This window comes from Acidimicrobiales bacterium, from assembly GCA_035536915.1.
Lineage (GTDB): Bacteria > Actinomycetota > Acidimicrobiia > Acidimicrobiales > JAHWLA01 > JAHWLA01.
Genome location: DATLNE010000048.1, coordinates 1 through 56,035, shown reverse-complemented (window position 1 = coordinate 56,035; position 56,035 = coordinate 1). Strand labels below are relative to the sequence as shown.

Below are 56,035 nucleotides of genomic sequence, written 5' to 3'. Positions count from 1 at the left end.
TGGCCCGCCTCGTGGTAGGCGATGCGCTCGACCTCGACGGGCGTGAGCCGGTACACGCCTTGGCGAGGCCCGGCCAGCACCCGTTCGATGGCCTCGGTCAGCTCCTCGTTGGTGATGCCCGGCTTGCGGGCGCGCACCGTGAGCAACGCAGCCTCGTTCAACAGGTTGGCCAAGTCGGCGCCCGAGAAGCCCGGCGTGCGCTTGGCCACGAAGGCCAGGTCGACATCGGTGCTCAGGCGTTTGTTGCGGGCGTGCAGGTTGAGGATCTGTTCCCGCCCGGCGATGTCGGGCAGGTCGACGGTGACCTTGCGGTCGAAGCGCCCGGGTCGCACCAAGGCAGGGTCGAGGATGTCGGGCCGGTTGGTGGCGCCGAGCACCACCACGCCCGCCGAGGGCTCGAAGCCGTCCATCTGCACCAGCAACTCGTTGAGCGTCTGCTCCCGTTCGTCGTGGCCGCCGCCCACGCCCGCGCCCCGGCGCCGGCCCGCGGCGTCGAGCTCGTCGATGAACACGATGGCCGGTGCTGCGGCCAAGGCCTGCCGGAACAGGTCACGCACGCGGGCGGCGCCCACGCCGACCAACGACTCCACGAACTCCGAGCCGGAGATGGAGAAGAACGGGGCGTTGGCCTCGCCCGCCACCGCCCGGGCCAGCAAGGTCTTGCCGCACCCGGGCGGGCCGACCAGCAGCACGCCCTTGGGCGGCAGTGCCCCCAGTTGTGCATAACGGGTGGGGTCGGCCAGGTACTCGACGATCTCCTGCAGTTCCACCACCGCGCCCGAGGCGCCCGCCACGTTGGCGAAGGTGACGCGGCTGGTCCCGCCTTCCTTCTTCTTGGAGAACAGCTTGGAGAACAAGGCCAGGTCGCGTGCCCCGCCCGACTTGCCCGCCACGAACAGCAGGCCGAACAGGTTGGCCAGCAACAGCAGCGGCAGAACGAACTGGGCCAGGAACAGCGACTGGGCCTTGCCGCTCTGCTGGTCGACTGTGACTGTGGCGCCGCCCGCCTCCAGCGTCTTCAGCAACGAGTCGGTGGCGGCGTCCGACTTGGGATAGGCGGCCCACACCTGGCGCCCGTCGATGTCGGTGACAATGCGCCCGTCGTGGTCGAGCATGCGGGCCTGCTTGACCTTGTTGGCCCGGGCCTCGGCCGTCAGTGTGGAGAGCCCGATCTCGGTGCCGCGGGCGTCGGGCTTGGCCCGCCCCAGCAGCATGACGAAAAGGAAGACGAGCACCACCAGCGTGGCCAGCATGAGGGGGATGCCGACGCCCAGGCGTCGCAGCTTGGCGCGGTCGATGCGCGGCGCTCGGTTCGCAGTGGGGCGGTCGGGGTTGGTGACGGTGGGCATCGGGCTCCCAGGTTGGCGGGTCAGGTAGGACGGCGGGCGTAGGCGCGGGCGCCTTGCGGGCGCGCCGCGGCACCGACGACGGCGCCGGTGGTGCAGACAACGACGGCGAGGGCCAGCCAGACGAGCCACGGCGCCAGAGGCGGCGGCAGCCCGGTAGCGGCCAGGCGCAGGGCGGCTTCGCGTTCCTCGTCGGCGGGGACCAACGCCGGGTTGGCCGCCACCGAGGGCTGGGCCACCAACTGGGTGGCCGTGGCCAGCGGCGGGATGGGCGGGGCAGGCGGTGGCGGAGGAGGCGGTGCTTGCGGCGGTGCGGCGGGCGGCGGTGCGGCAGTGGCTGCGGGCGGCGGCACCCGGGCGGTGTTGGCGGGCGGCGGGGGCGGAGGCGGCGGCGGCGGGGGCGGGGGCGCGTTGTAGCGCCCCGCCAACAGCCACACCTGGTTGCCGGTGGCCATGAACACGCCCTTGGCGTCGGCCGCCAAGGCGCCGGCGTCCGAATTGTCGCCGGACGCCGATGCCAACGTCGCGTTCGGCGGCCGTCGATCGCCCGTGGGCACGATCCGCACGGTGCGGCCTTGCGAGACGAGCACCCAGTCGCGCAAGCCGACGGGCTCGGTGTCGGCCACGACCGCGCGGGCGCCGTTGCCCAGCGGCTGGGGCCGGCCGGTCCGGCCGAGGCGGCCGAACTGCCCGCCCTGGGTCACGTAATAGAGCCATTCGCCGTCCGACGACCAACTCAGGCTGAAGGCGGGCTCGCCCAGCGTGCGCCGGTTCTCGCCCGTCCCCTTGGCCGGGTCGATGTCGAAGAGGGCGCCGTCACGGGTGCCCACCGTGAGGTAGCCGGTGCGGGGGTCGACGGTGATGGCGAAGGCACAGGCGTGCGCCCCGGTGATGGTGGCCCGGATGTTGCCGGTCCCCGGTGCGAAGCGCACGATCCGGCAGTTGGCGCGGGTGGCGTCGAGCGCCTTGCCGCACGCGGGCTCGCTGCCGAACAGGTCGCCGTTGCGGGTGCGGGTCAGCCCCCACGGGTCGACCTTCTGGTGCTCGCCGCTGCCGCCGCGCTCCGACTTCAAGGCGCCTCCCGGCTGCTCGACGTACAGCATTCCCGCCGCCACGTGGGCGACGCCTCCGGAGGTGGTGATGGCCGTCGGCCCGCCGGGGCACCCCGCCTGGCTGACCTGGTCGACGTAGTCGACGGTGAAGCCCGCCACCTCGGTGCGCACGTCGGCCGCGACAGCGGGGGAGGAGCCGATGACCATCAGTACACAGAGCGCGACGGAGGAGAGCACTACGCGGATGGGCATGCGGGCGCCATTGTTCCCCTCTTGTGGTCGAAATGTGCAGCTTGGGCGTAAATTCCTTTGGGCGCGGGCACAGACGCAGCAGTCTCGAGACCCCAGAGGTGCCGGTATGACCACGACCAGGCGGACGTCGTTCGCGCTCGTTGCGACGGTGACGCTGTTCCTTGCTTCGGTGGCAACGTTCGTGCAGCAACAGCGCGCCGACGCCGGCACCTCACCTCGGGAGCAGATCGCCAAGCAGCACGCCAAGTCCGCCTCGTCACGCACCATGGTGCGCATCGCCGCGGGCGCCTTCGACCCGGCCAAGGGCGTGCCCGAGGTGCCTGCCGACCTACAGGCCGCCGCCACCCGCTACTGGTTCGTGCAGGTACACGCGCCGGCCACCAAGCCGGTGCGGGTGGCCATCGAAGCCGCCGGCGCCGAGATCCTCGGCACCGTGCCCGACGTGACGTACCTCGTGCGGGCCGACGCGGCCGCCGCCGCCAAGGTCACCGCCGTGCAAGGCGTGCGCTGGGTCGGCATGTTCCAGCCCGCGTGGAAGGTGGCACCGGGCATCGACAAGATCGGCGAGGCCGAGCAGGTGCGGGTATGGGCGCACCGAGGCCTGACCGGCAAGGCCATCGCACCCACCCTGGCCCGCATCCCCGGCGTCAAGGTCACCGAGGTCAGCGGCACAGTGGCCGTGGTCGACGCCACCAAGGCAGCCCTCTCCGCCATCGCCCGCGTCGACGACGTGGTGTGGGTCGAGCCCCAGCCCCAGTACGAGCTGCACAACGGCAACGCCCTGTGGGTCACCGACACCGGCGAGCGCGACAAGTTGGCCGCCACCGCCCCGGGCCGGCTGACCGGCACCGGCCAGACGGCGGCGGTGGCCGACACCGGCGTCAACTACAAGCCCGACGACAACGGCAACGCCCAGCGGGCCTTCAGCGACTGCAATGCCGCGGCCCAGTGCAAGCTGGCCGACTACGTCCAGACAACGGCAGGCAACTCCGAGGAGGCCATGGGCACGGTGGCCCCCACCGGCCACTCGCATCGCAAGATGTCCGGCTACTTCAACCTGGCCGAGGACGACCCCAACGCCCGGTCGCTGGAAGGGAGCTGGCACGGCACCCACGTGGCGGGCTCGGTGGCCGCCGACTACCCCGACGCCAACGGCAACTACGGCACCCGCACACGGGAGGCCGACGGCATCGCCGTGGGGGCGCGGCTGAGCTTTCAGGACATCGAGGCCGGTGGCGGCCTGTCCGGCCTCCCCGGCGACCAGGCCCTGCTGTACGACCAGGTCTACGACCTCGACGGCGACAACCAGTACGACCCGCTCGAGGACGCCCGCACGCACAACAACTCCTACGGCTCGATCATCTCCCAGGTCGACACGGGCGACGGCTACACGACCGACGTGTTCGCCCATGAACACCCCGACATGATGATCGTGTTCTCGGCGGCCAACTCCGGCCCGCGGGCGGCCACCCTGGCGGGCGGCGCCCAGGAGTCGAAGAACGTCATCACCTCGTGCGCCTCGGCCAACGGGCGCCAGCCCATGGTCTCGCCCGACAGCGTGGCCAGCTTCTCCAGCCACGGCCCGTCGCTCGACGGGCGCCTCAAGCCCGACGTGTGTACGCCCGGGCAGATCAACGTGTCGCCCAAGGGCGGCACCGTCGACGAGGACCACTACCTCCAGGGCACCTCGATGTCGGGGCCCATGCTCGTCGGCCTGGTGACCCTCGTGCGCGAGTACTTCTGGGAGGGCTGGGGCCCCGACGCCGGCACCGGCTTCGCCGTCGGCACCAAAGACGTGGCCCGGCGCCACAACCCGTCGTCGGCCCTCGTCAAGGCCGTCACCATCAACTCGGCCCAGCGCATGCGCGGCTTCTACACCGGCGACGAAGGCAGCGACCGCAGCCAGGACGGCATGTGGCCCTCCAGCGGCCAAGGCTGGGGCAAGGTCGAGCTCGACCAGAGCCTCTACTTCGCGGGCGACGACCGCACCCTCTACACCGTCGACCGGCCCAACGACGACGAGTCAGGCCTGGAGACGGGCCAAGAGGTCACCCAGTTCATCGACGTGGCCCCCGGCCAGCCGCTCAACGTGCACCTCACGTGGATCGACCCGCCGTCGCTGCAGCCTGCCGGTACCCCGACCTTGGTGAACAACCTCGACCTCGAGGTCACCGCACCCGACGGCTCGACATACCTCGGCAACGAGACCACCACCCAGACCCCCACGTTCGGGCAGCCGGGCAACCCGGCCGCCGAGGTGGGCGAGTCGAAGACCGGCGGCGTGGCCGACGTGACAAACAACGTCGAGGGCGTGCGCCTGGCTGCTCCCGCACCCGGTCGCTACGAAGTGACGGTCAAGGCGTCCGACATCCCCGAGGGGCCGCAGGGCTACGCCCTCGCGGTGAGCGGCCGCCTGGCCACCACAACCCCTCGCATCGTCTTCGACGCTCCCAAGTACAAGCCGGGCGCCACGGCCACGGCATGGCTGTTGGGCACCGGGCTGTCGGGCGACACCATCGGCGGCTTCACCCGCGAGGGCCCGTCGGTCTACAAGCAGGAGATCGTGGCGAGCGGCACCGCGGTGGTGGCCGAAGGCGGCGGCGTGCGGGCCACGGCGCCCGTCGACAGCACAGCGCCGGAGGTCACCAACCTGCACCTCGACACGGTGGCCGGTGACCTCACCCGCTTCACGTGGACAACCGACGAGATATCGACAAGCGCGGTCACAGTCACAGGGCCCGACGGCGATGCCACCTTCGTCGACGTCTACAACACCGACACGTTCCCGGGCATGAACGCCACACAGATCGAGACCAAGGGCGTCTACCTGAACCGCAAGGTGGTCACGCGCAACCACGAGGTGAACGTGACCGGCCTCAAAGCCGGCACGCCGTACACGTACCGTATAACCAGCGCCGACGAGGCGGGCAACGAAGCGAGTGGCTCCAGCGGCGAGTTCACGTCGACGGACGCCATGTACCAACCCAAGGCGCCCGACATGGCCATGCTGCTGTCGGGCGAGCTCAACGCGGGCATCCCTGCCATCCCCGACGTGCAAGGCCAAGGCTGGGGCACGTCGACGCAGCTCTACGCGGGGTCGTTCGAGCCCACGGCGGCAGGGGTCGTGCCCGCGCTGCACGAGACGCCGGTCGGCAGCGTGAAGGCGGTGCCCGCCTTCATGTTCCGCCTCCCCGCGTCGGTCGACCCCGCTCGGATCACCGGCGCCGCCGTGGAGATGTACTCGGCCCACGACATCCACGACGTCTACACAACCGAGACCACGTTCTCCATGGACCTGCTCGACTCCGGCGCCGAAGCGCGGTGGGGCCCGGGCAAGACGTACACCGAGGTGGCCACAGCGGCGGCCGACGTGCAACTGGCGCCCGACATGACGCTGCGGCGCGGGGCCAACACAAAGTACGCATGGCACGTCCCGTGCAACCAGCTCGACGCCTTCAAGACCAACCTCTCCGAGGACACGGGCGAGGAACGCCGAGCGGCGTTCCGGTTGAGCGGCATCACCGAGCAGGCCGAGGCCCTGTTCTCCTTCGAGATGGGCTACAACCGCCGCTCGCGGGGGCCGCACCTGCGCCCGCGCCTGGTGCTGTTCATGGACGGGCTCGACCCCCAGCCGTGCACAGCGACGGCCGCCCCCAAGGTGAGCGACGTGCGCGTCGACCACACCGACGACACATCGGCCGTGGTGTCGTGGCGCACCGACGTGGCCAGCGACTCAACCGTGTACTTCCGTGAGGCGGGCACGTCGGAGTGGACGCCGGTGTCGGCGCCGGTGCGCGTGACACAGCACTTCATCCGGGTGGAGGGCCTGGAGGAGAACGGCGCCTACGAGTTCGTCGTGCGATCGGCCACGTGCAACGGCTTGGCGACCGTCGACGACAACGGAGGGGACAGCTATGCCCTCTACAACGACGCCTTCGTGCCTCCACAGATAAGCGGCGTCCACGCCAAGCCGTCGCCTGACGACCCTGCAACCGAGCTCATCGGCTGGTTCACCAACCAGGAGGCGGACTCGATCGTGCGCTACGGCACGTCGCCGACGGACCTGTCGAACGAGGTGAAGCTCGACGAGTTCACCGACACCCACGAGGTCGCCTTGCCTGACCTCTCGCCGTGCACCCGGTACTACTTCACCGTCACGAGCACCAACGGCGCAGGCAAGCCGGCGACATCGCCGGTGATGGCCTTCGACCGGCCCACCGCCGACTTTTCCATAGTGCGGGCGTGGGACTTCGAAGCCGACGAAGGCGGATGGGTCAACGACCCGGAGGGGGGTAGCGGCAACCTCGGGCTGATCGTCGACAACGTCGAGACAAACAAGACGATCTGGGAGCGTCGTGCGGCCGAGACGGGTTCGCAGGCCATGCGCACGGTGGTGGCAGAGACGGGCACGCCCGGCTACACCTCCAACGTCGACCTCCGGCTCGTCTCGCCGCCCGTCACAATGCCTGCGGGCTACAGCGTCCTCGAGTGGACCGAGTGGTACAACCTCGAAGGCGCCCAGCCTGCACTCGAGGCGTGGGAGCAGCCGAGGGTGGAGATCTCGGTCGACAACGGCGCCACGTGGATCGTGCTCCGCGAGGGCGTGGAGTCACAGACACCGAGCTTCCCGCTGCCCGACACCATCCGACTGCCCCTGCCCGAAGCCGCCGCCGGGCGCGACATCCTGGTGTCGTTCCGGCTCAAGACCGATACCAACTCCGAGCCGCCGACGGGTGGTTGGGCGGTCGACGACGTGGAGGTGCTGAACGGCAACTGCGAGACATTGGCGGGCGTGGTGGCGGGTGTCCCGGTGGCCCCGTCGTCGCCGCCGCAGAACCTGTCGCTGACAGCCCAGCGCGTCGCCGTGGGCCCGCTCGTGCCGGTCGACGGCTCGGGTGACCCGATCGGTGCGCTGCCCGCCCTGACCGGTGCGCCCAGCCAAGCCTCGCTCGACGCCGGCACGTGCCGGTGCGGCGACGTGCGCTTCCTGGGTGCCGTCACGCAGACGACGGGCAGCGGCGGTGGAGGCGGCGGCACGACGACGTCGAACGTGTCGAAACAGCCCGCCGCCACCTTGGCGGCCACCGGTGGGAACGCAGGCCTGCTCGGCTTCGCCATGCTGGCGTTGGCGTGGCTGGCCGTCACACTCCGGCGGCGACTGACGACCTGACTCTGTCGCTGAGATCGCAGTTGTGCACCTCCTGGTGTGGCACAACTGCGATCTCGACGCACTGAGCCGATAGCCGCGACTCAGTGCGTCGACATCTCCGGGACGGGCAGGGCGGCTGAGACCTCACGCTCGTGGTCCACCTTGGCGACAGCACTACGCAGCGGGATCTCTCGCACCAACGTCGTGAGCACGAAGGCGAGGGCCAGCAGCGGCGCCGCCACCAGGAACACCATGCTCAAGGCGTTGTCGACCGCCACCACCACCTGGGTCCGCACGGCGGGAGCCAAGGCGTTCACGGCGTCGATGGAGAGGTGGCCTTCGAGTGGGTTGGTGGGCAGCGCGTGGGCGAAGCGGGCGGCGAACAAGGCGCCGAAGACGGCAACCCCCATCGACCCGCCGATGGACCGGAAGAAGTTCACCGACGACGTGCCCACCCCGAGGTCGCGGTGGCTGACGGCGTTCTGCGTGGCCACGATGAGCACCTGCATGACGAGGCCCATGCCGATCCCCAGCGTTGCCATGTAGGCAGCCGACACGAACCGCGGGGTGTCGGCGCCCATCGTGGAGAGCAGGACCATGCCGACCGTGGCGATCAGCGTGCCGGCCATGGGGATGGCCTTGTAGCGCCCGGTTCGGCTGACGATCTGGCCCGACACTGTCGACGCCAGGAGCAGGCCGCCCATCATGGGCAGTAACAGCAGACCGGAGTGCGTGGCCGACGCGTTCGTCACAAGCTGCAGGAACATCGGCAGGAAGCTCAACGTGCCGAACATGGCGAAGCCGACGAACAGGCTGACGCCGCTCGCCACCGTGAAGGTGCGGTTGCGAAACAGGCGCAAGGGGAGCAGCGGTTCCTCGGCCCGTCGTTCGGCGGCCACGAAGGCCGTCAGCAGCACGGCGGACGCCACGCCCAAGGCGACGATGACCGGCGAGCCCCATTCGTACTCGGTGCCACCCCACGTCGTCAGCAGCACCAGGGCGGTGACGCCGCCACTCAGCAGGGCGGCGCCCCGCACGTCGAGGCGCGCCGGCCGCCGGGGGCCGTTGGCCGGGAGAACCACGCTGGTGACGAGCAGGGCCACCACGCCGACGGGCACGTTCACATAGAAGACCCAGCGCCACGACGCCTGGTCGGTGAGGAAGCCACCGAGCAGCGGGCCGACGACGCTCGACACCCCGAACACGGCCACGAAGTAGCCCTGGTACCGCCCCCGCTCGCGCGGCGCCACCACGTCGGCCACGATGGCCTGGGCCAACACCATCAACCCACCCGCGCCCAGCCCCTGCACGGCGCGGAAGGCGATGAGCTGGCCCATGGTCTGGGCCAGGCCGCACAGCACGCTGCCTGCGAGGAACACGACGATGGCCGCTTGGAACAAGCGCTTGCGTCCGTAGAGGTCGCCCAGCTTCCCGTACAAGGGGGTGGAGACGGTGGTGGCCAGCATGTAGGAGGTGACCACCCACGACAGGTGGTCGAGCCCGCCCAGTTCACCGACGATCGTCGGCAGGGCGGTGGCCAGGATGGTGTGGTCGAGGGCGCCCAGCAGCATGCCGAGCATGAGGCCGCTGAACACCAGCAGCACCTGCCGGTGCGTGAGGGGCTTGTCGAGGGTGATGGGTTGCACGGATCTCCTACGCGGGAGTGCGGGGGCGGCGACGACGAGGGGGCGGGGTCAGCCCGGCGGCCACGCGGTCGAAGACCTCGGCCATGAGCTTGGGAAGCGGCGTGGTGACGCCCGGGGCCTGCCAGTAGTGCAGGGCCACCCGCATGGCCGTGGTGGCGACCGCCACCACCAGGCCCGGGTACGGGTCGCACGCCGCGTCGGTGCCGATGCGGGCGGCCAGGGCCTCGGCCAACCGCCGCTCGACGTCCTCCAGGTACGCCATCTGCCGGACGCGGTACTGCGGGTGCTCGCGCAACAAGGCGCCTCGCTGTACCCACCCGCCGTCGTCGGTGTAGCGGAGGAGCGACGCCATGGCGACGGCGCGCATCGCTTCCAACGGCGTCTCGTTCACCGGTCGCGAGGCGAGCTGTTCCACCAGCTCCTCTACCCGCTCGGGGTCGACGCCGACGACGGCGTCTTCCTTGCAGGAGAAGTAGTTGAAGAACGTGCGCACGGAGACGTCGGCCGCCTCGGCGATGTCGTCGACGGTGACCCGGTCAGGCCCCCGTTCCGACGCCAACCGGAGGGCGGCCGAGATCAACGCCTGGCGGGTGGCGACCTTCTTGCGCTCCCGCAGTCCCGTGCTCTGGCTCACTCCTACAGTGTAGGCAAGTTTGCACTCACTGCAGAAATCAGCCTCTCAGGCGCCCCGGTACGTCCCGAAGCTCCAGTAGTTGCCCTCGGGGTCGCGCACGGTGAAGCTGCGTGAGCCGTAGTCCTCGTCCTTGAGGCCGGCGACGACCTCGGCGCCCGCCGCCGCGGCCCGGGCGAAGAGGGCGTCGGGCTCGTCGGTCACCACGTAGACCGACGCCGACCCCGCGGGCAGTTCGCCGTGCACCCCTTCGTCGTACCTGGTGGACCCGACCATCACGCCGCCGCCCAGCGGCCAGCGCAGTTCGGCGTGTTCCACCACGCCTTCGTCCTGCCCCGGCACCACGACCGCCTCGGTGAAGCCGAAGGCCTCGCCGAGGAAGCGGATGGCGGCAAGGGCGTCCTTGTAGCGGATTGCAGGCCAAACCATCGGTGCGTTCTCCATGCCGTCAGGATGCCTCGGCCGCGGCCCCTGCGTCTTGGACGAATGGGAGCTCTTCGGCCGCCCACGTCCCCGGCGTGCACCCGGCCAGGTCGCGCCACTCCCGGGTGAGGTGAGCCTGGTCGTAGAAGCCGCAGGCCGCCGCGGCCTCGGCCGACGACGCTCCCGCCTCCAGCAGCCGGCGCGCCCGCTCGAAGCGCAGCACGCGCGCCGCCACCTTCGGGGTCACGCCGAGCTCACGTCGGAACTGCTCGGTGAAGTGGCGGCGGCTCCACCCGATCTCCTCGGCCAGCACGCCCACTTCGACGCCGCCGTCACTTGTCGTGAGCTGCTGCCAGGCCCAGGCGACCTCCGGCCGCAGCCCACGCCCGTGGCGGGCGACGCTCGACAACACGTCGTCGATCACTGCGAACCGCGCAGGCCAGTCGCGCCCAGCAGCCACGCGCTCGCGCAACTCCTTTGCACGCACTCCCAACACGTCGTCGAGGTCGACGACCGTCGACGCCAACTCACTTGCAGGCATGCCGAACAGGGCACGTGCCCCTTCGGGGGTCACGTCGAGGTGTACGCCTGCTTCGTCAGGCCGTCGTTCGATCAGCGCAGGTGCAGCGTGCAGCCCAGCGGCCAAGGCGCCGAAGGCACCGGGGGACTGGCGCGGGTCGGGCATGGCCGCCACTCCCACGTCGCCCTCCAGGCCGAGCACCACCGTGAGGTGTCGCGAGGGCAGGCCGCGATGCAGGCCAGGCGTCACGCCTTGGTGGCGGTAGCCCACGTAACGGGCCACCAGCGGGCGCAACGACGGGCTCGGAGTACCGATCGCCCAATCGACCACACCACCACTCACGGCATGACAAATACCACAAACGGTGACCTTCTCTTGCTTTCGGGACATTGCACCCGGTACAACTGCACTTGCTGTATCAGGGCTACCGAGGGGAAACACAGTGGCAAGAGCGGGATTCCGCACTGCCGCGGCGCGCCGCGCCGCGGGCATCGTGACCAGCGCCGTACTTGCGGCGACCGTTGGGTTCGTCGGCGTAGCTCCCGTGGGAGCGGCACCAGCCAACAACCCCTTGACCATCGACATGACGGCCAACCCGTCCCCTGTCGGCTCCGGCCAGGCGCTCACCTACACGATCGTCGTCAAGAACACAGGCGGCGCGCGAGTCGACGAAGTCGTCCTCACCGACGTGGTGAACGGCATGTCCGGCGTGGCCGGCACCAACGACCTCCAACTGACCAGCACGGTCGGCACCTGCTCGCAGAGCAACAACAACGTGCGGTGCGACGCGGGCAGCCTCGCCGGCTTCCAGTCGTGGACCGTCACCATCCGGGGTGTGGTCACCGCCGACAACGGCACGGTGCTCAACAACACCGCCACAGTGACCAACACCAAGTCGGCCACGACCTTCACGGTCTCCGACACCACCAGCACCCAGGTGACCGGTGGCGTCGTGTCCAACGCCGCCGACCTCACGGTCACGGTCAACGCGCCCTCGGCCACCATGCCGAACAGCGACTTCCTCTACACGCTGACGGCGGCCAACACCGGCTCGGTCAACGCCACCGACATCGTGCTGACGGCCAGCCTGCCTGCGTCGGTGACCTTCCAGACGGTCAACGCCACCAACCTGTTCGACTGCGTGCGCGACGGCGGCACCATCACCTGCTCGGGCGGCACCATCGACGCAGGCGACGTGGCCACCATCCAGGTCGGCGTCACCGCTCCGGCCACCGACCAGAGCCTCACGCTGACCTCGGCCATCGACCCGCTGAACAGCGTGCAGGAGACCAACGACCTCAACAACGCGGGGCAGGCGACCACCCAGGTCACCCAGACCCCGGCGCCCAACAGCCTGGTCATCACCAAGACCGACACCCCCGACCCCATCGCCCCCGGCGAGAACCTGACCTACACCCTCAACGTGGCGAACACCTCGGCCTCCCGCGCCGACTACCTCGCCATCGTCGACGGCACCCAGGGCCTCAACGCCTCCAACGTCACAGTGAGCCAGGCGACCGTGACAGGCACGGCCGTCGGCCTCACCTGCACCGTGGCTGCTCCCCGCGTCACCTGCGAGACCACCCGCTTCCAGCCCGGTGCGACTGCGACAGTGAAGATCACAGGCACAGTGATCGCGCCCCCCGGCTCGTCGATCATCAACATGGCGACAGTCGACGGCAACATCAAGAACAAGGGCCTGTCGTCGTCGGCCACCGCCATCACCACCGTGCGGCCCGGCGTCGACCTCACCGTCACCCAGTACCGCACCTTCCCGGCTGCGCCCGCCCCAGTGCGCGGTGCCGACCGCTTCGACTACACGATCACCGTCGGCAACAGCGGCCTGCGTGACGCCCGCGACGTGCTCGTCCGTGAGCCCCTGCCCACCGGCGTGGTGTTCGACGGCTTCGCCGCCAGCGCCGCCGGCACCACCTGCGGCGCGGGCATCGACGGCCGCGTCGTGGAGTGCGTGATCCCGCTCATCAAGGGCGCCCACAACAGCGGCGTCGTCCAGGGCACAACCCAGACGATCACACTGTTCCTGATCGCCCCCCACGCCATCGGCCCGATCACCTCGACGGTCACCGTCGATCCCAAGAACGTGATCGGCGAGCCCGACGATGAGAGCAACAACACATTCACAACCACCACCGATGTGCAGACGGGCATCGACCTGACGGTCACAAAGACCGACTCGCCTGATCCCGTGGCCCGCAACGGCACCCTCCGCTACACGATCACCGTGAGCAACGAGGGCACGCAGGACACCACCGGCGTCGTGGTGCGTGACACACTGCCCACGGGCTCGGTGTTCCGTACCGCCACCGGCAACCACAACTTCACCTGCGCCCCGACCGGCAACGCCGTCGAGTGCGTGGGCGGCATCCTCGCCGGCAAGTACTCGGGCAGCCTGGTGCGCCCGCAGGACACAGCCACCATCACCATCGACGTCTTCGCTCCCGACGAGCCCGGCACGTACCACAACGAGGTGCGCGTCGACCCGGCCAACTCGATCCCCGAGATCGACGAGAGCGACAACATCGAGTTCGAGGAGACGGTCGTCGGCAACGGCGTCGCCGCAGGCTCCTACAAGGAGCTGCACATCCCGAGCATCACCGAGAACCTCGACCCGGTGGCCACCAACGGCACGCTCGACTACACGATGACCATCCGCAACAGCGGGGCCGCCGACGCCTACAACGTCGTCGCCCAGGCCACGCTGCCCGCGGGCTCCCGCTTCCGGGCGGCCAACGACACGCTGGCAGGCCCCGGTGAGTTCAGCTGCACCCATGCCTCGGGCGTCGTCCGCTGCATCGGCGGCACCGTCCTCGGCACCGACGCCGCTCCCGGCGGCGGCACACGCAAGATCCTGATCTCCACCTTCGCCCCCAACGACCAGGGCGTGGCCCTGCTCGAGGCGATGGTCGATCCGGAGAACGCCATCGGCGAGGCCGACGAGGCCAACAACAAGGCCGACATCACCACCACCGTGCAGGCGGGCGCGGCCGGTGAGTACATCGACCTGTTCGTGCCGACCGGCAGCCCCGACGGCATCCTCGACAGCTTCGACCCGGTCGCTCCTGACGGGAACCTCACCTACACGGTGACCGTCCAGAACGACGGTGCCGCCGATGCCTTCGGCGTCGCCTTCAAGGCCAAGCTGCCGAGCGGTTCGACCTTCAAGTCGGCCGACGACCAGGGCACCACCGAGGGCTCGTTCGCTTGCGAGGAGTTCGGCGGGGTCGTCTCCTGCATCGGTGCCCGCATCAACGCAGGCACCACCCGCCAGGTGAAGATCAACCTCTTCGCCCCGTCGGTGCCCGACATGTACCGCCTCGACGTGGTGGTCGACCCGGCCAACACGATCCCCGAGGGCAACGAGGGCAACAACGCAGCCGAGGAGTTCACCACCGTGCAGCTCGGCGGTGGCGGTGGCTGGACCGATCTCAAGATCGACAAGAGCGACAACGAGAACGCCACCACACCGTTCGCTCCCGGTGAAGAGATCACCTACACCCTCAAGGTCACCAACGTCGGCACCAACGACGCCTTCAACGTGACCGTGCGCGACCCGCTGCCCACCGGCGTCGGATTCGTGTCGGCCCTCGGCGACGGCAATTTCATCTGCCAGCAGGCAGGCGGAGTTGTCGACTGCACCGGCGGCCACATCAAGGGCTCCAGCACCGGTGGCGGCGAGCGGACGATCACCATCGTGGTGACCGCACCGCAGCGGCACGGCGTGACGCTGATCAACCAGGCGTTCGTCGATCCGGGCAACACCGTGGCCGAGGCCAACGAGACCGACAACGCCGACACCGAGCAGACCAAGGTGGAGTCGAAGATCGAGCTCGTCACCGACATGCAGAACTCGACGGTGTCGGCGGCAACAGAGGGCGACTGGAAGTTCTCGGTGACCAACTCCGGGAGCATCCAGGCCAACAACGTCACCGTGGTGGCCGACCTGTCGCCGGGCGTGATCCCGCTCAACGTGAGCGGGCCGGCCGGCTGGGCCTGCCAGCTCACCGAGAACCCCGTCAACGAGGTCACCTGCGTCGGCAACGTCGCCGCAGGCGCCACACCGGAGTTCACGGTCCGGGTCTACCGGACGGGTGAGGGCGAGACCCTGACCAGTTGGTCGGAGGTCGACCCCGGCAACACCATCGTCGAAAAGGACGACCTCAACAACCGCGACTCGGGCACGGCCTAGTCCATCGAGCGAGCCGGGGCGGGCGCCACCACGTGGCCCCCGCCCCGGCGACCTTGTCACCCGGCCGAACCAACGAGAGCGAGAACGAAGATGCCTAACTGGAGACGCAGGCTTGCAGCAGGGGTCGTGGCCCTGGCGCTGCCCGTCGCCGCCGTCGCGGTCACCTCGTCACGCGACGAGGCCACCACCGCGGTGGCGGCCGACCTTCCCAAGGAGACCGTCGGCGGACAGGACTGCGCCCGTCGGTACGTAGCGGGCGGCGACGCCGTGGTGAAGGGCACCCACGCGTCGGACTCCACCCGGTACTCCGAGCAGCTCATCAACGAGCACGCCAAGCCGTCGCCCGCCCCGGGCCCGTGGTGCCTCTACAACACCTCGGTCGACCCGACGACGAGCGAGAAGTACTTCAAGGACGGCACACCGTCGCAACAGGCCATGGCGTGGGACCTGCGTCCCGACCTGATCACCCTGACCCTCGGTCGCCAGAACAGCACGATCATCGACCACATCGAGAAGTGCTACAAGAACGTCAAGGACCACGACTTCCTCGACGCCAACGTCTGCGCCCTGCTGGTGCTCAACCTGCCCACACACTGGACAACGCTCGAGCAGCACCTGGCCCAGATCCTCAACACCTACAAGATCCAGATGGCCGGCAACCCCGGCCTCGTCGTGGCCGTCACCGGCTACTTCAACCCGTTCCCGGCAGCGACCTCGGCGGCCACCAAGATCCCCGAGTTCTGCGCCAAGTTGGTCGACACCATCGCCACCTGCACGGCCCGGTGGATCCTCCTGCCGCCTGCGCTCGTCACCCTCGACCTGGTGGTGAAGAAGCTCAACACCACCATCGAGACAGTGGTCAAGCGGTTCACCGAAGGCTCACAAGGCCGCTTCGTGTTCGTGAACCCCTACGAGAACTTCAAGGGCCACTGCATGAAGATGGAAGTCGCCATCAAGACGACCGTGTACCACCCACCGAGCTCGACAGACAAGCACGACACCGACAAGGACTTCGGCTGCGGGAGCGACGCGTGGATCGCCAGTGACGGCACAACAGGGTTCAAGCTGCCGTTCATCTACCTCACGCCGGCAGCCACCGGTGTGCTGACCACAGCGACACAGACCACCAAGGAGATGGGGTTCAACCCCAACGAGAAGGGCCACGACTGCATCTCCGACATGATCTGGGAAGCGGTCAAGCACAAGCTCGGGGTCGAAGAAGAGCCGAAGGAGGCCTGCAAGTGAGGGCCCGCCTGATCCTCGCCGCCCTGCTGGCCGCCACCGTGGCACCGCTGGTCGTCGCCGCACCGCCCGCGGTGGCGGAGTACCCCGAAGCGGTCGACGCCACAGGCGCTGACCTCCAGCGCCGCATCACCGTCGGCGCCCTCCACACCTGCGCCGTGCTCGACAACGGCCATGTGCAGTGTTGGGGCAACAACGACAACGGCCAGCTCGGCAACGGCACCACAGCCGAGACCACCCGTCCCATCAGCGTGGTGGGCATCACCACGGCCCTCCAGGTCAGCGCGGGAGCCACGCAGACCTGCGCCCTGATCCACGACAGCACCGTGTCGTGCTGGGGCCACAACGGCAGCGGCCAGTTGGGCAACGGCAGCACCACCGACTCGTTGGTGCCCGTGGCCGTGCCCGGGCTGAGCGGGGTCACCCAGATCGGCGTCGGGGCGTTCCACGCCTGCGCCATCGTCGGCACCGGCAGCATCAAGTGCTGGGGCCACAACGGCAGCGGCCAGCTCGGCGACGGCGCCACAGGCCGCAGCCTGGTACCCGTCGACGTGCCCGGCATCACCAATGCCACCGGCCTCGCCTTGGGCGAGTTCCACACGTGCGCGCTCCTGGCCGACGGCAAAGTGAAGTGCTGGGGCCACAACGGCTTCGGCCAAGTGGGCGACGGCACCACCGACACGCGCCTCACCCCCGTCGCCGTCTCCAATATCCCCGACGGCACCAAGACGGCCAAGACGATCACAGCCGGTTGGTCGCACACCTGCGCCACCCTCTCCGACGGCACCGCCCGCTGCTGGGGCCTCAACGAGCACGGGCAGTTGGGCGACGGCACGCAGACGAGCCGCTCCACGCCTGTCACCGTCCAGTTCGACGGCGACCCCAGCATCTTCGTGGTCGACCCCGACCCGGTCGAGGGCATCAAGGCGCTGACCGCAGGCCAGATCCACACGTGCGCGCTGATCAGCGACGGCACCGGCCGCTGCTGGGGCAACGCCACCCGCGGCCAGGTGGGCGACGGCACGGAAGAGGCCCGCCGCACGTTGGCCGTCCCGGTCAACGGCCTGTCGGGGGGCACCGCCATCACCGCGGGCGGCTTCACGTCGTGCGCGCTCACCGGCACCACCATGCAGTGCTGGGGCTACAACTTCTACGGCCAGCTCGGCAGCTACGCGTCCGAGAGCCTGCGTCCGGTCGAAGTCACGTCGTTGACCGGCGTGGTCACGGTGGCGGTGGGCAACGGCCACGCCTGCGCCGTGCGCGAGGACAACAAGCCTGTGTGCTGGGGCGCCAACAACCTGTTCCAGTTGGGCTCGGGGCTCACGATTGCCGACACCACCATCCCCGTGCCTGTGTCGGGCACGCCGACCGTCTCGTCCATCGACGCGGGCAACGGCCACGTGTGCATCCTCCCGTCGGCCCAGTGCTGGGGCTTCAACGGCACCGGCCAGCTCGGCGACGGCACCACCGCCAACCGCAACGCGCCGACCGGCGTGAGCGGGCTCACCACGGCCACGCAGATCAGCGTGGGCGGGGCGAGCTTCCCGCCCGACAGAGGGCTCACGTGCGCCCGGCTGTCGAACGGCACCGCCCAGTGCTGGGGCCGCAACGGCTTCGGCCAGGTGGGCGACGGCACCACGGGCAACGACCGCCTGGTGCCGACCACGGTGAAGTACGACGCCGACCCCGACGAGGACACAGTCGACCTCCAGCCCCTTCCCGACATCGTCGAGGTGACGGCGGGCGGCTTCCACGGATGCGCCCGGCGCTCCGACTCGACGGTCTGGTGCTGGGGCCACGACGGCGACGGCCAGCTCGGCGACAACACGCCCGAGGACCGTGCCTATGCGGCACCGGTCAAGGCCACCGCCGCCGAAGACGCCCCCGCGCTGACCGGCGCCACCCAGATCACCGCCGGCGGCTTCCACACCTGCGCCCGCACGTCGGATGCCCGTGTCCGCTGCTGGGGCCGCAACAGCTCGGGCCAGCTCGGCGACGGCACCACCGGGGGCAAGCGGTTCGCTGTCCTGGTCGTGGCCAACGGCCTCGCCGCTTTCGACGGCACCGTCACCTCGGTGACGGCCGGCGACTTCCACACCTGCGCCATCGTTCCCGACACCGGCGTGCGGTGCTGGGGCGAGAACGGCGAAGGCCAGCTCGGCACCGGCGGCACCGGCGACAGCGCGCGGGCCGTCACGCCGGTGGGCATGGACCCGCCGTCGGAGGTCGCCACACTGGTGACCTCGCTCAGCGCCAACCGGGCCAACACCTGCGTGCGCACCGTCGACACCACGGCGCGCTGCTGGGGCGACAACACCACCGGGCAGCTCGGTGACGGCATCGGATCGGTCAGCCTCGTGCTGCGCACGGTGACGAACCTGGGCGGCGCCATCGCGGGCAACAAGATCCCGGCGCCGAAGGCCGACGCCTTCACCACCTCGCCCGGCGTGCCCGTGGCGGTCAGCGTGCTCGGCAACGACACAGACCCCGACGGCACAGCGCTGACCGTCTCCGGCAACGACGACCCGCCCCACGGCTCGCTCACCTTGAGCTCGTCGGGCACCGGCACCTACACGCCGGATGCGGGCTGGTGCGGCACCGACACCTTTGCCTACCGGGCCACCGACGGCATCGCCACCGTGCCCGCCACCGTCAAGGTGACGGCGACGTGCCCCAACAACGGGCCTGACGCCGTCGACGACGCGGTGGCCACAGCCGAGGACGCGGCGGCCACGCTGGCACTCAAGGGCAACGACACCGACGCCGACGGCGACGCCACCACGGTGACGTCGAACACGGCGCCCGCCAACGGCACGGCCACGGTGGCAGCCGACGGCACGGGCACGTACACGCCCAACGCCGACTTCTGCGGCACCGACACGTTCACCTACACGTTGGAGGACGGCAAGGGCGGCTCCGACACGGCCACGGTCACCGTCACCGTCACGTGCGTGAACGACGCGCCGGTGGCGGTCGACGACACCGCCTCGACGCCTGAGGACACGCCGATCGACATCAACGTGACCGGCAACGACACCGATGCCGACACCGGCGACACACTGGGTGTGGCTTCGGCCGGCGTGGCCGGCAACGGCGGCACCCACTCACCGGCGCCGGCCACGGTGCGCTACTCGCCGAACCCCGGCTTCTGCGGCACCGACGTGTTCGAGTACGTCGTCTCCGACGGCGACGCCTCCGACACCGGCTTGGTCACGGTGACCGTCACCTGCGTCAACGACGGGCCCAACGCCAACGACGACGCCGCCTCCACGCACGAGGACACCGCAGTCGTGGTCAAGGTGCTGGAGAACGACGTCGACCCCGAAGGCGATGCGCTGACGGTCACGGCGGTCACCGCGCCGGCGCACGGCACGTCGGCAATCGACGCAGGCAGCAAGACGGTGACGTACACCCCGGCGGCGAACTTCTGCGGCATCGACACGTTCGCCTACACGGTGAGCGACGGCTCCAGTTCCGACACCGCTTCGGTGGTGCCGGTCGAGGTCGTCTGCCACAACGACGCCCCGACGGCCAACGCCGACGCGGCGACGACAGGCGAGGACCAGCAGGCGGGCGTCGACGTGTTGGCCAACGACACCGACCCCGACACCGGTGACGTGCTGACGGTGTCGTCGGTGACCGATCCGGCCCACGGCTCGGCCTCCCCGATCTCGAGCGGCGTGGTCTCCTACGTGCCCGATGCCGACTTCTGTGGCACCGACACCTTCGACTACACGGCCACCGACAACCACGGCACGTCGGCCACGTCGACAGCCACGGTGACGGTCACGTGCGTCAACGACGCGCCGGTCGTAGGGGCCGTCGGCAACCGGAGCACAGCGTGGGGCGACGTGCTGTCGATCCCGCTGGCCGCCGGTGACCCCGACAACGCCTCGCACACGTGGTCGGTGGTGAGCGGTCCGGCCGGCGTGGCCGTCGACCCGTCGACCGGTGCGTTCTCGTGGACGCCCAGCGCGGGCCAAGTGGGCGCGCATTCGGTGACCGTGCAGGCGAGCGACGGCGCAGCGGCCGACACCGAGACGTTCTCGGTGGCCGTGGGCAAGCGCCCGACGTCGTTGGTCTACACCGGCGTGGGCTCGGCGCAGCACTCCGACCCCGCGGCGGTGAGCGCATCGCTGACATCGGGCGGCCTGCCCGTGGTCGGGCGCTCGGTGACCTTCGCCATCGGCACGAGGTCGGTGGCGGCGACGAGCGACGGTTCCGGCGCGGCGGCGGGCTCCATCGTGATCGGCGACCCCGCAGGGGCGTCGTCGGTGTCGATGTCGTTCCCCGGTGATGCCGCCTACGAGGCGACGACGGCGAACGCGCCGTTCACCATCACCCGTGAGTCGGTCGCCGTGACGGTGACCGGCACGCACCTGACGGTGACGACGGCCTCGTCGGCCCCCGCCGAGTTGTCGGCGTCGGTGGTCGAAGAAGCCGACGGCCACCTGGGTTCGTCGATCGCCACCCTCGACGTGCGCTTCGACGAGGTGGGCGGCACCACGCTGTGCACGGCGCCGGTCATGCTGACCAGCGCGGGCAAGGGCACCGCCGCGTGCAGCACGGCAGCACTGCCGCTCGGCAGTCGGGGAGTGGTGGCCACCGTGGTCGGCGCTTCCTACGGCGGGCCGGTCGACGTCAGTGCGTTCACCGTCACGCAGGCCGTGACCGGCGACGCCGTCGGCGGCGGCCAGGTGGGCAGCAGCGACGACTTCGCCTTCCGGGCCCGGCCCGTGCGGCGCTCGACGCCTGCGGGCGAGGCCGTGCACGTCTACCGGGCGGTAACCGACCTGGGTGACGGGCCGAGGCTGTACGCCTTCGTGGTTCGCTCGACGTCGCTGAGCGGGCTTGCCAACAGCTGCGGCGGCGGCAAGACGAAGGTGTGCACCACCACCGTCGACGCCGCAGGCCTGTCGTGGACGGCGATCGACGTGGCCACGGGAGTCGCCCAACCGGTGACCGGTGCCGCCACGATGCGCATCACCGCCACCGACGGCACCCCCGACCAGTACGGCGTCACGATCGGCTCCTACACGGTCCCGTCGTCCCCGCTGTCCGCCGGCACCGTCCGCATCCCCTCCTAACCCGCAACTCCCGAGTACATAGGGTGCCGAATTGGCACCCTATGTACTCGGGACGTACACCCCCAGTACCGGTTGACACGCTTGGTACGGTGAGAACGTGCCCCCGTCGGGGGCGGCTTGGGGGGAACGGATCATGAAAAGACTGGGCTTGTTGTTGCGCGCCGTTCTGGCGGTCGGTGCGCTTGCCATGCCGGTGGTGGTGTCGCCGCCGTCGGCTTCGGGGGCGGCCATGTACGCAGCTCTCTGCCCGAACTTCTCCGGAGGGGCGAACTTCGGCCGCCACGTCGGCGTCACACCGACCGACACCAACTTCGTCTTGTATTTCGAGTGCAATGCCGTTGTCGCCGGAGGCCCGAGCACGGTGAAGGGCGCCAAGAGCATCAGCTTCCATGCGGCTGCGCCGCTCGATTGGTGCAACGGGTCAAGCGCAGGCACCGGCTCCATCGCCGGGTCGGCACTCTCGCCGATTTCGGGCACATTTACCTTCACAAAGACGCCTAACCACTACGAGCTCACCGGCGAGTTCACAAAAGGGTGGCGAAAGGTGGCTGTGCGGGTCTCGGGGGACCTGTCGAACCATTACCCCGGGCCGTGTCACTACAACACGGCCGCCTTCAGCGGGCGGGCCACGTTCCACGAGCTCTCACAAGCGCACGCTCACTACACGGCGATCGCACAGGGCGGGATCGTCATCTCACCCGGCTGGTCGGCCACCGCGACGGCATCGCAGTCGTTTTCGTTGACAGGGACCGCGATCGGCGTAATCGGCGGCGTCCCCACCCAATGCAGCCTGTCGTTGGCAGGGTCAAGCACTGCTCCCGAAACTGCTGCCGCGGGCACCGGTAGCTTGGGCGGTTCGTGCAGCGCCCCTGGCTTCTCCGTGAGTTGCGTCGGTGAGTATGTCCGTACGGCAGCAGCCATGCAGGTCCTCGCTGACTGCCCCAACTTCGAGAATGGGGTAATGCTGGCAACCTTTGCGGTACATCCCTCGAACGTGAACCCCATAACGAGTGCGACCTTCGCAGGGCCGCTCAGCCTCCAGTAGGGAGCAGCTCGCAACTCCCGAGTACATAGCGTCCGGATTCCGGACGCTATGTACTCGGGTCAGCGGGTGGGGTGGTGTTGCGGTGGATGTGTTGGCGGCTGGTGCTGATCCCGTCGGCGGCGGGGAGGCAGCTCTTCCAGCACCGCCAGCGCCACACCGACTCCATCGACGGCTCCGCTTCGAGGATCCGCGAGATGGTGGACAGCTGCTCGCCGGTCATCCCCAACGACTCGACCGCTGTCACCGACATGGCGCCGCCGGGCTGAAGCTGCCAGCCCCCGGGGTCGAGGGGGAAGGCGTCGAGGAAGCCCGACGCCGTGCGCACGCCGATGCGCCGCAGCGCACACCGGGGGTGCTGTGACTCCATCGGCTTCTTGCGGTCGTCCTTCGCCATCGGCGGCAGCCGCAGGAACAGGTGCGCCTGGTCGATCCAGTCGACCAACCGCCCCACCGGCACCCGGGTGTGCAGGATGACCTCGGGCACGTTGGCGGTCAGCAGGTTCTGCATGTCCTCGATGCCCTCCTCCAACAACCGGGCCTCGTACCAGATCGACAGCCCCTCCAGGTCGCTCAGCGGATGGGGGAAGTCGAGCGCAGGCACGGCGATCTTGGCCACCTTGCCCGCCGCCCGGTGCAGCAGTTGCAGCCCCATCAGCGGGAAGCTGCCGATGACGAACGCCACCGCCGCTTGTACCGTCCCCTCGCCCAACAGCCCGGCTCGGTGCAGCACGGCCACGCTGCCCACCGCCACGGTGATGCGGGCGAACGACCCGGCGTAGGCGCTGGCCTTCAGGTCGGCCTGGAAGTACCGCCGCACCAACATCTGCACGGTGAAGGCGTACGCCCCCATGAAGGCGAACGCCATCACGTCGAGCGTGGAGTACGTGGGCGGTGCGCCCGCCCCGGTGATGACATCGGGCTGCGACAGCACGGCCGTCCACCCGGTGGCGACCACCGCCGTGAACAGGAACAGCGGGAACAGCGCCTCGATCTTCACGGCCCCGTCGCCCGCCCGCGACACGCTGCGTCCGTAATAGGCGTCGAACTTCTGCTGGTAGATCGTCGGCTGCCGCGCCAACAACGGCCCGCCCGCCGCCACCCAACCGGCGTAATAGACGGAGTTGATGGGCGGCCGGGGCAGGTGTTGTGGCTCGTCGACCGACAGCCGATGGAGGTTCAACACGTACTCGTCCCACACGGCGCCGGCCCGGAACCCGATGAAGCGCACGAACAGCCACACCGGGAAGAACGAGAGTGTCGCCACCACGAACACCTCGAGCAACGTGAGCGTCCCGGGCCACGCCCACGTGGCGGCGTACCGCTGGGTGACGAACAGCACGCTCGCGATCACCGCGCTCAGCGCCGCCGCCGCCATGCTCCGCCGCAGCCAGCGCGCCAGCCCCCGGCGATGCCGGGCGAACGGCCCCCGCCGAACGGCCGCCGCCGGCGTGGCGCCCGTCTCCACCGGCCATTCTCCCGCCAACGTGGCCCACAACAGGTCGGCGCTGCGCACCTCGACCTGCCGCTCGCGCATGAGCTCCAACAGGCGGGCCTCGACGTCTCTGGCCTTGCGGGTGGGCCCGTGCAACAGCGCCTTGAGGCCGGGGTCGTCTGTGAGCGTGCCCAGCGTCTCCAGTGCCACGCTCTCCTTGCCCGCGGCGTCGAGCTTGAGCGACGGCGGCACCGAGGCGCCGTCCGGGTTGTGGAACAGCTCGATGAGCCACGGGGCCAGCCTGCTGGCCACCAGAGCGGCCCGGCGCTCAGCCGCGCCGTTGCTCCCGTCGGTGACGCTGGTAGCGGTCACGGCGCCTCCCCCTCTTGCCCTCGATTTCAGTGGGTGCGGTGGGAGGGTGGCGAAAAATCAGGGCCGTCGCATTCGGTAATTGCCGCTGAGTGTATTTGCTGCATAGCCCGCTGTCTCGTGTGGCGCGGGGAATGCCTGCCGGGCCGGCAGAGTTGGCACCGCCATGAGCACCAGACGGATCGACCGGGCGCACGGCGTCACCGTGACCGGCGGCGACTCCCAAGTCGACCGCAAGGCGCTCGTCATCCCGCCCGGCTACTGGGACCTGTTCGACCCGTTCCTGATGCTGGCCGAGGACTGGTTCTCCACCCCGGGCTTCGACTGGCACCCCCACCGCGGCATCGAGACGGTGACGATCGTCGTCGACGGCGCCTTGGAGCACGGCGACAACCGCGGCAACGCGGGCGTGCTCGGCCCCGGCGACGTGCAGTGGATGACGGCGGGCGGCGGCATCGTGCACCGCGAGCTGGCGCACCGCGACGAACGGGTGCACAGCCTGCAGCTGTGGGTGAACCTGCCCTCGATGCACAAGATGGTCGAGGCCCGCTACCAGGACCTCTCGGCCGACAAGCTCACCACCGTCGACGGCCTGACCGTCGTCTCCGGGCGGCTTGGCGACGTCACCGGCCCGGCCGAGAACCACTGGCCCATCACCGGGCTGCAGGTGGCCCTGGAGCCCGGCACCACCCGCACGCTCGACCTGCCGCCCGCCGACCGCGCCTTCCTGTACGTCATGTCGGGCGTCGTGCACGTGGGCGACGAGGTGCTGCGGGGCGGCGAGGTGGGGTGGTCCGACCCGGCCGACGGCCCGCTCGTGCTCAACGCCCCCGAGGGCGACGAGCTCGTGCGCATCGTGGCCTTCTCCGGCCGCCCCATCGGCGAGCCCGTGGTGGCCCGTGGCCCGTTCGTCATGAACACCGCGGCGGAGATCGAATACGCCTACCGCGACTACATGGCGGGGCGCTTCGGCCCTGTCCCGGAACTGGCCCGCCTGCCGTGAGCGGCCCCGTGCGCAGCGCCGACTTGGCCGACGAGTCGACATCGGCCGAGCTCCTCGAAGCCCGCATCACCGAGGTCGGCGGTGTGCCCGTGCGCCGGCTGCTGCCCAAGCGCACCCGTCGCACGGTGGGCGCCTGGTGCTTCGTCGACCACCTCGGCCCCACCGACGTGGCCCTCGACATCGGGCCGCACCCCCACATCGGACTGCACACGGTGACGTGGCTGCTCGACGGCGAGGTGCTGCACCGCGACAGCCTCGGCTCCGAGCAGGCCATCCGCCCCGGTCAGCTCAACCTGATGACGGCGGGCCACGGCATCGCCCACTCCGAGGAGACGCCCGCTTCGTACCGCGGCGCCCACCACGGGGTGCAGCTGTGGGTGGCCCAGCCGGAGTCGACCCGCCACGGCGGTCCTGCCTTCGAGCATCACGCCGAGCTTCCCGTGGTGGAGCAGCCCACCTTCACCGCCACCGTGCTCGTCGGCGAGCTGGCGGGAGCGCGGTCGCCGGCCCGGTCCGACACCCCGTTGGTGGGCGCCGACCTTCGGCTGCGCGCAGGCCGCACCGTGCTACCTCTCGACCCCGCTTTCGAGCACGCCGTGGCCGTCTTCGACGGGGCCGCACGGGTCGACGGCCACGCCGTGGAGGCGGGCACGCTCGCCTACCTCGCACCCGGTCGTGACGAGCTGGTCCTCGACGGCGATGCCCGCGCCCTGCTGCTCGGCGGCGAGCCGTTCGACGACACCGTGCTCATGTGGTGGAACTTCGTCGCTCGCACGCGTGGCGAGGTCGACGCCGCCCGCGCCGACTGGAACAGTGGGTCCGACCGGTTCGGCGCGGTGGCGTCGCCGCTCGATCGCATCCCCGCACCGCAGTCGTGACGTCAGGAGCCCTGCCGTGAACAACTACGAACTCGGCGCTCCGGCCGACCCCCGCCGCTGGTGGTCGCTTGTCGTCCTGTGCCTGAGCCTGTTCATCGTCGTGCTCGGCAACACCGTCCTGAACATCGCCATCCCCACCTTGGTGGAGGAGCTGTCGGCGTCGGACCGCGACCTCCAGTGGATCGTCGACGCCTACGCCCTCGTCTTCGCCGGGCTGCTGTTCACCGGCGGCTCCCTGGGTGACCGCTTCGGCCGCAAGGGCGCTCTCTACGCGGGCCTGTTGGTGTTCGCCTCGGGCTCGGCCTACGCAGGTTTCGGCGACAGTTCGCTCGACGTCATCGTGGGCCGGGCCATCATGGGCGTCGGCGCCGCCTTGGTCATGCCCGCCACCTTGTCGATCCTGACCAACGTCTTCCCGCCCGCCGAGCGGGCCCGGGCCATCGCCATCTGGGCGGGCATTGCGGGCGCCGCGGGCGCCGTCGGCCCCATCGTCGGCGGCTACCTGCTCGAGCACTTCTGGTGGGGCTCGATCTTCTTCGTCAACCTCGTCTTCGTCACCATCACCATGGTGGCGGGGGCGACGCTGGTGCCCACCTCCCGCGACCCGGCGGAGGCGCCGCTCGACGTGCTCGGCGCCGCCCTGTCGATCGGCGCCATCGCGACCCTCGTCTACGGGATCATCGAAGCGCCGCAACGGGGGTGGCTCGACGACGCCACGCTGCTGTCGTTCGCCGCCGCCGTCGTGTTCGGCAGCGCCTTCGCCTGGTGGGAACTGCGAAGCCGGGCGCCCATGCTCGACCTGCGTTACTTCCGCCGCCCCGGCTTTTCGGGCGGGAGCATCGCCATCTCCATGATGTTCTTCGGCCTGTTCGGGATGTTCTTCATCCTGACCCAGTACATGCAGCTCGTACGCGGGTACGGCCCGTTGGAGACGGGGGTGCGGACGTTGCCCTTCGCCCTCACCTTGATGGTGGCGGCCCCGTCGAGCGCCCGACTGGCCGAGCGGTTCGGGAGCAAAGCGGTGGTGTCGACCGGCATGGTGGTGACGGCGCTGGGCATGCTGCTCACCGCGCAGGCCGACGTGCGTACCTCCTACGCGATGTTGGTGGTGATGCTGGTCGTGCTCGCCGCGGGCATGGGGCTGACGATGGCGCCGTCGACCACCTCGATCATGTCGTCGCTGCCGCTGGGCAAGGCCGGCGTGGGTTCGGCCATGAACGACACCAACCGCGAGCTGGGTGGCGCGCTGGGTGTCGCCGTGCTGGGCAGCGTGCTCGCCACCCAGTACAGCTCGGGTGTGAGCACGGTCCTGCAAGGCGCGCCCGCCGAGGTCGCCGCCGCCGCTCGTAGCTCGCTCGGCGGCGCCGTCGGCGTGGCCCGGTTGACGGGCAACGAGCCGTTGGTGGCCGCGGCCCGCGAGAGTTTCACCGACGCCATGGGCACGGCGCTGACCATCGCCGCCGTGGTCATCCTGGTGGCCGTCGTCTTCGTGGCCCGCCTCGTCCCGCACCGACTGGGCACGTCGGAGGACCAGCCCCGCTACGGCGCCGTCGAGGGCGCCGAGACCGACTCGACGCGGTCGGTCTCCTGAGGCACCGATAACCTCGACGGGCGATGCCCGACGTTCGAGAGACCCGCTTGCCCGGCGTCGGCGTGCGCCATGAGTTCACCACCTCAGGAGGGGAACGAGTGGCCGTGCTGGTGCACCGCACCGGCCGTCGCGAGCTTCTCGTCTACGACCGCGACGACCCCGACACGTCGTCGACCGTGCTGCACCTGAGCTCGGACGACACCCGCACGCTGACCGAGGTTCTGGGCGGCAGCCAGGTCACGGAAGCGGTCACCGAGGTGCAGCAGCGCATCGAGGGCCTGGCCATCGAGTGGATCACCGTGCCGCCCGGGTCTCCCGCCGTGGGCGCCACCATCGCCGAGGGCCAGTTCCGCACGCGCACCGGAGCGTCGATCGTGGCCGTCATCCGCGACAACGCAACCGTGCCCGCGCCGGGCCCGGAGCACGCGTTCCAAGGCGGCGACGTGGCCGTCGCGGTGGGCACGCCTGAGGGCCTGGCCCAGTTGCGCGCCCTGCTCGTGGCGTGATCCTCGCCGCAGCCGCCGAGTCCGACGCCGCCCTCGCCTTCATCGAAATCGGCGCGGTTGCGCTGGCGCTCGCCGTGCTGGCCCGACTGGCCGCCCGCCTGGGCATCACGGCCATCCCCCTCTACCTGCTCGCCGGCCTTACCGTCGGCGTCGGCGGCGTCGTCCCGCTCGACGTCAGCGCCGAGTTCATCTCGTTGGCCGCCGAGATCGGCGTGCTCCTCCTGCTGCTGGCGCTCGGCCTGGAGTACTCGGCTGACGACCTGCGCCACGGCCTGCGCACCGGCCTCCGACCCGCGGCGGTGGACGCCGTCGCCAACTTCCTCCCCGGCTTCGGCATGGGCCTCCTGCTCGGCTGGAGCACCACCGCAGCCTTCCTGCTCGGCGGCGTGTCGTGGGTCAGCTCGTCGGGGGTGGTGGCCAAGGTGCTGGGCGACCTCGACCGCTTCGGCAACCGGGAGACGCCCGCCGTCCTGAACCTGTTGGTCATGGAGGACCTGGCCATGGCCGTCTTCCTCCCGGTGGCCGCCGCCTTCGCCTTGGGGCGCGACGCCGGCGACACCCTGACGACGGTCGGCATTGCACTGGCGGGCGTCGTCGTCATCCTCAACGTCGCCCTGCGCTGGGGCCGGCGGCTGTCCACCGTCTTGGCCCCCGCCTCGGACGAGTCGTTGCTGCTCGCCGTGTTCGGCCTCACGCTGCTCGTCGGCGGGTTGGCCCAGCAGATCGAAGTGTCGGCCGCCATCGGCGCTTTCCTGGTCGGGCTCGCCTTGTCGGGACCCGTCCAGCATCGAGCGGGGACGCTCATCGGCCCGCTGCGCGACCTGTTCGCGGCGGTCTTCTTCCTCTTCTTCTCGTTCCAGATCCGCCCCGGCGACCTGCTGGGCGCATTGCTGCCCGCTGCCGCGCTGGCGGCGCTGGCGGCGGGCGGCAAGGTGCTGTCGGGGTGGGTGGCGGGCGCCGCCGTCGGCGCCGGGTACCGGGCGCGGTTGCGTGCAGGCACCGTGCTCATCGCCCGCGGCGAGTTCTCCATCGTCATCGCCAGCCTCGGCGCCCAACTGGCCGACGGTGACGACCTCACCGCGTTGGCCGCCGCCTTTGTCCTGGTGACGGCGATCGTCGGTCCGTTGGCAGCCAAGTATGCCGATCGGCCGGCGCCGCGGCGCGGCGTATCTTCGCCACGGTGATGCGCACCATCCCGGCCTTCTTCCGAGCGGCCGTCGCCGCCGTGCCCGACAAGCCGTGGCTGTTCGCCGACGCAGGCGAGTGGACGTACGCCGAAGCACAGCACGCCGTCGAGCGCGGCGCGGCGGCGCTGCGAGAGCTCGGCGTGCGGGCGGGCGACCGGGTGCTGACGACGTCGGCCAACACGGCCGAGTACCTCTTCGCGTGGTTGGCGCTCATGGAGGTCGGCGCCGTGCAGGTGCCGGTCAACCCGGCGTCGACCCCGGCGGAGCTGGCGGGCTTCGTCGCCCAAGTGGCGCCTGCGCTGGTCGTCACCGACCCGACGCTGTCGTTCGAGGGCACACGCACGGCCATGGTCCACGACCTGTTCCAGGCCGAGGCGGACGGCCGCGGCCCGGCGTCGGTCGACCCCGACGACGTCGCCGTGATGATCCCCACGTCGGGCACGACGGGTCGCTCCAAGCTGGTGATGCAGACGCACCGGGCCTACGTCATGGCGGGGGAGGGGTTCCCGCACTGGTTGCGGCTCACCGCCGACGACCGCTTGGCGGTGGTGCTCCCGCTGTTCCACATCAACGCTCCGGCCTACTCGGCCCTGGGCTCGGTGGCCGCCCGCGCCCAGTTGGCGCTGTTGCCGCGGTTCTCGACTTCGGGCTTCCTCGATGATGTGCGGCGTGTCGGCGCGACCCAGTTCAACGCCATCGGCGCCATGCTCGAACTGCTCATGCGCCGGCCGGCGAAGGACGACGACGCCGACAACCCGCTGCGCCGGTGTTACGCCGGTCCCGCGCCGACCAGCGAACGCCACATCGACATCGAGACCCGCTTCGGCTTCGAGATCGTGGGCGGCTACGGCATGTCGGAGACGCCCTACGGGATGGTGTGGCCGCACGGCGCCCGCCCCTACGGGTCGTTGGGCGCCCCTCGGCAGCACCCGGAACTGGGCGACGTCAACGAGGCCCGGGTGGCGGCCGACGGCGAGCTCGAACTGCGCAACCCGGCCGTCATGCGCGGCTACTACGGCATGCCCGAGGAGACGGCGGCTGCGTTCACCGACGACGGGTGGCTGCGCACCGGCGACCTGGTGCGCACCGACGACGACGGCATGTACTGGTTCCTGGGGCGCAAGAAGGACGTCATTCGCCGCCGGGGCGAGAACCTCTCGCCCCTGGAAGTGGAACAGGCGTTGCAGCGGCACCCCCACGTGGCGCTGGCGGCTGTCGTGGCTGTGCCGTCCGACCTTTCGGAGGACGACGTGAAGGCGTTCGTGGTGCCGGTTGCGGGCGTCGCCCTCGACGTGGCCGACGTGCACGCCTTCGCCGCCGTGGCGCTGGCGCGCTTCAAGGTGCCTCGCTACTTCGAGGTGGTCGACGAGCTGCCGCAGACGCCCACCGGCCGGGTGGCCAAGCACCGGCTGCCCACCGAACGCACGGCCGAGGAGGTCGACATGGAGGAACGCCGATGAAGACGTGGATCGGGTGGTCGGACCCCGACCACATCACCGTCGCCGGGCGCGACCTGCCCAGCGAAGTCATGGGGCGCTTGTCGCTGACCGAGCTTGCCTACTTGCTCGTGACCCGCCGCGAGCCGTCGGCGGGGGAGCGACGCGTGCTCGACGCCGTGTTGGTGTCGTTGGCCGACCACGGCCTGACGCCCAGTGCCCTGTCGGCCCGGTTGACCTACACGGGCGCGCCGGAAGCGCCGCAGGCCGCAGTGGCGGCCGGGTTGCTCGGTGCCGGGAGCATCTTCCTCGGACCCGCAGGCGACACCGCTCAGTTCCTGGCCGACGCCTTGGACGGCGGCCCTGCCTCGGGCTCGGTTGCCGAGGCCGCCGTCGACGCCCGCCGGGCCGCGGGCCTGCGGGTGCCGGGACTCGGTCATCCCGTGCACCGCGAGCTCGACCCCCGCACGCCGCGCTTGTACGAGTTGGCCGAGGAAGAAGGCGTGCTCGGTCCCCACCTGGAACTGCTGCGCCTGGTGGCCGAGGTCAACGAGCAGCGCAGCGGCAAGCGCCAGCCGATCAACGGCGCTGGTGCGGCCGGGGCGGCGCTGGCCGACCTCGGCATCCCGCCGTCGTCGGTCCGTGCCTTTGTGCTCATCGGCCGCACGGCCGGGCTGGTGGCCCACTTGGCCGAGGAGGCGACAGCGCCGCTGGGCAAGGACCTGTGGCTCGAGGTGGAGCGCCGCTCCCGCCCCGACGTCACCTGAACCGAATCGTTCTGGCTGGCGAAAACCGTGCCCCCCACCGGCTTTCGCCAGCCGGAACGCCGGGCGTCAACGCACCGACGCCCAGAACTCCTGGAGGACGGCGGCCGCCTGTTCCGGCGCTTGGTAGGGCCAGAAGTGGCCGACGCCTTCCAGCCGCTCGAAGCGGGCGCCTAGTTGTTCGGCGACTTCGGCGGCGAGGGCCTCGTCGCCGAAGGGATCGTCGGTGGGGTGCAGGACGAGCCCCGGCGCCGCAGTGGGCGTCCACGGCCCCCATGCGGAGTACGGGTTGGGCAGCGCCGAGCGGTACAACGAAAGGATGCAGGCGCCCATGGTGGCGTCGCTCGCCGCCGCCATCTCCATGGCGTCGTCGTGGGGCACGCCCATGGCCTCGAACAACGGCGCCCGCTCCTCGGGCGTGGCCGCGTTCTGAGCCTCGACGAACGCCTCGCCCTCGCCGGGCGTCTGCCACAGCTTGGCGAAGTCGTGCCACTCGTAGTCGCGATGGGCGATGTTGCCGACGTCGGCCACCCACGAACGGACGCGGTCGCCATGGGCGGTGACCACTCGGTACGCCAGCCCTGCGCCCCAGTCGTGGCCCACGAGGTCGACCGGCCCGTCGATGCGGCCGAGCTCGTCGAGCAACCAGGCCACATAGTCGTCCTTCGTCCCCCCGAAGCCGTCGGGGACAGGGCACCCGAAACCGGGCAACGACAAGGCCACCGATTTCCCGTCGATTGCTGCTCGGACCTTGCGCCACATGGCCGCGGTCTCGGGGACGCCGTGCACGAAGACGATCACAGGTGGGGACTGTAGGCGGCCACGGTGTAAGACGGTATGGCGATGATCCGGTTCAGCAGTTTCGACGACCAAGAGCTCGACGACTTTCTCCGTTGGCAGGCTGCGTCGTATTCCGTTCTCTTCGAGGTGGTCTCCGAACTGCGGTTGGGCATGAGCGAGCGCGACGCCACCCGTTTGGCCATGAAGGCGTATCGAACGGCGGGGGCCGATCGCTTCTTCCATCTGCCGGTGGCGCTGTTCGGAGAGCGCACCACGCTGCCGCAACCGTGGACGACGCAGTCGTTCTGGCCGACCGACCGCCCGCTCGAAATCGACGACGCCGTGATCCTCGATGCGTCACCCGTGTTCCACGGCTATGTGGTCGACACCTCGATGTCGTGGACGCCCAGCGCGAGCGATTCGCACGACGCGGCGATGGCCGACGACCTCGGATACCGCACCACGATCCTCGAAGCGGTCAAGGCGGGCGCCACCTTCCGGGAGATCGCCCAGGCCGTCGACGCCGACATGGCGCGGCGGGGTGATCGCAACTGCCACCAGTTGCACCCCGAGGCGGTGCTCGGCCATCGGGTGGTGCGCATCACCGACCCCGAATCAATGCCGCCGCCCGACGGCAGCGGCTTCGACACCACGGTGCTTGGCTGGTTCGTCGACGGCATCGCCGCTGCAACCGAGCGGGGCGAGCCCTCACCGACCTGGAACGACCGGCCCACGTCCGACCACCGCCCGGCGCCAGGACTGTGGGCGGTGGAACCCCATCTCGCCCGCGGCGTCATCGGCGTGAAGTGGGAGGAGCTGTTGGTGATCGAGGACAACGACGCCTATTGGCTCGACGACGACGTCCCCCACAACTGCTAGTCCCGAGTACATGGCGTCCGGAATCCGGACGCCATGTACTCGGGACGGGGGTTACTTCAGGCGTTCGATGATCATGGCCATGCCCTGGCCGCCGCCCACGCACATGGTCTCGAGGCCGAAGGTGCCGTCGAGCGTCTGCAGGTCGTTGATCAGGGTGGTCATGATGCGGGCGCCGGTCTGGCCGAAGGGGTGACCCAGCGCAATGGCGCCGCCATGCGGGTTGAGCTGGCCCTCGATGTCGACGCCCAGTTCGTCGCACACCGGCAGCACCTGGGCGGCGAAGGCCTCGTTGAGCTCCACCACGTCGATGTCGTTGATCGACATGCCGGTGGCGGCCAGCAGCCTGCGGACGGCCTCGATCGGCCCCACGCCCATGATCTCGGGAGCCAGCCCCGACACGGCCGAGCCGACGATGCGGGCCAACGGCGTCAGGCCCAACGCCTGCGCCTTCTCGGCCGACATCACCAACACGGCGGCGGCGCCGTCGTTGAGCGGGCAGGCGTTGCCGGCGGTCACCCTCCCGTCGGGCTTGAAGGCGGGCTGCAACTGCGACAGCTTCTCGATCGTGGTGCCCGGCCGCGGCCCGTCGTCCTGCGTGGCCACCGTGCCGTCGGGCAAGGGCACCGGCGTGATCTCCCGCTCGAAGAACCCGTTCTTCTGGGCCTCGACGGCGCGGTTCTGCGACAGCACGGCGTACTCGTCCATGCGCTCCCGCGACACGTCGTACTTCTCGGCCACGTTCTCGGCGGTGAAGCCCATGGGGATGTACATCTGGTTGACGTAGTCGGGCCGGTCCTTGTCGAGGAAGCGGGGGTTGGCGTCTTCCTTGTCGAAGCCCTTGCCGCCGGTGCGGCTGACGCTCTCGACCCCACCCGCCACGAAGCAGTCGCCCTCGCCCGCCTTGATGGCGTGGAAGGCCATGCGGATCGACTGGAGCGACGAAGCACAGAAACGGTTGACCGTCGTGCCCGGCACGGTGTCGGGCAGCCCGGCCAGTGCGCCCGCGTTGCGGGCCACGTTCATCGACTGCTCGCCTGCGTGGTTGGCGGCGCCCCAGATGACGTCCTGCACTGTGCCCGGGTCGACGGCCGGCACCTTTTCCAGCAACGACTTGATGATGAACCCGCTCAAGTCGTCGGCCCTGACGTCCTTCAGAGACCCTTTGAAGGCTCGGCCGATAGGCGTGCGAGCGGTGGCGACGATCACGGCTTCTGACATGGCCGTCAGCCTAGGCCGGCTCGGGTGCTTTCACCTTTGGCTTGGGCGGCGGCACGCCGAGGCGCGGGTCCTGCACCGGGTGCCATTCCGGCCACCGTCGCCGGCTCACCGTCGACAGCTTGCGCAACAGCTCGATGGCGCCGGGGTCGTCGTCGCCCGGGCGGCCTTCGATGGTGCCGTCCTCGAGCATCTTGATGAGGATCTCGCGGCCCAGGTCGGTGCGCACGATCGTCAGCGTCCAGTCGTTGAAGGCGCCGATGCCGCCGGTGGAGATGTCGGCGTGCTCGGCGGCGAAGTCGGGGCAGTGCTTGCACCCCTCGCGGGTCCAGGCGTGGCACTCCTTCAGCGGTACCTCGTGGTAGCTGCCGTCGCGCATCCAGATCTGGAACACGCCCTTGATGTTCATCTTCACCATGTCCTGCTTCTTGAGGCCGTACTTGGCCTCGAAGAGCTCTTCGAAGATGGCGTCGTCGAACGTCTTGGAGCACAGCAAGCCGATGTTGAGGGCGAAGCGGCGGGCCACTTTGCCCGCCTTGCGCACGGTCATGGCGGGCGGCGACGACGACATGCAGCTCATGCCCACCAGCGCCAGCTTCTCGGCCCCGCCTTCGATGGCCTCGGCGTAGGCCATGGTGTTGGCCGAGTACGTGTACCGGCTGCCCGCCGAGGCCAGGATGTCGTCGCGGGTGCGGGCCACGCCGGGCACCGCCTTCCACGTGGAGCCGTCGCCCTCCAGGTACGACACCAGGGCGGCGTCGATGTAGCCGTGGTCCATGGCCCACATGAGGATGGCCGACACCAGCCCGCCGTCCTGGCCCTTCTCGTGGAAGGTGGGGTCGGTGGCGCGGGCCAGGATGATGTCCTTTGTCACGCCCTCCATCTCGCCCGGCAGGCGCGACCGGCCGAAGAGCATGGTGTCGATCTCGGGCTCCCAGGCCCGGAACCGGGGGCATGCCCGGGTGCACGAGGTGCAGCCCCGGTCGCCGTGGCCACAGTCGGCCGGGCCCTTGTCGGTTTCCAGGTGGAACGGCTTGTAGACCCCGTTTGTGTCGTCGTAGCCGAGCACGTCGTGCGGGCACGCCACCACGCAGCCTGCGCAACCGGTGCACAACCCGGAGGTGACCACCTCGTCGAAGAGGTGCGCCCAGTGCGCCGTCCAGCGTTCCTTCTTCGGCGGAGCCATGGCCATAGGGGCGGAACTCTAGTTTGTGGCCGTGCCCGAACTTCCCGAGGTCGAGGCCTACCGTCGCCTCGCTGAGGCCGTCGTCGGGCGCCGAGTGGCGGAGGTCACAGCACCCGACTCCTGGTTCCTGAAAGGGGGCATCACCGCGGCCGACGTGGTGGGCGCCTTGGCCGGCCGGCGCTTCACTGCGGCCCGCCGCATCGGCAAGCTCCTCCTCCTCGACACCGACGGCGGGCCGACGCTGGGGCTGCGCTTCGGCATGACCGGGCGCTTGCTGGTGGACGGCGCTGCGGGCGTCGACAAGCTGCTGTACACCAGCGACCGCGAGTTAGAGGCGTGGGACCGCTTCGCCGTGCGCTTCGACGACGGGGGCGACCTGCGGGTGCGCGACCCGAGGCGGCTGGGCGGCGTGCTGCTCGACCCCGACGAGTCGGCCCTCGGCCCCGACGCGCTCGACATCACCGTGGCCGGCCTGGCGGCCGCGTTGCGAGGGAGCGAGGCGCCCGTCAAGGCGCGCCTCATGGACCAGGCCCGCTTGGCCGGGGTCGGCAACCTCATCGCCGACGAGGCGCTGTGGCGAGCGGGGGTGGCGCCGCAGCGGCACGCGGCGTCGCTGTCGACCGCCGACGTACGCCGCTTGCACAAGCACTTGCGCGGCGCTCTCGACGACCTGCTCGCCCGCGGCGGTTCGCACCAGGGCGACCTCATGGCGGCCCGGCGCCCCGGCGGCACCTGTCCCAAGGACGGGACCCCGTTGCTGCGTTCCACAGTCGGCGGCCGCACCAGTTGGTGGTGCCCGAGCCACCAACGCTGACCCCGGACCAGAACGGCGGGCTACTGCGCCTTGTCGGTGCGGAACGGCCCCTTGGGCTCCAAGCGCCCGTGTTCGGGCACGAGCACGACGGCATCGGGCGTGCGGGCGTTGCTGTCCGCCCGCGTGGACTGCGCGGGGGCGAAGCCGCTTTCGAAGCGACCGTTGCGCAGGTACGACCCCAGTTGCCCGGGGTCGTCGCCCGCCCACCAGATGGCCACGGCGAGCCACTTGGCCGTGACCCACCCGTGCACCAGCCGTGCGCTCGGCGGCTGATCGGTGGCGTCCACCAGCGCGGCCAGCTCGTCCCCCCGTGCAAAGGCATAGGGGGCCAAGAGCTGCAGGTCGCTCGGCATGGCGTCCACGAGCGAGTCGTCGGCCAGCGACCAGATGCCCCAGATGCCACGCCGCGGGTCGTACCCCGCCGCCTTGGCCGCGTGCAGCCACGAGCGGGCGTCCGCCGCGGGGATGCTGACGAAGGCGGCAGCGGCGGGCACCAACGGGGCCGGGTTGTGCGGGTCCCACTGCACCCGCACGACCTGCGCGCCTCGAGCTCGCAGCGCCGACTCGAAGGCGTCAGGCACGCGCCCGGCGAAGCTGCCCACCATTGCGGTGTAGACGACCGCCGTCTCGTTGGCGCCCACGCCGGACGCGTCGACTGCCAACCGGGCCTGGCGCTCCGCCACTCCCGTTAACGAGAAGACGTCGCCGCGCAAGGCAGGCTCGGCCACGTCGAGTGATTCGAGCAGCGGCGCCCGCATGCCGACCGGCGCTCCCGAGGCGTCCGCCACCGAGGTCGAACCCAGGTTGACGGTGGCCACCGTGCCCTCGCTGCGGAAGGGCACGAGGTCGAGGCGTCGCCCGCCTGCGCCGCCGGAGCGATTGACCAAGGAGACGTAGGCCCGAAAGCCCGCTTCCTGTACGGGGTCGCCGCCGATGATGCCGATTCGGACCGGCGCGCGCGGCGGGGGCGGCAGCGGCGAGGGGAATCCGCCGCCGTTGCCCCCGAGCGACGGCGGGGACAGCGCGGCGTAGGGCGAGAGGTAGAAGGGCGGCGGCGGGTGGGCCAGCGTGAACCCAGACACCGGCTGGGCGCTGCCACCGGCCGCCGTCGGTGCCGATGCAGCAGACAGGAACCGGGGCGAGCCGAGCCCGCGCCGCGGCGTCTCGGCGTTGTCGTCCACCAGCACCGGCTCGGACGACAGGTAGGAGTCGGACGCGTAGACGGCTTGGGTGGGTGTGGACGTGGGCTCCGACAGGAACAGCGCCGTCGCCGCGGCCAAGGCCATGATCGACGCCGCTGTGAGGGCGGGCCGAATGTAGCGGCGCGGCTGTCGGCGTACGAGCGTGCGCTCCACCCGGCGGCGTAGGTGGTCGGGCAGCCCGATCTCGGCGGCGACGATCATGGCCGCCTCGATGCGGTCGACCACATGGGGGGGAAGCGGGCGAGGGGCGTCGACGGTCGCCAGCGCGCCCACGCCCGCTTCCGCCTCGGCTGCCAGCACCCGCTCCAGCCGCTCTCCCAAGTGGGCGGGGAGCGGGCGGGCCTCGCCGAGGCCGCCGAACAACGGCGACAGTTCGTCGCTCACGCAGAGCCCTCGAGCTGTCGACGCAATCCGTCGCGGGCGCGTTGCAGCAGCGACTGCACCTGCACGCGCGTGCGCCCGAGCTCGTCGGCGATGTCGCTCACGCTCTTGCCGTCGAGGTACTTGAGCACGAGCACTTGGCGGTGCAGGGCGGAGAGCGCGCCCAGGGCCCGCACCAGCGCGTCGCGTTCGTCGATCGCCGCGGCTTGGCCCTCGTCGTCGATGAGTGTGAGCGCGCTGCGGGCCACTTCCTGCTTGCGCTCGCGGGCGTAGTGGCGGGCGATGCGATGCCGGGCGATGGCGCACAGCCACGTGGTGAGCGCGGCGTCGCCCCGGAAGGTGGAAGCCGAACGGACCGCCTCCACGAACGTCTCCTGCACGATGTCCTCGGCCACCGAGGCATCACCGCCCACGCGGGCGAACACGAACCCGTAGACGATCGGCCCGGCGACGTCGAGCACCTCCCGCACCGAGTCGCGGTCGCCGGCTGCCGCCCGCGCCAAGAGATCGACATCGCCGCCCGCGCGCACCGCTTCAACCCCCACCATGACACTTTGGGCCGGAGTTCCCCCAGAATCAACCGGCGGTTGAAGCGATGTCTTCTGCGCCCCAACCGGCATGCGCATCGCCGCCGTCGCCCTCGCCGTGTTCCTCGGTTGGCCGTCCGCCGCCGCCTCCGCCTGCGGCGGCCTCGTCGCCCCCAACGGGACCGTTCGGCTACTGCGCACGGCCACGCTTGCCGCGTATGCCGACGGGGTCGAGCACTACGTCACCTCGTTCCAGTTCGCAGGCGGCGGCGCCGAGTTCGGGTCGATCGTGCCGCTGCCCGCGGTGCCCACCAAAGTGGAACGGGGCGGCGACTGGACGTTGCAGCGCCTCGACCGGGAGACGCAGCCGCCGGCCGACTCGTTCGTGGCGGGCACGGCTGCGGGAAACGCCGGGTCCGCCATGGTCGTCTACGAGACGCGCATCGACGCCCTCGACATCACCATCCTCAAGGGTGGCGCCCGTGAGGTCGGGACGTGGGCCAAGGACAACGGGTTCCAACTCACCCCCGACGCCCCCGAGGTGCTGGAGTTCTACGCCTTCCGCAGTCCTGTGTTCATGGCCGCCCGCTTCGACGCCAAGGCGGCCGAGGAGCGGGGCCAGCAAGTGGGCGACGGCACGCCCATCCACCTCACCATTCCCACCCGCAACCCGTGGGTGCCCCTGCGCATCCTCGGGTTGGGCCGTGGCACCGACGAACCGGTCGACGCCGACGTCTACCTGCTGACGCCGATGCGGCCGGCGCTGCTGCCGCTCGGTCGAAAGGGGGTCGACGTGGTACACGACGCCGAGGCCACCAGCGCGTTGTTGGCCGACCTGCGCTCCGACAAGGGCATGGAGTGGGTGCCGCAGAAGATGTGGCTGACCAAGGTCGCGGTGCGCACGCAGGCCGAGACCCTGCGCTTCGACCTCGCCGCGGATGCTTCGGGCCGCAACCGCCCGTCACACCTGGCCGCCGGACTGCCTCGCCCCAAGCAGCCGGCCACCACCACGACGACGACGACCGTTGCGACGACGACGACCACCACGGCGGTCGTGCTGACGGACTCGGTGCCCGAGGCGGCAGTGGACTCGGAAGTGGCCTCGTCCTCGCCGCCGTGGGGTGCGTTGCTGGTGCCGGCCTTGCTCACAGCCGTCGTTGCCGTGCTCGCCCTCCGGTCCCGCAGGCGGCGAGTGGCCTGACGGTAACGTCCGGCGCATGCCGGACGACGCACTGCCGCACTGGTTGTCGGACGAACGCAGGCCACCCACCGTCGACGCCATGCTGGGCGCCCTCGGCGGCTTGGTGGCGCTGTTCGGGGTCTCGTTGCTCCACGGCGAAGTGCCCGAAGACCACGCTCGGGCCGCCGGGTTGGCCCTGGCCCTTCTGACGCTGTTGGCCGGCTGCACCCTTTCTGTGCTGCAGCGGGCGCGTGCCCTCGGTGTGGCGGGCGTGGTGCTGGCCGCGGGCGCGGTGCTGCCCCTGTCCTTCCTCCTGGCCAACGACCCCGCCGCGGTCGAGTCCGACGGGGACGTCCTCGTCGCCGCCCTGCTGGCCTTGCTCCTGTGGTCGGTGTTGTTCGCCGTCGGGCCTGCGCGCGGGCACGGCGTGTTCCTCGGGTTGGCGTTGTTCGCGTTGTGGGTCGGCGTGCTGTCGCAGACGATCCCGGACGATGTGGGTTTCCCTTTCAGCCCGGTCCCGGGCCGTGAGATCCCGGCCCAGGAGATCCCGGACCGCCCGGTGCCCCTGCTGCCCGACGACGATTGGCCGGGGTTCGAGACAATCCCGCCGCCCCGCCTCGGTCCCGACCCGCGCCTCAACCCGCCCATGACGATCCCGCGGCCCCCGCCCGGGCGGCCGCGTTTCCCGTCGACGACCACCACGACGGGTGTCGAGCAGTCGCTGGGCGACGCCCGCCTGATCGCGGCGCAGGACTTCGAGTTCGACGCGCCGGAGCCGCCGCTCGCTCCCGCCGTGGTGTCGATGCTGTTTGCGCTCCTCTACCTGGGGGCCGCCTTCGTGCTCGACGGCGCCCGCCTGCGGCGACTGGCGTCGGCGTTCCTCGTGGTGGGGATCACCGCCGCCGCCGTGGGCTCGCTGTCGGCCGGGCCTCGACTGGGCGCCACAACGGCGTCGTCCTTGGCGCTGGTGTTCAGCTTGGTGGTCGTCGCCCTCGGGCTGTTCGCCACACGACGGCTGGTGGCGTGGCTGGGGGCGGGCACGGCGGCGTTGTCGCTCACCGCCACCGTCGCCTCGCTCCTCGAAGACTCCGCCACCGGCACCGCCCTCTGCCTGCTCGCCGTCGGCGCCGCCGTCGTGGGCCTCGGCGTCTCCGCGGGCGACCGCAACGACGCTCCCGCCTGAGTCGCCCCTTGTGGCGCCGCTACATCCCAACCTGGCAACTCAGCAGCCCTGGTGGTGGTGCGGGAGCGCATGGCACTTCGTGCATGCGACGCCGGGTGCGTGCGTACATCAGTTGCCACTTGTGCGCGCCGCTGCGTGCACAAGTGGCAACTCAGTAGCCCGGTGATGCAAGCACGGCCGGCTGGCGTGCAGCTCAGACCAACGTGCCCGGTGGTCGGGTGGTGCGGGTGCGGCCTCGTGGGTCGGTGATCACCAGGGTGCCGTCGGGCTTCAGCTTCTCGGACCAGCCCGGTTGGTGGCCCAAATGGTGGTGTCGGCTGCACTTGAGGACCAGGTTGTCCAAGCTGGTGGTGCCGCCGTCGTGCCACGGCATCACGTGATGCGCTTCGCACCACTGCGACGGACGGTCGCAGCCTTCGAACCGGCAGTGCCGGTCGCGCAGCACGAGCGCTGACCACAACGGGGCCGGGATCGTGCGCGTCGACGTGCCGTAGTCGAGGATCGTGCTGCGGCCGTCGCTGACCACCCGGTGGATCGCCGCATCGCACGCCAGCGCCTGCACCGACGCACCGTCGAGCAGCCCGCCACCGACGAAGCTGCCGCCCTTGCCGGCCAGCAGGGCGTCGTAGTCGACCACCACGTTGAGGTGCGGGCGGTGCCTTCCGCCGCGGCGACCGCTCTGGTGGTCGAGAAAGAACCTGCACACGTCGACCAGCGCGTCGGCTCGGCGCTGCGACGGCAACACGTCGGGGTCGTCGACCATGGCCAAGCGCAACGCCGTCGCCACGGTCTCGCCGCCCAGCGGGTCGAGCGAGCCCGTGAGTTCCCATTGGCGTCCAAGGTCTGGGACAGGTGCACGCCCTTTTCGAACGTGGGCTCGATGTCGAGCATCGACTTCCACTGCTGCATCGCCAGAGCGGTGTCGACTACCGACAGATCCATCAGCGCCGGGATGACGGTTGCCTCGTGTTCGCTGAACTCCGGCGTCGCATTGCGCACGATCGCTAGCACCTGGCCGCCCGACAGGGTCCCCGACAACCAGTACTCCGCGGTCATTGGTAGCTCTCGGAGACGACGAGCGGTCGAGGCCGTTGACTTGGCAGTGCTCGACGTCATGCCGGCGTGGTGTCGGAGCCAGGCCGTCATCGACGTCGCTCCGTCGAGCTCCCACAGTGCCTCGGCGTCGAACGCCGATCGCCCTCGACACCTTGGCGTTGAGCAGGTCGACCAGCTTCAGCACCTCGGCCAAGGCGTCGCCGTCGAGCGGAACTGCCAGCTTTTCGACGACGTTCCGCAGTTCTCCAACCACCCTCCGATCGTACACATGTTCGACTCATCAATCAAGCAAAAACCCTTAGAAACAAAGGGTTTTTACACCCCGAGTTGCAGCGACTCGGCGTAGGCCCGGGCGCCTTCGAGCGAGGCCTTGAACATGCGGGAGCCCACGCTGATACGCGCTACGCCCAACTCTCGCAACCGGGGGATCGGCGGTGCCGCGCTGCGCAGGTACACGTTCACGGGAGCACCCAAGCCGTCGACGAGAGCAGCGATCACCGACTCTTCGGCCTGGAAGATCGGGTACACGCACGTGGCACCGGCGTCGAGGTAGAGCCGGCCCCGCCGCAGCAACTCGTCGAGAACCGGCTCCATCACGTCGATGCGGGCGTTGACGATCACGCCGTGCCGGGCGACGGCGGCGATGCGCGCGGCCTGCACCTCGGCGTCGACCAGGCCACCCGCCCCGTGGTCGGTGTCCTCGTAGTTGCATCCCACCGCGCCGGTGGCCAACAGGCGCTCGGCGAACTCGTCGGGCGGCAGCCCGTAGCCCGCTTCCATGTCGGCCGTCACCGGCACCGACACGCCCGCCGCGATGCGGGCCACGGCGTCGAACGCCACCTGCGCCGGCATGGCCTGCCCGTCCTCGTACCCCAGCGACAGGGCGACAGCGGCGCTCGACGTGGCCACCGCCGGGAACCCCAGCCCCTCGGTCAGCTTGGCGCTCGCCACGTCCCACGCGTTGGCGAGCACCAGCGGCTCGCCGGGCATGTGCAGCGCACGCAGGCGGTCACGCACGGGGCTGGTAGTCGCCGACGGGCTCGGCGGCAGTGACGCCGAGGCGGTTCCAGGCATTGATGACCACCACGGCGTAGAGCAGCTTGCCCAGCTCGTCGTCGTCGAAGTGGCGCTTGGCCTCCTCCACCACCTCGTCGGGCACGTGGGTGTCGGCCACCAACGTGACCGATTCGGTGAACGCCAAGGCGGCCCGTTCCCGTTCGGTGAAGAACGGCGTCTCCCGCCACGCGCTCAGCGCGTAGAGGCGTTGTTCGGTCTCACCGGCGGCCCGAGCGTCCTTGGTGTGCATGTCGATGCAGTAGGCGCAGCCGTTGACCTGCGACGCCCGCACCTTCACCAGTTCGAGCAGCGACCGCTCCAGGCCGGAACGTCGCACGGCCTTCTCCAGGGCGAACATGGCGTTGATGCCGTCGGCGAACGCGTGATAGTCGACGCGTACAGTCATGGCGGCGATCGTAGGCAGCAGCAGCCGGGGAGGCGCAGTGAAAGATGTCTCAGGAGCGTGGGGTAAGCGGTTCGCCGCGTCGCCTGCCTCGGCCGTGCAGATGTACGAGGACGTCATGGTGCCGCGGCTGTTCGACCCGTGGGCGCACGTGCTGCTCGACGCCGTCGATGTGCGTGCCGGCGACGCCGTGCTCGACGTGGCCACCGGCCCTGGCACGGTGGCCCGGGTCGCCGCCAATCGGGGCGCCTCGGTGACGGCGTGCGATTTCAGCCCGGCCATGCTCGACATGGCGCGCAGCAAGTCGCCGGCCAACATCACCTATGTCGAGTCGCCCGCCGCACCGCTCGCTGTCGACGACCGATCGTTCGACGGACGCGACGCCGCGCTCACTCGCGACCTCGCACCGTTGACCGACGACGCCGTGCACGGCCCGGTCGTCGCCTTGATCGCCAAGGCTGTCCGCTGACCGACGACCTGCCCCGCCGCATGCTGGCCGAGTTCCTCGGCGCGGCCATGCTCGTCGCCGTGGTGGTCGGCTCCGGCATCGCTGCGGCGCGCCTGTCGCCCACCGACGTCGGCCTGCAACTGCTGGAGAACGCGATCGCCACCGCGGCGGGCCTCGTCGCCATCCTGCTCGCCTTTGGGCCGGTGTCGGGCGCCCACCTCAACCCGGCGGTCAGCGTGGCCGACTGGCTGCTGGGCGGGCTGACGACCCGCGCGCTGGCGGGCTACGTGGTCGCCCAGGTGAGCGGCTGCATCGTCGGCTGCGTCGTCGGCAACCTCATGTTCTCCGAGCCTGCAGTCGCCTTGTCGGAGAAGGCTCGCACCGGCGGCGGTCTCTGGCTGGCCGAGGGTGTCGCCACCTTCGGCCTCCTCGTGCTCGTCGTGGGGCTGGCCCGCACGGGCCGCCTGTCGGTGGCCCCGTTCGCAGTGGGTGCCTACATCGGCTCGGCCTACTTCTTCACCGCCTCGACCAGCTTCGCCAACCCGGCTGTCACCGTGGGCCGCATGTTCACCGATACGTTCGCAGGCATCGCCCCCTCTTCGGTGCCCGGGTTCGTCCTCGCACAGGCGGCGGGCGTGGTGGTCGCCTTGGCGGCGGTGCGAGCCCTGTACCCAGGCGACACCGCTGCCCTTGCCCAAGCCCCGGACGACGTGGAGGAACGATGAGCGAACGCCCCGAGGTGCTGTTCGTGTGCGTGCACAACGCGGGCCGGTCGCAGATGGCCGCGGCCCTGCTCGACCACCACGCCGGAGGCAGCGTCGTGGTGCGCTCGGCGGGCAGCGCGCCGGCCGACACCGTCAACCCCGCCGTGGTCGAGGTCATGGCCGAGGTGGGGCTCGACCTGTCGAAGGAGTTCCCCAAGCCCCTGACCGACGACGCCGTGCGGGCGGCCGACGTGGTCATCACCATGGGGTGCGGCGACGCCTGCCCCTTCTATCCCGGCAAGCGCTACCTCGACTGGCAGCTCGACGACCCCGCGGGCCGGCCCGCGGAAGCAGTGCGGGCCATCCGCGACGAGATCGACCGGCGGGTGCGCAGTCTGCTCGACGAACTTCGCACTGTTGCGTGACTGTTCACCTTCGGTTCACCTGACGGCAGCCACCTCGCCACCTCGCCTCCCTACCGTGCGAGGCATGAGGCTCCGAACCGCAGTACTCGCCTTGGCGCTGGTTGCCGGCGCATGTGGCACCGACAACAACACAACCGGCGCAACCGGCGCTCGCCAGGACTGCGCCCCGGGTTCCATCGCCGGGGCGGGCAGCACCTTCGTGCAGAACATCGTGCAGCAGTGGATCAAGGACTACGCGGCGGGGTGCCCCGGCGCCACCGTCAACTACCAGGGCGTCGGCTCCGGCGCCGGCATCCAGCAGTTTCTCGCCGGGACCGTCGACTTCGGCGCCACCGACGCGGTGATGAAGGCCGACGAGCAGTCGGCCGCCGTGGCCAAGGGCGGGCCTGTCTTGCACATCCCGTGGTCGGCGGGCGGCATCGCCGTGGAGTACAACCTCGACGGCGTCGACCTGCGGCTGTCGCCGGCGACGTTGGCCGGCATCTTCCAGGGCACGATCACCCGCTGGGACGACGCCGCCCTCAAGGCCGACAACCCCGGGGCGTCGCTTCCCGCCATCGGCATCCAAGTCGTGCACCGCTCCGACGGCTCGGGCACCACCGACGCCTTCACGTCGTACCTCAAGGCGGCGGCACCGGAGGTGTGGAAGGCAGGCTCGGGCAAGGACATACCGTGGCCGACCGGGCAGGGGGCCAAGGGCTCCGACGGCGTGACCGGCGCGGTCAAGCAGGCCAAGGGCGCCATCGGCTATGCCGAGGTCTCCTTCGCCGAGGGCAGCGGGCTCGGCATCGCCAAGATCAAGAACGCCGCCGGCAACTTCGTGGCCCCGACCGAGGAGACCGTGTCGGAGGCGCTCGACGGGGCGTCCACGCCCGACGACCTCAAGATCAAGGTCGACTTCACCACGACGGCGCCGAACGCCTATCCCATCTCCACGCCTACCTGGGTCATCGTGTTCCAGAAGCAGGCGAACGCGGCCAAGGGCGAGTTGATCAAGTCGTTCCTGCGCTACGCCCTCGACGACGGCCAGGAGACGGCGGGCCGGCTCTTCTACGCCCCGCTGCCCGACAGCTTGGCCCGCAAGGCCCGGGCTGCGGCCGAGTCGATCACCACGTGAGCACCCCGCTACCGTTCGCCGGCGAGGGGCCCGCCCCTCCCTTATGACGGCTACCACCACCCGCGCCCCCCGGTCCCGAAACGGCGACGCGCGCTTCCGGCGAACCATGACCGGAGCAGCGCTGTTCGTCCTCGTGTTGATCGCCGCCATCGCACTGTTCCTGTTGGCGCGCGCCGTGCCCGCCTTCCAGCGGGCCGGCTTCGGGTTCCTCACCGAGCGCGAGTGGTTCCCCGACACCGATCCACCGCGTTTCGGCATCGCCGCCCTGGCATTCGGCACGGTGCTGTCCTCCGTGCTGGCGCTGGTGATGGCCGTGCCGGTGGCGCTGTCGTGCGCGCTGTTCCTCACCGAACTGGCCCCCCGGCGGTTGGGGCAGGTGGTCGGTTGGTTGCTCGACCTGTTGGCCGCCGTGCCCTCGGTGGTCTACGGGCTGTGGGGCGTGTTCGTGCTCGTGCCCGCGTTGGTGCCCGTGCAGCGCAGCCTCGACCGCACGCTCGGCGGCGTGGTCCCGCTGTTCGACAGCCGCAACAACACCTACGGCCGTTCGGTCTTCGCGGCGTCGGTGGTGCTGGCGATCATGGTCCTGCCCATCGTCGCCGCCTTGGCCCGCGAGATCTTCCGGCAGGTGCCCCGCTCGCACCGGGAAGCAGCGTTCGCTCTCGGTGCCACCCGCTGGGAGGTCATCCGCCTGGCGGTCCTGCCCTACGGGCGCTCCGGCATCGTCGGAGCCGTGATGCTCGGCTTCGGCCGCGCCCTGGGCGAGACCATCGCCGTGGCGCTGGTGCTGGCTGCGTCGTTCGACATGAACCTGCACATCTTCGAGCCCGGCGGCAACACCATCGCCGCCAACATCGCCACCAAGTTCGGCGAGTCGGGCGTGGGCGGCCGGGAAGCGCTCATCGCCAGCGGCCTCGTGCTCTTCGCCATCACGCTGGTGGTCAACGTGGCGGCCCGGGGGATCGTCCACCGCAGCGCGGTAGCCGCCGAGGGCCGGCCGTGACCCGCCGACGCTTCGTCAACGCGCTGGCGTGCGGCCTGCTCGGCGCGGGTGTCGTGGTGGCCTTGATCCCGTTGGTGGCGGTGCTGGGCTACGTGGTGGCCCGGGGCAAGGACGCCTTTTCCATCGACTTCCTCTACCACTCGATGAAGGGCGTGGGGCCGCTCGATCGGGCGGGCGGCGCCTACCACGCCATCCTCGGCACCTTGGAGCAGGTGGCCATCGCCGCCGTGCTGGCCGTGCCGCTCGGGCTGGCCGTCGCCGTCTACATCGTGGAGTACGGCGGCACCCGCCTCGCCCGCACCGTCCGCTTCTTCGTCGATGTGATGACGGGAATCCCCTCGATCGTGGCCGGGCTGTTCATATTTGCCTTCTGGGTGCTCGGGCTGGGGCAGGGCTTCTCCGGCTTTGCCGCCGGGCTGGCCTTGGCGGTGTTGATGTTGCCCGTGGTCATCCGCTCGGCGGAGGAGATGTTGCGGTTGGTGCCCGACGACTTGCGCGAGGCCTCGTACGCACTGGGCATTCCCCGTTGGCGCACCACACTGTCGGTCGTGCTGCCGACCGCTTCGTCGGGCATCGTCACCGGCGTGATGCTGGCCATCGCCCGGGTGACGGGGGAGACGGCGCCGCTGCTGCTCACCGCCTTCGGCTTCGACGCCATTCGCCGTTCGCCGTTCGACGGCCCGCAGTCGGGCTTGCCCCTGTACGTGTTCTCACAGGCGGGTTCGTCGTTCGAGCCCGCCATCGAACGGGCGTGGGCCGGGGCACTCACCCTCATCGGCCTCGTCCTCATCCTCACCGTGGTGGCCCGCCTGGTGGCGGCGCGCACCCGCGTCCAGCAGAGCTAGGAGCCATGTCGAAGCGCATCGAAACCCGCGACCTGCGTGCCTGGTTCGGCTCGTTCCTCGCCATCGACGGCATCTCGTTGACCATCGAGCCCAAGCAGGTCACCGCCCTCATCGGGCCGTCAGGCTGCGGCAAGTCGACGTTCATCCGCACGTTGAACCGCATGCACGAGGTGATCCCGCGGGCGCGGGTGGAGGGCACCGCGCTGCTCGACGGCGACGACATCTACGACGCCTCCGTCGACGTGACCGAGCTGCGCCGCACAGTGGGCATGGTGTTCCAGCGGCCTAACCCGTTCCCCACCATGTCGATCCGCGACAACGTGGCCGCGGGGCTGCGCCTCAACGGCATGCGCCGCAAGGCCGACCTCGACGACGCGGTGGAGAAGTCGTTGCGGGGCGCGGGCTTGTGGGACGAGGTCAAGCACCGGCTCGACCGCCCGGGCGCGGGCTTGTCGGGCGGCCAGCAGCAGCGGTTGTGCATCGCCCGCGCCATCGCAGTGGAGCCCGAGGTGCTGTTGATGGACGAGCCGTGTTCGGCCCTCGACCCGGTGTCGACCTTGACCATCGAAGACCTCATCGTCGACCTCAAGGACGAGTACACGATCGTCGTCGTCACCCACAACATGCAGCAGGCGGCGCGCATCAGCGACATCACCGCCTTCTTCACCATCTCCGGCGCAGGTGAGCCCGGGCGGCTGATCGAGGTGGGCGAGACGTCGAAGATCTTCACCAAGCCCGACGACGAACGCACCGAGGCGTACATCACCGGGCGGTTCGGTTGAGGGCACGACGCCGGGCCGACGTTGCCGAGGCCACGGCGCTGGGCGCCAGCCGGTCGGCGGCCGCCGAGGCCGAGGCTCGGCGCCTGCGGGAGGCCATCGAACACCTCCCGGTGGGCGTGGTGGTGGTGGACGAGCACGGAATGGAAGTAGCGCGCAACGCCCGGGCGTCGGCCTTCGTGGGCGAGCGGCCCACCGACCTGTTGGTGGCCGACGTGGTGCGCCAGGTGCTGGCGACCGGGCGCGACGAACGGGTGGTGGAGTTGCTCGGTCCGCCCGCGCGCGTGTTGCGGGTGGTGGCCCAGCCGTTGCCGTCGGGAGGCACGGTGGCCTTCGTCGACGACGAGTCGGAACGGGCCCGGGTGGACGCCGTGCGCCGCGACTTCGTGGCCAACGTGAGCCACGAGCTGCGCACGCCGATCGGTGCCCTGAGCGTGTTGGCCGAGACCATGGCCGACGAGGACGACCCCGGCGTGTTGAAGCGGCTCGCCAACCGGCTGGCGGGCGAAGCCGACCGGGCCGCCGCCTTGGTGGCCGACCTGCTGGACCTGAGCCGCATCGAAGCGGCACCGTTGCCGATGGCGAAGGTGCGCATCGACGAGGTGGTCGACTCCGCCGTCGAGGTGGTACAGCCCATTGCGGAACGGGCGTCGATCTCGGTGGAGGTTGCCGCTGGTCCTGCGGTGTCGGTGCGCGGCGACCGCGACCAGTTGGTGTCGGCCGTGAGCAACCTGTTGCACAACGCCGTGCACTACTCCGACGCCGACAGTCGGGTCGACGTGTCGTACGGCGTCGAGGGCGGTTGGCTGTCGGTGGCGGTGCGCGACCGCGGCATCGGGATCCCGGCCAAGGATTTGGAGCGGGTGTTCGAGCGTTTCTATCGGGTCGACCGGGCGCGCAGCCGTCGTACCGGCGGTACCGGGCTGGGCCTGGCCATCGTGCGCCACGTGGCCACCAACCACGGGGGCGACGTGGAGGTCTCGTCGAGCGAGGGTGAGGGCTCCGTGTTCACGTTGCGATTGCCGGTCGATGGCTGAGCCCCGCTGCCGCGTGCTCGTGGTGGAGGACGAGGAGTCCTTCGTCGAGGCGCTGACAGTGGGGCTCAAGCGCGAAGGCTTCGACGTCACGGTGGCCCGCGACGGGCGCCAGGCCTTGGACGTGTTCGAGGCGGCCCGGCCCGACTTGGTGCTGCTCGACCTCATGCTGCCCGGGCTGTCGGGGATCGACGTGTGCCGCGAGCTGCGCCGCATCTCGCGCACGCCCGTGATCATGGTGACGGCCAAGGACTCCGAGGTCGACACGGTGGTGGGCCTGGAGGTGGGGGCCGACGACTACGTCACCAAGCCGTACCGGATGCGGGAGCTCGTAGCCCGGATGCGCGCCGTGCTGCGCCGGGCGAGCGCCGACGCCGACGGAGCTGCGGCAGTCGCCGAAGAGCACGAGGTCTTGGCGGCGGGCGAGGTCCGCCTCGACCTGGCGCGCCACGAGCTCACGGTGCGGGGCGAAGCGGTGCCGTTGCCGCGCAAGGAGTTCGAGGTGTTGGAGCTGTTGATGGAGAACGCCGGGCGGGTGCTCCCGCGCGAGTCGTTGCTCGACCGGGTGTGGGGGCACGACTACGTCGGCGACACCAAGACGCTCGACGTCCACATCAAGCGGATTCGGGGCAAGATCGAAGACGACCCTGCTCATCCGACGTACATCACGACGATCAGGGGTGTCGGCTATCGCTTCGAGGCGAGCCGACCGACCAGCGGGGAGAACCGGTGACCGAAACCAGGCGAGCGTTCCACGAAGAGCTCGACGAACTGCAGGCCGACGTGGTGCGGCTGGGTGCCATGGCGGGCGAGGCCATCCAGGCGGGCACCGATGCGTTCCTCGACGCCGACCTCAGTTCGGTCGAACGGCTCATTGCCAACGACAAGCCGATCGACGACCTCATGCACTCGATCGAGTCGCGCACGTACTTGTTGCTGGCCCGACAGCAGCCGATGGCCGTCGACCTGCGCACGCTCGTGACGGTGCTGCGAATTATCCACGAGATCGAGCGCACGGGCGACCTAATGGTGAACGTGGCCAAGGCGGCGCGGCGGCTCTACCCCTACGAGCTCGAGCCGAAGGTGCGCGGCATCGTGCACCGCATGCGCGAGCAGGCCGCCGTCCAGTTGAAGCTGGCCGTCGCCGCATTTGCCGAGCGCGACCCGGGCCGGGCCTCGGCGCTGAGCGACATGGACGACGTGATGGACGACCTGCAGAAGGACCTGTTCCGCACGATCTTCGCTTCCCAGGTCGACGACGAAGCGGGCATCCAGCGAGCGGTGCAGATCGCCTTGGTGGGCCGCTACTTCGAACGCATCGCCGACCACGCGGTGAACACGGGCGAGCGCGTGGCCTTCATGGTCACCGGGCAGTTCCCCGACGACTACCACCACGCCGAGGTGAAGCCGTCGGAGGATTGATGTCGCAGTAGTTACAAGCCCGCTCGTAACTACTGCGAAATCAATGAGTGATTCCCGGTCAGCGGTGCTCCACCGATCAACAGCCTGAACCCGGCGTCGAACGACTCCTGCCGCAGCAGCTCGCGGTAGCGGCGGTGCCACGCACCTGAGGCCAGGTCGTCGGCCAAGCGCTGCATGGGCGCCTGCAGGTCAAGAGCGGCCATGCCCGAGTTGGCCGCCTGCACGGCCGGGTCGAGGTACGCCTCGGGCCGTCGCCAGTGGGCGGGGAGCACGGCGTCGGTGAAGTCGGCGGGTAGGTGCAACGGCACGACGTACTCGGCATCGAGGGCATCGGCTGTCTCCGCCACCGTGAAATCGGGGAGCGGCATGTCGGGCAGGTAGTCGCGGACGAGCCAGAACTCCCGGTGCAGCGCGGGCTCGAAGGTCAGCACCACCCAACGCCGCGCCACCCGTCGCAGTTCGGCGCAGCCTGCGGCCCGGTCGCGCCAGTGGTGCAGGGTGAGGATCGCCATGGCCGCATCGAACGACCCATCGGCGAAGGGCAGCGCCTCGGCCACGCCCCGCACCACCGGTGCCGAGCCGGGCGCGCGCTGGGCGATCATCACCGTCGAGGGTTCCACCGCCACGACCGAACGGTCGTCGGGTTCGTACGAGCCCGCGCCTGCCCCGACGTCGACCACCGTGCGGGCCTCGGCTAACCCCCCGTGGATCACGCGGGCCCAGCGCGGGTCGGCGCGGCGCAGCGCCGAATACCCCTGCCCGATGACGTCGTAGTCGATACGCCGAACGCTACTCAGGCACGAAGATGCAGAACGGGTGGCCCGCCGGATCGGCGTAGACGTACAGGGGTTCGTCGGCGTCGTCGGAGCGGTCTTGCAACACGCGAGCGCCGAGCGACAACGCCCGGTCGTGCTGCACGGCGAGTTCCTCGACGCTGCCGACGCTGAAGTCGAGGTGCAACTGCTGCGGCACCGTCCCCTCGGGCCACGTGGCCGGCGCCAGGGCGGGCACCTCTTGGAAGGCCAGCCTGGTGCCGCCCGCCGGGTCGACCAGCACCAGCCCGCTCATGCGCCGCCGCCCTCGGCGTCGAGTGTGGCCCGCCACGCTGCCTTGCGAGCGTCTTCCGCCTCGAAGGTGTACGGCCGTTCGGCGTACGTCTGGGGGTCCCACTCGGATGCACCGGCGGCCAGCAGGTCGCCGCCGTAGACGTGCAGTCCCACCGTGTACACAGGCAGCGGGTTGGTCACCGTGTGGATCACGTCCTCGGCCAGCACGCCGACGTCTCCCTCGGAGAACACCCGCCCACCGACCCGCTCCAGCCCCCCGTCGGCGCGCTCGTAGAACACGTTCTCCTCCTGCCCCCGCACGGTCGCCACCACCGCCCACATGCGGTGCTCGTGGGGGTAGAAGGCGTAGTGGGGGAGGACCACCACTTTCACGATGGTGAGGTCGTCGTCGCGGTGCAGCGGCTCGCTGGCGTCGAAGGCACCCAGCGCCTCCGACAACTGCGGGTCGCGGAGCCAGCGTTCGACCACCTCGGCGACTGCGTCCTGCGTGCCCGCCGCCCGCACCTCGTCGACCAAACGCGCCCGCGCCGTCATCGCGCCATGATGCCGCAATGCTGACGTTGCGAGCGGGTGGGGCAGCGGTCGACCTCTACCCCGACGACGGCGGGCGCATCGGCCAGATCACCGCGGACGGCCGTCCCTTCCTGCGCCCCGACGAGGGCGAAGGCTGGGCGTACTGGGGGAGCTATCCGCTGCTCCCGTGGTGCAATCGCATCCCCGGCGGCGAGCTGCGTTTCGAGGGAAACGAGTACCGCCTCCCGGTCAACTGGCCCGACGGCACGGCCATCCACGGCCTCACCGCGTGGGAGCCGTGGCGGATCGACGCCGCCGACGACACGACAGCGGCGCTGAGCATCGACGTCGAGCAAAGCCCGTACAACGTCACCGGCCGCCAGCGCTTCACGCTTGCGGCGACGCATCTCGACCAGGTGCTCGAAGTGGTCAACAACGCCGAGCACCGGGTCCCCGTCGGCCTCGGCATCCATCCCTGGTTCGCCCTCGGCCCCGTGGCCCTGCCCGCCGAGCTGGTGTGGCCCGCGGTCGACTGCCTGCCAGTGGGCGCCCCCCGCTTCACCACAGGCGACGAAGACCTGCGCACGTCGACCCTTCCCGCCCCCATGGACACCTGTTTCACCGGCCTCACCGGTACGACAGCGCGCATCAGCGACCTCACCCTCGACTGGCGTGGCCCCGTCACCCAGCTCGTCGTCTACAGCGAGCGGCCGCCGTGGGTGTGCGTGGAGCCGGTCACCATGGCCAACGACGGCTTCCGACTCCACGACGCAGGCGTGCCCGGCAGCGGCACCCTCGTGCTCGACCCCGGCCACTCCGCTTCGGTCGAGTACCGCTTCTCATGGTGACCGAGCGCTCCTACTCCAAGGCCCTCGCTCTCGGCACCCACGCCTTCGTCGGCTACACCGACGTCGGCCGTTTGCTGCCCGCGGCGACCGCCGCCGGCTCGCTTGTGCTGGGGCTGGCGTTGGCGGTTCCCCTCATGCGGGTAGGTGAGTCGGCATGACCGGTTGGCTCGGAGACATCGAAGCAGCAACGAAGGACAACGAAACGTTCCGCACCGTGCTCTTCACGGGTTCGCACACGCAACTGACGGTGATGCGGCTGTTGCCCGGCGAGGAGATCGGCCGAGAGGTGCACCCCGACATCGACCAGTTCATCCGGGTCGAGGTGGGGCGGGCTCGGATCGAGCTCGGACCCGACGAGGAGACGATCGCCGAAACCCACGAGATAGAGGACGACTGGGCCGCCATCATCCCCGCGGGCACCTGGCACAACGTGGTGAACACGGGCGAGGGCGAGCTCAAGCTCTATTCGCTCTACTCACCGGCCGAGCACCCCGACGGCACCGTCCATCAGACGAAGGCCGAGGCCGACGCCGCCGAGGCCGAGCACCACTAGCGCGATTGGCTAACGGGTCAGCGCCCGCAACGAACAGATGTGGGCGGCCTGGTTGGCCTCCAGGCGGACGTAGGGCTGCGGGCCGCGCCACTCGAACGTCTGGCCGCTGAGTTCGTCGAACGCCTCGTAGGGGGCGTCCCACGGGAGGCCCAACAAGGCGAGGTCGAGCGTCACCACGCAGTCCTGGGTGTTGGACGGGTCGAGGTTCACCACCACCAGCACGATGTCCGAGCGGTCGTCGCTGTGCTTGGTGTAGGCGATGACTTGTTCGTTGGTGGTGTCGTGGAAGTGGATGTTGCGCAGCCGCTGCAGGGCCGGGTGCCGCCGGCGGATGCGGTTGACCTGGGTGATGAACGGCGCCAGTGAGTGCGGGGCGTCCCAGTCGCGGACCTTGATCTCGTACTTCTCGGGGAAGTCGTACTCCTCGTTGGCGTCCGACATGGGCTCGTTCTCCACCAGTTCGTAGCCCGAGTAGATGCCGTACGACGGCGACATGGTGGCGGCCAGCACCAGGCGCTGCTTGAACGCGGCGGGCGGCCCGTTGCGCAACGGCCCCGACAAGATGTCGTGGGTGTTGGGCCAGAAGTTGGGCCGCATGAAATCGGCCTTGGGGCCGTGCGCCAGTTCCTCGAGGTACGTGCGCAGGCCTTCCTCACCGTACTGGCCGGTGCGCCACGTGAAGTACGTGTAGCTCTGGCTGAAGCCGACCTCGGCCAGCTTGGCCATCATCTTCGGTCGGGTGAAGGCCTCGGCCAGGAAGAGCGTGTCGGGGTGGGTCTTCTGCACCTCGGGGATGACCCACTCCCAGAAGGCCAGGGGCTTGGTGTGGGGGTTGTCCACCCGGAAGATGCGGACGCCGTGGCCGATCCAGAAGTCGAAGATCTCCTTGCACGCCTGCCACAGGGCGTGCCGGTCCTTGTCGTGCTCGGGCCAGAAGTTGATCGGGTAGATGTCCTGGTACTTCTTGGGCGGGTTCTCGGCGTACTTGATGCTCCCGTCCGGCCGGCGGTGGAACCATTCGGGGTGCTCGGTCACCCACGGGTGGTCGGGCGAGCACTGGAGCGCGTAGTCGAGGGCGACCTCCATACCCAGCTTGTCCGCCGCGGCGACGAAAGCGTCGAAGTCCTCGATCGTGCCCAGGCTCGGCTCGACGGCGGTGTGGCCGCCTTCCGCGTTGCCGATGGCCCACGGACTGCCCGGATCCTTCTTGCCGGCGACCAGGGTGTGGTTGGGGCCCTTGCGGTGCGAGCGACCGATGGGATGGACCGGTGGCAGGTACACGATGTCGAACCCCATGGCAGCCACGTCGGGCAACCGGCTGCGGGCCGCCCGCTTGAGGCCGCCCTCGGAGCGGGGGAACAGCTCGTACCAGGCGCTGAACAGGGCCCGCTCGCGGTCGACCCAGAGCGGGAAGGGGCCGGTGGTGGTGAAATCGGTCGGCGTCCTGCCCGCCTTCTGCGCCTTCTTCTCGAGCTTGACCTCCTGCTGCTCGACGTCGACCGGCTCGCCGGCGGCCTCCTTGACCTCGATGTCGTGGGCCAGCGTGGCCAGCCGGTCGGTCCAGGCCTCGAGCACGTATTCGTGCAGGCCGAGGTCGGCGGGCTCGATCACTGCCTCCCACCTGTCGTTGTTCAGCTCCGCCATGGGCGCCT

The 56,035-nt window shown here is 70.2% G+C and carries 49 protein-coding genes; 30 read left to right on the top strand and 19 right to left on the bottom strand.

Features of this window, described 5'->3' with window-relative positions:
• Nucleotides 1-1,349: AAA family ATPase (locus VM938_15370; GenBank protein HVF76415.1), on the bottom strand; the 1,349-nt coding region annotated here is incomplete at its 3' end.
• Nucleotides 1,350-1,369: 20 nt separating this feature from the next.
• Nucleotides 1,370-2,650, bottom strand: a complete 1,281-nt coding sequence (locus VM938_15365; GenBank protein HVF76414.1) for a hypothetical protein — start codon at nucleotides 2,648-2,650, stop codon at nucleotides 1,370-1,372.
• 106 nt (nucleotides 2,651-2,756) lie between these two features.
• Here VM938_15365 and VM938_15360 point away from each other — a divergent pair, with 106 nt between their 5' ends.
• Nucleotides 2,757-7,820: a S8 family serine peptidase gene (locus tag VM938_15360; protein ID HVF76413.1), complete on the top strand. Its 5,064-nt coding sequence runs from the start codon at nucleotides 2,757-2,759 to the stop codon at nucleotides 7,818-7,820.
• An 80-nt stretch (nucleotides 7,821-7,900) separates the two neighbouring features.
• Here VM938_15360 and VM938_15355 read toward each other — a convergent pair whose 3' ends face one another.
• The 4 genes from VM938_15355 to VM938_15340 are packed head-to-tail and all read right to left on the bottom strand — an operon-like array spanning nucleotide 7,901 to nucleotide 11,349.
• Entirely contained in the window at nucleotides 7,901-9,445 is a 1,545-nt protein-coding gene (locus tag VM938_15355) for an MDR family MFS transporter (protein HVF76412.1), read from the bottom strand.
• Between the two features lie 7 nt (nucleotides 9,446-9,452).
• Entirely contained in the window at nucleotides 9,453-10,079 is a 627-nt protein-coding gene (locus tag VM938_15350) for a TetR/AcrR family transcriptional regulator (protein HVF76411.1), read from the bottom strand.
• Nucleotides 10,080-10,124: 45 nt separating this feature from the next.
• On the bottom strand, nucleotides 10,125-10,520 hold the full coding sequence (locus tag VM938_15345) for a VOC family protein (GenBank protein ID HVF76410.1): 396 nt from the start codon (nucleotides 10,518-10,520) through the stop codon (nucleotides 10,125-10,127).
• Nucleotides 10,521-10,524: 4 nt separating this feature from the next.
• Nucleotides 10,525-11,349 carry a helix-turn-helix domain-containing protein gene (locus tag VM938_15340; GenBank protein ID HVF76409.1) on the bottom strand — a complete coding sequence of 275 codons (825 nt, stop codon included), beginning with the start codon at nucleotides 11,347-11,349 and terminating at the stop codon, nucleotides 10,525-10,527.
• Between the two features lie 112 nt (nucleotides 11,350-11,461).
• On the opposite strand from VM938_15340, the gene VM938_15335 reads away from it, so the two are divergent.
• From VM938_15335 to VM938_15320, 4 genes are all read left to right on the top strand, one after another.
• The gene (locus tag VM938_15335) at nucleotides 11,462-15,226 is read left to right on the top strand and encodes a CARDB domain-containing protein (protein HVF76408.1); all 3,765 of its coding nucleotides are present in this window, start codon (nucleotides 11,462-11,464) and stop codon (nucleotides 15,224-15,226) included.
• Between the two features lie 126 nt (nucleotides 15,227-15,352).
• Nucleotides 15,353-16,471: a hypothetical protein gene (locus tag VM938_15330; protein ID HVF76407.1), complete on the top strand. Its 1,119-nt coding sequence runs from the start codon at nucleotides 15,353-15,355 to the stop codon at nucleotides 16,469-16,471.
• Complete coding sequence (locus tag VM938_15325) at nucleotides 16,468-21,555, top strand: Ig-like domain-containing protein (GenBank protein HVF76406.1); 5,088 nt, start codon at nucleotides 16,468-16,470, stop codon at nucleotides 21,553-21,555. Before VM938_15330 ends, VM938_15325 begins: the two co-directional genes overlap by 4 nt.
• Nucleotides 21,556-21,652: 97 nt before the next feature.
• On the top strand, nucleotides 21,653-22,600 hold the full coding sequence (locus VM938_15320; GenBank protein ID HVF76405.1) for a hypothetical protein: 948 nt from the start codon (nucleotides 21,653-21,655) through the stop codon (nucleotides 22,598-22,600).
• A gap of 46 nt (nucleotides 22,601-22,646) precedes the next feature.
• On the opposite strand, the gene VM938_15315 is transcribed toward VM938_15320, so the two are convergent.
• Entirely contained in the window at nucleotides 22,647-24,404 is a 1,758-nt protein-coding gene (locus tag VM938_15315; protein ID HVF76404.1) for a hypothetical protein, read from the bottom strand.
• A gap of 163 nt (nucleotides 24,405-24,567) precedes the next feature.
• Between VM938_15315 and VM938_15310 the strand changes: the two genes are divergently transcribed.
• The 7 genes from VM938_15310 to VM938_15280 are packed head-to-tail and all read left to right on the top strand — an operon-like array spanning nucleotide 24,568 to nucleotide 31,769.
• Nucleotides 24,568-25,404 (top strand): pirin family protein, encoded by an 837-nt coding sequence (locus VM938_15310; GenBank protein ID HVF76403.1) that lies wholly within the window; start codon nucleotides 24,568-24,570, stop codon nucleotides 25,402-25,404.
• On the top strand, nucleotides 25,401-26,282 hold the full coding sequence (locus VM938_15305) for a pirin family protein (GenBank protein ID HVF76402.1): 882 nt from the start codon (nucleotides 25,401-25,403) through the stop codon (nucleotides 26,280-26,282). Before VM938_15310 ends, VM938_15305 begins: the two co-directional genes overlap by 4 nt.
• Before the next feature lie 16 nt (nucleotides 26,283-26,298).
• The gene (locus VM938_15300) at nucleotides 26,299-27,873 is read left to right on the top strand and encodes an MFS transporter (protein HVF76401.1); all 1,575 of its coding nucleotides are present in this window, start codon (nucleotides 26,299-26,301) and stop codon (nucleotides 27,871-27,873) included.
• Between the two features lie 23 nt (nucleotides 27,874-27,896).
• A complete protein-coding gene (locus VM938_15295) occupies nucleotides 27,897-28,379 on the top strand; it encodes a cation:proton antiporter regulatory subunit (protein HVF76400.1) in 483 nt (160 codons plus the stop codon).
• Nucleotides 28,376-29,563, top strand: coding sequence for a cation:proton antiporter (locus tag VM938_15290; protein ID HVF76399.1), 1,188 nt, complete (start codon nucleotides 28,376-28,378; stop codon nucleotides 29,561-29,563). Before VM938_15295 ends, VM938_15290 begins: the two co-directional genes overlap by 4 nt.
• Nucleotides 29,563-31,026 carry an AMP-binding protein gene (locus tag VM938_15285; GenBank protein HVF76398.1) on the top strand — a complete coding sequence of 488 codons (1,464 nt, stop codon included), beginning with the start codon at nucleotides 29,563-29,565 and terminating at the stop codon, nucleotides 31,024-31,026. Before VM938_15290 ends, VM938_15285 begins: the two co-directional genes overlap by 1 nt.
• Nucleotides 31,023-31,769, top strand: a complete 747-nt coding sequence (locus VM938_15280) for a citryl-CoA lyase (protein ID HVF76397.1) — start codon at nucleotides 31,023-31,025, stop codon at nucleotides 31,767-31,769. Before VM938_15285 ends, VM938_15280 begins: the two co-directional genes overlap by 4 nt.
• Before the next feature lie 66 nt (nucleotides 31,770-31,835).
• Here the strand turns inward: VM938_15280 and VM938_15275 are convergent, their stop codons facing one another.
• Nucleotides 31,836-32,567 (bottom strand): alpha/beta hydrolase, encoded by a 732-nt coding sequence (locus VM938_15275; protein HVF76396.1) that lies wholly within the window; start codon nucleotides 32,565-32,567, stop codon nucleotides 31,836-31,838.
• 42 nt (nucleotides 32,568-32,609) lie between these two features.
• On the opposite strand from VM938_15275, the gene VM938_15270 reads away from it, so the two are divergent.
• Complete coding sequence (locus tag VM938_15270; GenBank protein ID HVF76395.1) at nucleotides 32,610-33,425, top strand: M24 family metallopeptidase; 816 nt, start codon at nucleotides 32,610-32,612, stop codon at nucleotides 33,423-33,425.
• A 51-nt stretch (nucleotides 33,426-33,476) separates the two neighbouring features.
• On the opposite strand, the gene VM938_15265 is transcribed toward VM938_15270, so the two are convergent.
• On the bottom strand, nucleotides 33,477-34,643 hold the full coding sequence (locus tag VM938_15265) for an acetyl-CoA C-acyltransferase (protein HVF76394.1): 1,167 nt from the start codon (nucleotides 34,641-34,643) through the stop codon (nucleotides 33,477-33,479).
• Nucleotides 34,644-34,653: 10 nt separating this feature from the next.
• Nucleotides 34,654-35,832 carry a Coenzyme F420 hydrogenase/dehydrogenase, beta subunit C-terminal domain gene (locus VM938_15260; GenBank protein ID HVF76393.1) on the bottom strand — a complete coding sequence of 393 codons (1,179 nt, stop codon included), beginning with the start codon at nucleotides 35,830-35,832 and terminating at the stop codon, nucleotides 34,654-34,656.
• Between the two features lie 25 nt (nucleotides 35,833-35,857).
• Here VM938_15260 and VM938_15255 point away from each other — a divergent pair, with 25 nt between their 5' ends.
• The gene (locus VM938_15255) at nucleotides 35,858-36,640 is read left to right on the top strand and encodes a DNA-formamidopyrimidine glycosylase family protein (protein ID HVF76392.1); all 783 of its coding nucleotides are present in this window, start codon (nucleotides 35,858-35,860) and stop codon (nucleotides 36,638-36,640) included.
• Between the two features lie 20 nt (nucleotides 36,641-36,660).
• On the opposite strand, the gene VM938_15250 is transcribed toward VM938_15255, so the two are convergent.
• Nucleotides 36,661-38,226 carry a hypothetical protein gene (locus VM938_15250; GenBank protein HVF76391.1) on the bottom strand — a complete coding sequence of 522 codons (1,566 nt, stop codon included), beginning with the start codon at nucleotides 38,224-38,226 and terminating at the stop codon, nucleotides 36,661-36,663.
• Nucleotides 38,223-38,768, bottom strand: coding sequence for an RNA polymerase sigma factor (locus VM938_15245; protein HVF76390.1), 546 nt, complete (start codon nucleotides 38,766-38,768; stop codon nucleotides 38,223-38,225). The genes VM938_15250 and VM938_15245 overlap by 4 nt, the downstream gene beginning before the upstream one ends.
• A gap of 73 nt (nucleotides 38,769-38,841) precedes the next feature.
• Here VM938_15245 and VM938_15240 point away from each other — a divergent pair, with 73 nt between their 5' ends.
• The gene (locus tag VM938_15240; protein ID HVF76389.1) at nucleotides 38,842-39,951 is read left to right on the top strand and encodes a DUF2330 domain-containing protein; all 1,110 of its coding nucleotides are present in this window, start codon (nucleotides 38,842-38,844) and stop codon (nucleotides 39,949-39,951) included.
• Nucleotides 39,952-39,967: 16 nt separating this feature from the next.
• A complete protein-coding gene (locus VM938_15235) occupies nucleotides 39,968-41,113 on the top strand; it encodes a hypothetical protein (GenBank protein ID HVF76388.1) in 1,146 nt (381 codons plus the stop codon).
• A gap of 193 nt (nucleotides 41,114-41,306) precedes the next feature.
• Here the strand turns inward: VM938_15235 and VM938_15230 are convergent, their stop codons facing one another.
• Complete coding sequence (locus VM938_15230; protein ID HVF76387.1) at nucleotides 41,307-41,900, bottom strand: HNH endonuclease signature motif containing protein; 594 nt, start codon at nucleotides 41,898-41,900, stop codon at nucleotides 41,307-41,309.
• 93 nt (nucleotides 41,901-41,993) lie between these two features.
• On the opposite strand from VM938_15230, the gene VM938_15225 reads away from it, so the two are divergent.
• On the top strand, nucleotides 41,994-42,515 hold the full coding sequence (locus tag VM938_15225; GenBank protein ID HVF76386.1) for a hypothetical protein: 522 nt from the start codon (nucleotides 41,994-41,996) through the stop codon (nucleotides 42,513-42,515).
• On the opposite strand, the gene VM938_15220 is transcribed toward VM938_15225, so the two are convergent.
• Together VM938_15220 and VM938_15215 are read right to left on the bottom strand one after the other, a co-directional pair.
• Nucleotides 42,485-43,186 (bottom strand): isocitrate lyase/phosphoenolpyruvate mutase family protein, encoded by a 702-nt coding sequence (locus VM938_15220; GenBank protein ID HVF76385.1) that lies wholly within the window; start codon nucleotides 43,184-43,186, stop codon nucleotides 42,485-42,487. The two genes, VM938_15225 and VM938_15220, sit on opposite strands and share 31 nt — an antisense overlap.
• A complete protein-coding gene (locus VM938_15215) occupies nucleotides 43,179-43,631 on the bottom strand; it encodes a carboxymuconolactone decarboxylase family protein (protein ID HVF76384.1) in 453 nt (150 codons plus the stop codon). Before VM938_15215 ends, VM938_15220 begins: the two co-directional genes overlap by 8 nt.
• On the opposite strand from VM938_15215, the gene VM938_15210 reads away from it, so the two are divergent.
• From VM938_15210 to phoU, 10 genes are all read left to right on the top strand, one after another.
• A complete protein-coding gene (locus VM938_15210) occupies nucleotides 43,630-44,097 on the top strand; it encodes a methyltransferase domain-containing protein (GenBank protein ID HVF76383.1) in 468 nt (155 codons plus the stop codon). The genes VM938_15215 and VM938_15210 overlap by 2 nt on opposite strands.
• Nucleotides 44,098-44,117: 20 nt before the next feature.
• Nucleotides 44,118-44,801 (top strand): MIP/aquaporin family protein, encoded by a 684-nt coding sequence (locus VM938_15205; protein HVF76382.1) that lies wholly within the window; start codon nucleotides 44,118-44,120, stop codon nucleotides 44,799-44,801.
• Nucleotides 44,798-45,205: an arsenate reductase ArsC gene (locus VM938_15200; protein HVF76381.1), complete on the top strand. Its 408-nt coding sequence runs from the start codon at nucleotides 44,798-44,800 to the stop codon at nucleotides 45,203-45,205. Before VM938_15205 ends, VM938_15200 begins: the two co-directional genes overlap by 4 nt.
• 64 nt (nucleotides 45,206-45,269) lie before the next feature.
• Entirely contained in the window at nucleotides 45,270-46,322 is a 1,053-nt protein-coding gene (pstS, locus tag VM938_15195) for a phosphate ABC transporter substrate-binding protein PstS (protein ID HVF76380.1), read from the top strand.
• Between the two features lie 106 nt (nucleotides 46,323-46,428).
• On the top strand, nucleotides 46,429-47,322 hold the full coding sequence (gene pstC, locus VM938_15190) for a phosphate ABC transporter permease subunit PstC (protein ID HVF76379.1): 894 nt from the start codon (nucleotides 46,429-46,431) through the stop codon (nucleotides 47,320-47,322).
• Complete coding sequence (gene pstA, locus VM938_15185; GenBank protein ID HVF76378.1) at nucleotides 47,319-48,167, top strand: phosphate ABC transporter permease PstA; 849 nt, start codon at nucleotides 47,319-47,321, stop codon at nucleotides 48,165-48,167. Before pstC ends, pstA begins: the two co-directional genes overlap by 4 nt.
• A gap of 5 nt (nucleotides 48,168-48,172) precedes the next feature.
• Nucleotides 48,173-48,949 carry a phosphate ABC transporter ATP-binding protein PstB gene (gene pstB, locus VM938_15180; GenBank protein HVF76377.1) on the top strand — a complete coding sequence of 259 codons (777 nt, stop codon included), beginning with the start codon at nucleotides 48,173-48,175 and terminating at the stop codon, nucleotides 48,947-48,949.
• Nucleotides 48,946-49,983: an ATP-binding protein gene (locus VM938_15175; protein ID HVF76376.1), complete on the top strand. Its 1,038-nt coding sequence runs from the start codon at nucleotides 48,946-48,948 to the stop codon at nucleotides 49,981-49,983. Before pstB ends, VM938_15175 begins: the two co-directional genes overlap by 4 nt.
• The gene (locus tag VM938_15170; protein HVF76375.1) at nucleotides 49,976-50,713 is read left to right on the top strand and encodes a response regulator transcription factor; all 738 of its coding nucleotides are present in this window, start codon (nucleotides 49,976-49,978) and stop codon (nucleotides 50,711-50,713) included. Before VM938_15175 ends, VM938_15170 begins: the two co-directional genes overlap by 8 nt.
• Nucleotides 50,710-51,402 (top strand): phosphate signaling complex protein PhoU, encoded by a 693-nt coding sequence (gene phoU, locus VM938_15165; protein ID HVF76374.1) that lies wholly within the window; start codon nucleotides 50,710-50,712, stop codon nucleotides 51,400-51,402. Before VM938_15170 ends, phoU begins: the two co-directional genes overlap by 4 nt.
• A 29-nt stretch (nucleotides 51,403-51,431) precedes the next feature.
• Here phoU and VM938_15160 read toward each other — a convergent pair whose 3' ends face one another.
• From VM938_15160 to VM938_15150, 3 genes are all read right to left on the bottom strand, one after another.
• Nucleotides 51,432-52,115 (bottom strand): class I SAM-dependent methyltransferase, encoded by a 684-nt coding sequence (locus VM938_15160; protein HVF76373.1) that lies wholly within the window; start codon nucleotides 52,113-52,115, stop codon nucleotides 51,432-51,434.
• Nucleotides 52,116-52,191: 76 nt separating this feature from the next.
• Nucleotides 52,192-52,470: a VOC family protein gene (locus VM938_15155; GenBank protein HVF76372.1), complete on the bottom strand. Its 279-nt coding sequence runs from the start codon at nucleotides 52,468-52,470 to the stop codon at nucleotides 52,192-52,194.
• Nucleotides 52,467-53,003 (bottom strand): hypothetical protein, encoded by a 537-nt coding sequence (locus VM938_15150; protein ID HVF76371.1) that lies wholly within the window; start codon nucleotides 53,001-53,003, stop codon nucleotides 52,467-52,469. The genes VM938_15155 and VM938_15150 overlap by 4 nt, the downstream gene beginning before the upstream one ends.
• A gap of 17 nt (nucleotides 53,004-53,020) precedes the next feature.
• On the opposite strand from VM938_15150, the gene VM938_15145 reads away from it, so the two are divergent.
• From VM938_15145 to VM938_15135, 3 genes are read left to right on the top strand one after another with little or no spacing between them, the layout of a single operon-like run.
• Complete coding sequence (locus VM938_15145; protein ID HVF76370.1) at nucleotides 53,021-53,830, top strand: hypothetical protein; 810 nt, start codon at nucleotides 53,021-53,023, stop codon at nucleotides 53,828-53,830.
• Nucleotides 53,827-53,988 carry a hypothetical protein gene (locus tag VM938_15140; GenBank protein ID HVF76369.1) on the top strand — a complete coding sequence of 54 codons (162 nt, stop codon included), beginning with the start codon at nucleotides 53,827-53,829 and terminating at the stop codon, nucleotides 53,986-53,988. Before VM938_15145 ends, VM938_15140 begins: the two co-directional genes overlap by 4 nt.
• Nucleotides 53,985-54,383 carry a cupin domain-containing protein gene (locus VM938_15135; GenBank protein HVF76368.1) on the top strand — a complete coding sequence of 133 codons (399 nt, stop codon included), beginning with the start codon at nucleotides 53,985-53,987 and terminating at the stop codon, nucleotides 54,381-54,383. Before VM938_15140 ends, VM938_15135 begins: the two co-directional genes overlap by 4 nt.
• Before the next feature lie 9 nt (nucleotides 54,384-54,392).
• Here the strand turns inward: VM938_15135 and VM938_15130 are convergent.
• The coding region (locus VM938_15130) for a maltotransferase domain-containing protein (protein ID HVF76367.1) at nucleotides 54,393-56,035 on the bottom strand (1,643 nt) is incomplete at its 5' end.

Coding starts and splice junctions, on each gene's coding strand:
- VM938_15360 (HVF76413.1), top strand. CDS start 2,757: ATGACCACGACCAGGCGGACGTCGTTCGCGCTCGTTGCGACGGTGACG.
- VM938_15170 (HVF76375.1), top strand. CDS start 49,976: ATGGCTGAGCCCCGCTGCCGCGTGCTCGTGGTGGAGGACGAGGAGTCC.
- VM938_15205 (HVF76382.1), top strand. CDS start 44,118: ATGCTGGCCGAGTTCCTCGGCGCGGCCATGCTCGTCGCCGTGGTGGTC.
- VM938_15285 (HVF76398.1), top strand. CDS start 29,563: ATGCGCACCATCCCGGCCTTCTTCCGAGCGGCCGTCGCCGCCGTGCCC.
- VM938_15145 (HVF76370.1), top strand. CDS start 53,021: ATGCTGACGTTGCGAGCGGGTGGGGCAGCGGTCGACCTCTACCCCGAC.
- pstC (HVF76379.1), top strand. CDS start 46,429: ATGACCGGAGCAGCGCTGTTCGTCCTCGTGTTGATCGCCGCCATCGCA.
- VM938_15345 (HVF76410.1), bottom strand. CDS start 10,520: ATGGAGAACGCACCGATGGTTTGGCCTGCAATCCGCTACAAGGACGCC.
- VM938_15295 (HVF76400.1), top strand. CDS start 27,897: ATGCCCGACGTTCGAGAGACCCGCTTGCCCGGCGTCGGCGTGCGCCAT.
- VM938_15310 (HVF76403.1), top strand. CDS start 24,568: ATGAGCACCAGACGGATCGACCGGGCGCACGGCGTCACCGTGACCGGC.
- VM938_15225 (HVF76386.1), top strand. CDS start 41,994: ATGTCGAGCATCGACTTCCACTGCTGCATCGCCAGAGCGGTGTCGACT.
- VM938_15150 (HVF76371.1), bottom strand. CDS start 53,003: ATGACGGCGCGGGCGCGTTTGGTCGACGAGGTGCGGGCGGCGGGCACG.
- VM938_15215 (HVF76384.1), bottom strand. CDS start 43,631: ATGACTGTACGCGTCGACTATCACGCGTTCGCCGACGGCATCAACGCC.
- VM938_15200 (HVF76381.1), top strand. CDS start 44,798: ATGAGCGAACGCCCCGAGGTGCTGTTCGTGTGCGTGCACAACGCGGGC.
- VM938_15240 (HVF76389.1), top strand. CDS start 38,842: ATGCGCATCGCCGCCGTCGCCCTCGCCGTGTTCCTCGGTTGGCCGTCC.
- VM938_15270 (HVF76395.1), top strand. CDS start 32,610: ATGATCCGGTTCAGCAGTTTCGACGACCAAGAGCTCGACGACTTTCTC.
- VM938_15260 (HVF76393.1), bottom strand. CDS start 35,832: ATGGCCATGGCTCCGCCGAAGAAGGAACGCTGGACGGCGCACTGGGCG.
- pstS (HVF76380.1), top strand. CDS start 45,270: ATGAGGCTCCGAACCGCAGTACTCGCCTTGGCGCTGGTTGCCGGCGCA.
- pstB (HVF76377.1), top strand. CDS start 48,173: ATGTCGAAGCGCATCGAAACCCGCGACCTGCGTGCCTGGTTCGGCTCG.
- VM938_15365 (HVF76414.1), bottom strand. CDS start 2,650: ATGCCCATCCGCGTAGTGCTCTCCTCCGTCGCGCTCTGTGTACTGATG.
- VM938_15135 (HVF76368.1), top strand. CDS start 53,985: ATGACCGGTTGGCTCGGAGACATCGAAGCAGCAACGAAGGACAACGAA.
- VM938_15265 (HVF76394.1), bottom strand. CDS start 34,643: ATGTCAGAAGCCGTGATCGTCGCCACCGCTCGCACGCCTATCGGCCGA.
- VM938_15235 (HVF76388.1), top strand. CDS start 39,968: ATGCCGGACGACGCACTGCCGCACTGGTTGTCGGACGAACGCAGGCCA.
- VM938_15280 (HVF76397.1), top strand. CDS start 31,023: ATGAAGACGTGGATCGGGTGGTCGGACCCCGACCACATCACCGTCGCC.
- VM938_15210 (HVF76383.1), top strand. CDS start 43,630: ATGGCGGCGATCGTAGGCAGCAGCAGCCGGGGAGGCGCAGTGAAAGAT.
- VM938_15155 (HVF76372.1), bottom strand. CDS start 52,470: ATGAGCGGGCTGGTGCTGGTCGACCCGGCGGGCGGCACCAGGCTGGCC.